We start from the raw sequence: 56996 nt of genomic DNA on the forward strand, positions 1-56996 counted from the left end.
GAACTCGACGGCGTAATGCCGACGCTGGAAAAAATGACCGAGATCGGCCTGCCGTTCCTCGTCCACGGTGAAGTGACCGACCCGACGGTGGATGTATTCGATCGTGAAGCCGCGTTCATCGACCGCGTGATGGCACCGCTGCTGCAACGGCTGCCGACGTTGCGTGTCGTGTTCGAGCACATCACCACCAAGCAAGCCGCACAGTTCGTGCAAGAAGCCGGCGACAACATTGGCGCGACGATCACACCGCAGCACTTGCTGATGAATCGCAATGCGCTGTTCCAGGGCGGCATCCGCCCGCATCACTACTGCCTGCCCGTGCTCAAGCGCGAAGAACACCGTCGTGCACTGGTGGCGGCTGTGGCCTCCGGCAGCAAGAAATTCTTCCTCGGCACCGACAGCGCGCCGCATGCGCAACACACCAAGGAAGCCGCCTGTGGCTGTGCCGGTATCTATTCCGCACACGGCGCATTGGCGTTCTACGCCGAAGCATTCGAAGCGGCCGGCGCACTCGACAAACTGGAAGCCTTCGCGAGCTTCAACGGCCCGGATTTCTACCGCCTGCCACGCAACACCGGCACGGTCACGCTGGTGAAAGAAGACTGGTCGGTGCCAGCCAGCTACCCATTCGGCGAACACAACGTGGTGCCATTGCGCGCCGGCGAAACGCTGTCGTGGCGGTTGCTTTGAGCAAAACCGACACCCGCGAATTACGCTTTTCCGGAGCCTTCCGTCCGCTGTGGTGGCTTTGCGCCGTGATCATTGTCGCCGCCGCGTTGTGGGGCTGGCCACTGATCGCCGGCACCACCTTCCAGCACGGCTTTTTCGGACTGTTCTGGTACGGCATGGTGATCCTTGCGGCCGTGATTTGGGCCGTACCCGCCGAGCAAGCCTGCGATGGCACAACGCTGGAGCGGCGCTGGACGCTGGTTGGATTAATCACGCTCAAACGCGAAAAACTACCGCTCTCCGATTTCAACGTCATCCGGCTGGAACAGGAGCCGAACGTGATCGGCCGCGATAGCGTGTGGGTGGTGTTCGAAGGCGAAAAAGACGTCCGCTTCGTGTTCGCTCACTTTCGCGCCACCGACGATGGCGTGATGCAAGCCCAGGCACTCGCACGCAATTTGGCGACCGTTAGCCAATTGCCATTTGCCGAAGCGGTGCTCGAGGCCGGATAATCCACCCCGCGAAGCAGGCCGGATCGTCGCTGCTCCCTTTGAGGCAACTCATTTGGGAGGGGAGGAAAGTCCGGGCTCCATAGAGCAGGATGCCGGCTAACGGCCGGGCGGCGTGAGCCGACGGAAAGTGGAACAGAGAGCAGAACCGCCGATGGCCCGCACTTATTAACGTGAGTGTGGGATCAGGTAAGGGTGAAAAGGTGGGGTAAGAGCCCACCGCGGACGTGGCAACACGGACGGCAGGCTAAACCCCATCCGGAGCAAGACCAAGCAGCAGGCGTTGAAACGGCTCGTCGAGCCTGCGGGTAGGTTGCTGGAGCGTGCTGGTAACGGTACGCCTAGAGGAATGACGGTCGCGGGAGGTTCGCCAACCGCACAGAACCCGGCTTACAGGCCTGCTTCGCACTTCCATTTAAACGGACGCCCCCTCAGTGGGCGTCCGTTTTTCATTTCCGGTGGCTGGTATAGCCGCTGTCGTCCTTCCGCAGATCGACCTCAATGTTCGACAACAGGATATTGAGCGCAGCATCGGAAATCAGCACCTCGGCCAGACACAGCAACAAGGACACCACCATCAGCACCAGGCTCGCCCCGAACACGAGGTAGCCGTGGTACGGGTCATCGGCGAACACCAGGATCATCGAAACAATGCAGCACAGCAGGCTCAGCACGCCGGCCGCCTGCATACCGCGAATCAGCTGGACCCGTTTTCTCAAGTTGCCCAGCTGGCGCAGCAGATTCTCGTGCGGGTCTTGCCGATGCGTGTCGTAGAGCTGGCGGATGATGGTGGACAACGCCAGAAAGCGATTGGTGTACGCCAGCATCAAGAGCGAGATGGCGGGAAAGAGCAGCGAGGGTGTGCTCAGACCGAACTGGGGGTCAGCGGGCATGGTTGACTACCTGCGCGGGATTTGAAAAACCGGAAACCGGACGGGCCGCCATTCTAGCGACGCACCCGTTTTCATGACACATGCAAATTCCCTGCTGGTCGGGTTTTGGACCAATCGCCCCCGGCATATGACCCGTCATGTATCCGCCCACAAAGCAGCTCTGGCAAGGCATGCGAAGCGCAAATGGAAGCGGTACGGCAAGCACAACGCCGGCAGCAGGGCTTGGCTTTGTGGGTGGCTACAACTACACGTGTTTCTTGAAATCCTTGATCACATGCTGCTGGCGACGGCTGACGGCAAGTTTCTCCGGAATATCGCGGATAACCGCCACCCAATGCGTTTCGCCCCCGTTGGCCGGCAGTTTCTCGAAACCGGTCAGTGAGTCGGTGCAGACGAGACAATTGCGATGGATCCTCAGGAAGCGGCTGCCAAACTCTTCTTCCAGCCGGGTCAGCGAGTCTTCCAGCAAATATTCGCGCTCACGGGTGCGCAGCGTGATGTATTTCTGTTCGGCCTTCAGATAGCGCGCTTCCGAGACCGGAATCAAATGCACGCGGCCGCGTTCGGTCACGCTGAAATGGCTGCGGGCATTTTGCGCTGGCGCCGCTTCGCGTTTGGCCGAACGTGCATCGCGCACGCGGTTGAGCGCATCGATCAGGCGCTCCCTGCGGATAGGCTTGAGCAGGTAATCGACGGCGCGGACTTCAAACGCCGCCACGCCGTATTCCTCGAAAGCGGTAGCGAAGATCACGGCCGGCGGTTGCGATAGATGCTGCAACTCACGCGCCAGTTCGATGCCGCTCATTTGCGGCATCTGGATATCGATGATGGCCGCATCGGCATCGGCTTCGGCCAATTGGCCCAAGGCCGAAATACCATTGGTGGCGGTACCCACGATGTCGTGCGGGCAAATGTCTGCACAGTCGGCGAGCACGTCCTGCAGCCGCTTCAGGGCAGGCAGTTCATCATCGACGAGAAAAAGGCGCAGCGGCGTCGTCATGCAGAATCTCCCGGTAGGGAACCACGATATGTACTTGATAATAGTCGCTCGTGGCCTGAGTGGTAAGGCTGGCTTCGGCGTCGAAATGCAACAAGAGACGCTCACGGATATTGTCGAGCGCCATGCCATTGCCCCGTTGCGTGCGCACGAAACCCTCCGGCATTGGTGGGTTCTTTACATCGATATGGACGTCGTTTCGTGTGCGAAAGATATTCACCTGGATTGGCCCGGGGTCGATGGATGGCTCGATTCCATAGTAGACGGCATTCTCGATCAGCGGCTGCAGCATCAAGGGCGGCACAGCGGCATCGCCCGGCATCTGTTCGGTATGCCACTCCACGCGCAGCCGATCACCCAGGCGCAATGTTTCGATATTGATGTAGTGCTCGGCCAGCTCGACTTCCCGCGCCAGCCTGGAAAGCCGGCGGTTGTCCTGCATCACCACGCGAAACAGGTCGGCAATATCCTGCAGCGCCTGCTCGGCCTTGGCCGGCTCGTTACGGATCAGCGATAGCACCGCATTCAGGCTGTTGAAGAAGAAATGCGGCCGGATACGCGCCTGCAATGCCGATAGCCGCGCCTCGGACAACCTTGGAGACAACGCACGCTGGCGCAAGCGCAACACCCCCAGAAAAGCCAGCGTCGCCAGCAAGCACATCAACTCCGGCGCAAAGCGGGCATGCGTATCAGCAGAGAACGGCTGCAACAGCTTCTGGCCCAGATAATTACAGGCCAGCACAATCACACACACCAGCGGGATGCCCAAACGGTATTGCAGCCGCGATAACCACGGCGCAATGACCGCCAGTACCGCCAGCGACGGCAACAGGGTCATCTCCAGCCACAGCGAATCCTCAGTCATCGCCGTGCTCCAGGCGCGCCAGCTCTGCAAGCTCGGCAAGGTATACATCACCAGCAGCAAATGGGCATAGACCAAGGCGTGCAGCAGCACGCCAAGATTGCGGAAATCGGGCAGCTCATCGTCGACGGTGGGGCGCTTCAAGACACATCCAAATGGCCAGTCAGGGACTTACACTATAACCAAGCTGACGGCCTTCTCGAATTCTGTTGTCATATTTGTCACAGTTCCGTCCACACTGCATGGGACATCCCGAATACCCCATCACCAGACAAACAGGCGACAGTCATGAAATCCATGCCAATTACCACTGGATGCTTTCATGTCGCTTGCCATTGTTCATAGCCGCGCCCTCGTCGGCCTCGCCGCATTGCCGGTCGCGGTCGAAGTTCACCTCGCCAACGGCTTGCCGGCCTGCACGCTGGTCGGGCTGCCCGAAGCCGAGGTCAAGGAAAGCCGCGAGCGTGCGCGTTCAGCCCCGCTGAGTCCGGATGTTGGTCTTCACCTGAGTCCGGTGTCCGATTTCCTCTATGACCGGCCACTTTTCATGTCTGTAGCCAAGCTCCGCTTCGGCCGAAGCCCAGACACCGCAATGAATAGTGCCGATCGGATGTGGTTGGTCGAAAACGGTCAAGCTACAACTCCAAATTACTTTTCGTCCATCAATGGCGGCAACCCAAGCCGGCAACATGAGAAATATCAGAACAACATGAGAACATCCCAGTACGAGTTCGATCGCAAGGTATTGGAAGTGCTGCGTGAGCCGCTGGAAAACGGCGCAATCCACATCAGCCGTGCAGCACGGGCAGTGGAGTTCCCAGCCCGTTTCCAGCTCGTTGCGGCGATGAATCCATGCCCGTGTGGCTACCTCGGTCACGGCACCCGCGCTTGTCGCTGCACGCCGGATCAAGTAGCGCGTTATCGCGGCAAGCTTTCTGGCCCGTTTCTTGATCGCATTGACCTGCTGGTCGAGGTGCCGGCGCTACCGGATAGCGCGCTGCTGAGTTCAACCCGGGCGGAATCCAGCGATGCGGTGCGCCAACGGGCCGATACCGCGCACGGTCATGCGCGGCGGCGGCAGGGCAAGGCGAATGCCGCGCTCAATGCAGCCGAGATCGATACCCACTGCGCGCCGGATGACGCCGGCCGCGCCCTGCTGCAAACGGCGCTCGCCAAGCTCGGCCTCTCCGCCCGCGCCTATCACCGGGTATTGAAAGTTGCGCGCACGATCGCCGATCTGGCTGGCAGTGACACCGTCAGCAGCCACCATATCGCCGAAGCGATCCAGTACCGGCGAGCGCTGTAACGTCCCCCGTAGCCCGGACGGGTTTAATCGGCCGGGATTGTGACGCATCCACCGTCAGCTCCCGGCCGACAAGTCGTCCGGGCTATGGGAGCAGCTAAGCCCTGACCATCGGCAACGACTGCCCGAACCAATCGAGCCGCTGCCGCCATGAAGCAGCCAGATATTCGGGCACATGCCGGCTGATGGCGCGGCGGAACAGCACCCCCAGGGCACGCCATTGCGATGGTCGGATCGGGTTGGTCGACGGCACGCACAGCGACGGCACGCGATAGCTTTCACCATCGAGTACCGCGTGCCAGAAGGCAGCCAAACGGGTTCGCCAGTTGTCGTGCTCCTGCAGCTTGTGCAGCACGGAGGCGAGCAGGGGATGTTGGCGCAGGGTAGAGATGAAGTCGTCGATAACGGCTTGCAACGTGGGCCAGCCAATCGCGGATGCGAGCTTTTCCATCGGCAAAGTTCCTAAGAATGTTCTTAAAAGACTTTCGATGGACTGTGCAATCCGGGGTGGGTTGCACGTGATAATTACCGACATCTTTTCATCCGCTTGCAAGCAAGTACTCCCCTCACCCTCGCGTGCGAGGCAAAGCCTTGCACGCGAGGGTGAGGGGACAAAACCTCAACCAACGCTCAAGCAACGTCGGCCGTACCACGCAGACCAAAACGCTCGCGATATTGCAGCGGATTCAAACCCAGCTTGCGCTGGAACACCCGGCGCAGCGTTTGTTCATCGCCAAACCCGCAAGCGGCTGCGATACGTTTTAGCGATGCTTCCGTTTCGGTCAGCCGTTGGCAGGCCGCCTCTAGCCGCAATGTTTCCACCGCTCGTGCCGGTGTCATGCCGGTTCTGGCCGCGTAGTGGCGGGCAAAGCTGCGCGGGCTCATGTGCACACGCTCCGCCAATCGCTCCACGCGCAAATCCTCCATCAGGTGAACGGCGATCCACGCATGCAAATCGGCAAATTCGGCATCGCTGGCTTGAGCCAACAGCGGGGCACTGAACTGCGATTGCCCGCCCGGCCGTTTGATGAATACGACCATCTGCCGGGCGATTTCCATCACCGCGGCATGGCCCAGATCTTCTTCGACCAGCGCCAGCGTGAGATCGATGCCGGCGGAGATGCCGGCCGAGGTCCAGATGGGCCCATCCTGCACATAGATGGCGTCGTTCTCGATCTGCACCGTCGCATCAGCAGCGGATAAATGGCCGACATAGCGCCAGTGCGTGGTAGCGCGCCGGCCCGCCAACAGCCCGGCAGTCGCCAGGATGATGGCGCCGGTGCAGACCGATGCAATGCGCCGCGCCTGCGGTGCCAGCGATAAGACTGTCTTGGCGACATTCGCCACCGCTGACATCGCTTCAACGCCCCCGGGCACGATCAGCGTGTCGATGCGCTCACCGACCAACGCGGCCATTGGCTCGGTCCACATCGTTACGCCGGAGGACGTCCGCACCGGCCCACCCGCTGCCGACACCAGCGTGATCTGGTAGGGCTCCAGCGTGCCCGGCACACGGTTGCGGCAGGGCTGCGAGAACACCTCGACCGGACCGGCCACATCGAGCACGTTCACATCGTCATACAGCAGGAACACGATTCGCTTGGCCATCATTCGCTCCCGGCACGTTCCACCACCAGAATCCGCGCCACGCCGACTGGGTGCGCCACATGCGCCGTCCCCGCCGCAGCGCAGAACACATCGCCGACTTCCAGCCGCGTTTCCCGTTCGATATTGCCGTCGCGCCCACTCTCAATCCAAACCATATTGACCGTACCATCGAGCACCGCGAAGACCTCGTCGCCATCATTCACATGCCAGTGATAAGGCGCATCGGTCCAATGCAGCCGCACGGTGCTGGCACTGTCAAAGGCCGCCAACGGCAACGCGCCCCACGCTCTATCGGCAACGAACTCGCGGGACCGGATCGCCCGCGTTTTCATGCCGCCACCTCGGCCGGCTTGCGCTGACCGAAGCGCCAATACAGTGTCGCCAGAACCGGCAGCAGCAGCAGCGGCAATGCGGCAGCATTCAATGTCGCCCAGCCCAGATGCTGCACCAGCGGTGCAGCGGCGAGCGAGGCCAAGGCCGAGCAGGCACTGGTGGTGAACTCGGCGGAGCTTTGGGTCTTGGCACGCTCTCGCGGGCGATATGACTGCGCGAGCAAGGTCGTGCCGGCGACGAACATGAAGTTCCAGCCCAAACCCAACAACATTAGGGACACGTAGAAATACGGCAGCGCGCTGGATGTTTGGCCGACGACCGAACTCACCGCGATCAGGCCAGCCCCGGTCAGCGCGACCGATGCCGGGCCGAAGCGCGAGATCAGCCAACCAGACAGGAACGATGGCGCGAACATGCCCAGCATGTGCCACTGGATCACACCGGCTCCGTCGTTGATGCCATAGCCACAGGCGATCATCGCCAGCGGCGTGGCGGTCATCATGCAGATCATCACGGCGTAGGCGATCAGGTTGTTAGCCAAGGCGGCGATGAAGACCGGCTGGGTAACGATCTCGCGCAACGGCCGCGCCGGTTCTTGCGCTTGCCGCGCCTCTTGGTGCGGCGGCGTATTCCGGTACATCAGCAGCAGGGCCAGCGATGCGATGCCGAACAAGCAGGCCAGGCCATACGCACCGGCAAATGCCACGCCCGGTATCCAGCCTTGCGACCAGCGCGCCAGCAAGGGGCCACAGATGGCAGCCAGCACGCCGCCGGTGAGCACGGTGGCAATGGCGCGGCTCTTGGCAGGCGCATCCACATTGTCCGCCGCGGCCAGCCGGTAATAGCCGGCAAACGCCTGGAATACGCCGATGCAGGCCGTGCCAACGCAGAACAGCCAGAAATCGTGGCGGAACATGGCGAGCACCGACAGCGCAGCACCAAATGCGCCAACGCCAGCACCCGTAGCAAAGCCAATGCGCCGGCCCACTTTCTGTTGCCAATGCGGCGACACCAGCGACGTCACCATGGCCGCCACGATGATCAGCGAGAATGGCAGCGTCGCCAGCGCCTTGTCTCGGGCCAAGGTGTAACCAGCCAGACCGGTCAAGGTGAGATCGATGGAAATGGCGGCGGTGTACAAAGCCTGGCAGGCGGCCAGGATGCGGATGTTGCGGCGGGCAGGGGTTGGGTCCATGCGTTTACTCCGGGCGGATTGCATTGCTGAGTGAGTGATCGGTGAAGTATTGCATCAAGCGCTTTGGCAGCAATGCCAATTCACGATCAAATTCTGCCAATGCGAATCCCTGTTGGGGAAAGCGGTTCGAGTTGCTAGACTCGGCGCATCCCCAAGTTCCAACGTTCCACGTGAAACCTATGAGCACACCTCGTTACGACGAAGCCGCCGTCAAAGTCCTCAAGGGCCTCGACCCGGTCCGGCACCGTCCGGGCATGTACACCCGCACCGATAACCCGCTGCACATCTGCCAGGAAGTGATCGACAACGCCGCCGACGAAGCGCTCGGCGGTTTTGCCAAGACGATTGCCGTCACCCTCTACCGCGACCAATCAATGAAAGTGGTCGATAACGGCCGCGGTATTCCAGTCGGTATCCACCCGGAAGAAGGCGTGCCGACGGTGCAGGTGGTGTTCACCCAACTGCACGCCGGTGGCAAATTCGACAAGAAAGATGGCGGCGCCTACGCGTTCTCCGGCGGTCTGCACGGCGTTGGCGTTTCGGTGACCAATGCGCTCTCCACGCTGCTGCAGGTGGAAGTGAAGCGGGACGGCGAGATCAATCGCATCGTGTTCGGCGATGGCGAAGTGCGTGAACCACTGGTGGTGATCGGCAGCTGCGCCAAGAAAGACACCGGCACCACTGTCACCGTCCGGCCCGATCCGAAGTACTTCGATGCGCCGAACATCCCGCAAGGCGATCTGGAACACCTGCTCAAATCCAAGGCGGTGCTGCTGCCGGGCTTGATCGTCACATTGGATATCGAAACCGCCAGCGGCGAATTCGTGCGCAAGGAATGGTGCTACCCGGATGGCCTGACCGGTTATCTGGCCGAGCAGATTGCCGGCTATACGCCGATCACGCCGATCCTGACCGGCGAGAAATACATCGACGGCATCGACGAAACCTTCTCCAAAGGCGAAGGCTGTGCCTGGGCGTTGTCGTGGACCGAAGACGGCCTCGTCAACCGCGAATCTTATGTGAACCTGATTCCGACTCCCGCTGGCGGCACGCATGAATCCGGCCTGCGCGATGGCGTGTTCCAAGCGGTAAAGACCTTTATCGAATTCCACAGCCTGCTGCCCAAGGGTGTGAAGGTGCTGCCGGAAGACTTGTTCGGCCGCTGCTCCTTCGTGCTTTCGGCCAAGGTGCTCGATCCGCAATTCCAGGGCCAGACCAAGGACAAACTGACCAGCCGCGATGGTCTCAAGCTCGTGTCCGCAATGGTGAAATCGCCGTTCGAATTGTGGCTGAATGAACACGTCGAGCTGGGCAAGAAACTCGCCGAGCTGGCGATCCGCGCCGCACAAAGCCGCGCAAAGAATGCGCAGAAGGTCGAGAAGAAAAAGTCGTCCGGCGTGGCCGTTTTGCCCGGCAAACTCACCGATTGCGCCAGCGATGAATCCGAGCGCTGCGAGCTGTTCCTGGTCGAGGGTGATTCGGCTGGCGGCTCGGCCAAGCTCGGCCGCGACAAGGATTTCCAGGCCATCCTGCCGTTGCGCGGCAAGGTGCTGAATACCTGGGAAGTCGACAAGGATCAGATTTTCGCCAACAACGAAGTGCACGATATTGCCGTCGCCTTGGGCGTCGATCCGCACGGCCCGAACGACACGCCGGACCTCTCCGGCCTGCGTTACGGCAAGCTGATCATCATGTCCGATGCTGACGTCGACGGCTCGCACATCCAGGTGCTGCTGCTCACGCTGTTCTATCGCCACTTCCCCGGCCTGATCCGCGCCGGCCACATCTTCGTCGCGCAGCCACCGCTGTTCCGCGTCGATATCGCCGGCAGCGGCAAGAACAAGCCGCCGCGCAAGTTCTACGCCTTGGACGATGGCGAACTGACTGCGATCCTCGACAAGCTGCGGGCCGAGAAAGTCCGTGAAGGCGCGTGGGGTATTTCCCGCTTCAAAGGCTTGGGCGAGATGAATGCCGAGCAGTTGTTCGACACCACCATGAACCCGGACACCCGCCGCGTATTGCGCGTCGGCATTCCGGATGATGTCTCCGCCAACACCAAAGACCTGATGAACATGCTGATGGGCAAGGGCGAGGCCAGCAGCCGCCGCGCTTGGCTGGAAGCACGTGGCAATGAAGTAGAAGCCGATCTCTGATCCGACCTCTGATCATCGGCGCGATGTTTCACGTGAAACATCGCGCCGATGACTTCGCGACTGAGCAGCGCAATGCGGCTAAGCGCCGCCGATTTCCCCAGCCAAGGTATCGAGCGCGGTCAGCGCGGACTGGCTGGCGCTTTCCATCTTTTGCACCGCCGCCGCCACCGATGCCAGCACCTTGGCATCGACCGCCTTGATTGCATCTGCCGCTTGCTGGCTATAGCTGCGCAAAGCGGCATCCAGCGCGCCAAAACTCTTTTGTCGGCCATGATGGGCCTTTACTTCCGCATCGCTGAGCCAGCGGCCTAGCTCGCCCTCTGCCAGACCATTCAGCGCCATCTCGACACTCATCTCACCCGCACCGAACACCCGCTGATAGACGCTGGCCTTGTAGCGCTGCAACTCCAGCTTGCCCAGCTCGAAAAACTGCTTTTGACCATGATGACCGATGCGGCGGGCGAGATCAGCGGCACCGTCGCCGACCGCGCCAAGTTGGGCGGCGGCGGCATTGCCATCCTCGCTGCGCTGCGCGGCTTCATCAGCCAGGGTTTGCATGGTTTCCCGCGCAACGTGGGTGCTATCGCGAATCGCATCCACGATCACGGCAATCTCAGTCGCCGCGCCATTGGTGCGCTCCGCCAGTTTGCGTACCTCGTCGGCAACCACGGCAAAACCGCGACCAGCTTCACCCGCGCGTGCCGCTTCGATGGCGGCATTCAGCGCTAGCAGATTCGTCTGTTTGGCAATTTCCTGAATCAGCCGGACGAAATTGACGATCTCGCCCGAGCGGCTATCCAGCTGATCGACTGCATGAGCGGATGCCTGCGCGGTAGACGAGAGGGTAGACAAGCTAGCCACCAACACCTGCGCTTGCTGTTGGGTGGTCTCCGCCAGTTGTGCCGTGGTGAGCGCTGCTTCCCGCTCCGACGCGAAATCGGCGTTCAGCTCGGCGCTGCTGGCGACCAATTGCGCAAAGGTCGCGCCCGAGCCGGAGAGCTGCGCAAAGATATCGCGGTATTGCCCACCCACCGTCAGCAGATGTTGATTCAGCTGCCGGTCGAGCATTTCCAGGAAGTGGGTATCGCGGTCGTGCCGCGCCACTTGCGCCAGCAAGCGATCATTCTCGTCTTGCAGCGCATGCAGCTTGGCTTCCAGCATCTGGCGTTGATGTTCGTGTCGCGACACGGGCGCTCTCGTCGTTATATGCCACCGCTGGGAAACGGCTGGCTGATCATTTTTCCGGCTCCAAGTATAGTGGAAGGCCGTTTGTTCCTGCCTGCCGAATATCCCGATGGCATCGCTCTATCCCTACGTCTACTTGGCTGGCCCCGGCGTCTTCCGCCCTGATGCATTGGATTGGGGCAACCGCCTGCAAGCCGCTTGCATCGCCCACGGCTGGCGCGGACTCTACCCGCTGGATGGGGGAGTGCCAGCTGGTCTGACCAAACCCGAGCAGCGCCGCTGGATCTTCAATGCCAACTGCAAACTGATTCGCCAAGCCGACGCCGTGCTCGCCGATCTGCGCGCCTTTCGCAGCCAGAGCGAGCCAGACAGCGGCACCGCATTTGAAGTCGGTTATGCCCAAGCGCTCGGCAAACCCGTGTGGCTATGCCTGCCGACAGAATTGCAGGGGCAAGACCTGATCGCCCGCGTTGGCTCCGGCCAGGATATAGCTGGCAACGCCGTCGAAGATTTCGCAGCACCGCTTAACCTGATGTTGTGGGAAGCCGCCGCCGGTGTGGTTTACGCTGATGAGCCAGAGGCGGCCGTCGCTCAATTTGCGCAATGTTTCACGTGAAACATCGCTGTTTTCAAAAATGGCCCACTCGCCAATTTTTAAAGCAGCTTAGACATAGAACCTCGTTACAATCCGCACCAACTGAATTAAAAGCCACACGCCATGAGCCAAGACCTCGACCTGCTCGACCCGCCCGAAACCGAATCCACCGATAGCAATGAAGAAGCCAACACACCTGAGCCCGCTACCGGGCAAGGTGGGGGTGGCCGCTTCATTTCCGCCCAAGCGTCGACCACCGCGCCAGATGACGGCGAATCAGTGCAACTCGGTCTGTACGCGGAAAAGAGCTATCTCGAATACGCAATGAGCGTGGTGAAGAGCCGCGCGCTACCGCAAGTGGAAGACGGCCAGAAGCCGGTGCAACGCCGCGTGCTGTACACCATGCACGAGCTGGGCCTCACCGCCACCGCCAAGCCGGTGAAGTCGGCGCGGATCGTCGGTGAAGTGCTGGGTAAGTACCACCCGCACGGCGACCAATCCGCCTATGACGCATTGGTACGCATCGCGCAGGATTTCTCGCTGCGTTACCCGCTGATCGATGGCCAAGGCAACTTCGGTAGTCGCGATGGTGATGGCGCGGCGGCAATGCGTTACACCGAAGCACGGCTGACGCCGATTGCCGAGCTGCTGCTGTCCGAGCTCAAGATGGGCACCGCCGATTTCGCGCCGAACTATGACGGCGCGTTCGAGGAACCGGTCTTGCTGCCGGCCCGGCTGCCGATGTTGCTGCTCAACGGCGCATCCGGCATCGCCGTTGGCATGGCGACAGAAGTACCGTCACATAATCTCGGCGAAGTCGCCGATGCGGCAGTGGCGCTGATCAAGAACCCGGAGCTCGATACCGCGGGCCTGATGGAATACATCAAGGGCCCGGATCTGCCGGGTGGCGGCCAGATCATCTCGTCCCGCAAGGACATCCACGCCGCCTACGAAACTGGCCGCGGAGGCTTGAAAGTACGCGCCCGCTGGGAGAAAGAAGACCTCGCCCGCGGCCAGTGGCAGATGGTGGTGACGGAATTGCCGCAGGGCACGTCCAGCCAGAAGGTGCTGGAAGAAATCGAAGAGCTGACCAATCCCAAGATCAAGAAGGGCAAGAAGGCGCTCAGCCAGGAACAGCAGCAAACCAAGCAATTGATCCTGTCCGTGCTCGACCGCGTGCGTGACGAATCGGGCCGCGAGCAAGCAGTGCGACTGGTGTTCGAGCCGAAATCATCGCGGCAAAGCCCGGATGAATTGATGAATCTGCTGCTGGCGCATACCTCGCTGGAAACTGGTTTGTCGTTCAACCTGGTGACCATCGGCCGCGATGGCCGGCCGGGGCAGAAGTCGCTCAAGCAAATCCTGGCCGAATGGGTGAGTTTCCGTTTCGACACCGTCACCCGCCGCACCGAGCATCGCCTGGGGCAAGTCAACGATCGCATCCATATTCTGGAAGGCCGGCATATCGTCTTCCTGAATATCGACGAGGTGATCCGCATCATCCGCGAGAGCGACGAGCCAAAACCGGCGCTGATCGCCCGCTTCAACCTGTCTGATCGACAAGCCGAAGACATCCTCGAAATCCGCTTGCGCCAGTTGGCACGGCTGGAAGGGATCAAGATCGAGCAGGAATTGGCCGAATTGCGCGGCGAAAAGGAAGAGCTGGAACATCTGCTCGCCAATCGCCCGGCCATGCAAAAACTGATCATCAAGGAAATCGAAGCGGACCGGAAAAAGTTTGCCGACCCACGCCGCACCTTGATTGAAGAAGCGGAACGCGCCTCGGTGGAAGTGGCGGTGGTCGACGAGCCAACCACGCTGATCCTGTCCGAGAAAGGTTGGCTACGGTCGCGCCAAGGCCACGGCATCGATGTGCAGAACCTCGCGTTCAAGGATGGCGATGCGCTGCATTCGGCCATTGAATGCCGCACTGTGGATAGCGTCGCGCTCGTTGGTAGCGATGGCCGCGTCTACACCATTCAGGCCGCCGTGGTACCGGGCGGACGTGGCGATGGCGTGCCGGTCACAACGCTGGTCGAGCTGACCGCCAAGAGCCGCATTGTGCAGATGCTGGTCGGGCAGGGCAGTGATTGGCTGGTGATCGCCAACACGGCCGGCTATGGCTTCACTTGCCAGTTCGATAATCTGTTGAGCCGCCAGAAAGCTGGCAAGAGCTTTATCACCGTTGAAACCGGCGAATCGCTGCTGAAGATTTCGAGTTTTGTTCCACGTGAAACATCATTGGTGGCATGCCTATCCAAGGCCGGCAAGTTGCACCTGTTCCCGCTCAGCGAGTTCAAGCAGCTCAGCGGCGGCGGCAAGGGCGTGCAAACCATGGCGCTGGACGACAAGGACGCGCTGGCCGCGATCACCGTTTGCGATGGCGAAACGCTGCGCCTGACCGGCACCGGCCGTGGCGGCAAATCCACCGAGCTGACGCTGGATGCGAACGAGATGGCCCCCTATGTCGGCAAGCGCGCACGCAAGGGTAAACCGATCAATGCCGGGCTGAAGTTTCCCGGCTTCTGAGCCATGAATGCAGCGCTCCGTGCCATCTGGCTCGATCTCGGCATTGCCGAATCAGTCCTCGTCGCGAAGCAACTGCGTATCTATGCCGAGGCCGACTCGCTCGTTGAGTTCGTCGACAACGAGCGAGTCTGGCTGTTGATCCCCGCAGCCGCTAACGCATGGCAGGCGATGCAAGTGGCAGCGGCACAAGATGGCATTGCGCTGCAGATCATTTCCGCCTATCGCTCGACCGAGCGGCAGGTGGAACTGATCCAGTACAAGTTGAATGCCGGGCAATCGATCGATGCCATCCTGCAAGTGCTGGCGCCACCAGGTTGCAGCGAGCACCACACGGGCCGCGCCGTCGACGTGCATACCCCCGGTGGCGAGATGGCGAACGAAGCGTTCGAGCAAACACCGGCTTATGCGTGGCTGCTGGTCAACGCAGGGCGCTTTGGCTTTACGCTGTCGTTTCCACGTGACAATCCGTTCGGCTACGTGTTCGAGCCTTGGCATTGGTGTTATCAGCCCACATGAAAAAGCCGGCAATTGCCGGCTTTTTGCTACCCGATGCTGATCAATGCCAGATATTAGATCTCGCCGATGAAATCCGGCTTACCCAGCGGTACACCGTTATGGCGCAGGATCGCGTAGGCAGTGGTGACATGGAAGTACACGTTCGGAATCGCCATATGCAACAGGTATGGCGCACCATCCAGCGGCCTGTCCGGCATCCAGGGCAAGGTGATTTGCTTTGCCGCTGTGTCGTCCAGCGCCTCGGCAGGAATCCCCTTCAAATAGCCAATCGTGGTCGCAATGCGCGCTTGGAGCTGAGCGAAGGTCGTTTCATCGTCAGGAAATTTCGGCGGAGCAATGCCAGTCAAACGGCCGATCGACCCCTTGCTCTGGTCAGTGGCGATCTGCACTTGTTTCACCAGCGGGTACATATCCGGGAAGAGGCGCGACTGCAGCAGCACCGATTCATCAATCTTGCGTTCGGCCGCATAGGCCACGGCTTTGTCCAGAATGGTGGACAGGTTGCCAAGCATGCGAATGAAAGACGGTACCGAGATTTGGTAGTACGACGGAGACATGCGAATACTCCTGGGAGGGGGAAAGATCAGGCAGGCGACGTGGCTTACACTTTCGCCGACCAACGGTTTCATATTTGCCGGTAATAGCCCGATATTGAAGTTATGGGCAGCGACAACAATTCATTCACGCCGCTACCGGGGAGTTCAAAATGCGTTTCGCCATCCATCCAGTATGGAATACCACCGCATCACCACAGACGCTACGTTATGGGCTGTATGTCGTCGGCCTGCAAGGCGAGAGAGAAGTAGCGCGGGCGGATTCGATGCCGGCCATCGAAACCATGCGGATGCGGCTGATCAACCGCGTCATGCAGCACAACAAGCGCTAGTCGCCCAGATTCAGTACTTCCAGCGTCTCGCTCGCGCCGCGCAATAGCGGCGCACCCATCAGCCAGTCCATGATCTGCCCGGCTGATTCCCCCGGCGAAGATTGATCGGTCACCGCTGCAAAGTCATACACGATGCCTTGGTGCACCCGCTCAAACTCCCACGTTGCCAATCCGGCCGCCCGATCTCCCCGTTGCGTTTCGCGCGCAACGGCTGTCGCCAATTCACACTGCACCGCCACCAGCGCCACCGAATAACCCGCCAGCTCGGTCAATAGCTCGCGCTGTTCGTCGCGCTCACACCAGGCGTTATCGACAATCAATTTGAGCCCGGCCTGCAACAGGCTTGGCATCGCATAATGATAGCCACGTACCAACGCCGGCCAATCGTAGCCCGCCCGCGTGATGATTTCGCCGCGCTGCATCTTGCCGAGGTCGGATGCCGGCAGCGCATCCAGAATGCTATCGATGCTGAAATTGAGGTATTGCTCCGGCAGCCGCTCCTGCAAGGCTTTGGCGATGCTGGTCTTGCCGGAGGAGCTGGTGCCGTTAAGGACGATGACTTGCGGCAGGGTGGGCAGTTGCACACTCATCGTTTCACGTGAAACAACGCGGCAAATTGTCGTGCCGTTTCAGCCACATCAGCGGATTCGAACAGTGCGCCGATCACGGCAATACAATCCGCACCGGCGGCAACCACGTCTGCTGCGTTCAGCGGATTGATGCCGCCAATCGCCACACTCGGTACACCGAGGCTTTTAGCCGCGTCGAACAACTCGAGCGACGCTCGCACCGCGTTCGGCTTGGTGCCAGACGGAAATACAGCACCAAAGGCAATGTAATTCGCTCCAGCCGCAACGGCATTTTCTGCCAGCTCAAACCGGTTGTAGCAGGATGCGCCGAGCAATTTTCCGGCCGGCAACCGCGCTCGTGCGGCAGCCAGATCGCCATCGTCACCGCCCAAATGGACACCATCCGCATCGACGGCAAGTGCCAATTCAAGATCGTCGTTGATGATGAATGTTGCGCCGTAGCGGTGCGTGAGCGCGCACAACGCCGCAGACTGCTCACGCTGCAGCGCGGCATCAGCCACCTTGTTGCGATATTGCAAAATCGAAGCACCGCCGATCAAGGCCGCTTCGCACGCTGCGAGCAAGCGGGGCGTATCCGCCCAATCCGGCGTGATCGCGTACAGACCGCGCATCAGGCTTTCTCGGCTGGCGCGTCGTCGTCCTTGGCTGCGGCCTCGGCAATTTCGTCTTCACCCGGCCGCGCCCAGAACATCCGGTCCGGAATAAGCTGACCCATGCCCGGGCGAAACCCGTTGGAGAGCGTTTGCCAGGTGTATTCCTGCGCATCACGCACCGCCTGGCTGATCTCCACACCGCTCGCTATTGCGCCGGCAATCGCCGCCGCCAAGGTGCAACCGGAACCGTGATAGCTACCGGGCAAGCGCTCCCATTGATCGGAACGCACGCGACCATTGCCGCTGAACAGTGTGTTGGTGACCTTGGGCGTGTTCTCGTGCGTGCCGGTGATCAGCACATATTCGCAACCGCAATCGAGCATGCGCTGCGCGGCGGCATCGAGCGGCAGATCGACCTGTTCATCCGGATCGTCCGAACCAAGCCGGCGCGCTTCGATGCTGTTTGGCGTCACGATCAGCGTATGCGGCAGCAACAGCTCGCGCATGGCGCTGATCAGTTCATCGGTGGAGAACTCGTCGCCCCGGCCGCTGGTCAGCACCGGGTCGAGAATCAACGGGATTTCGGGGTAATCGGAAGCGATTTCGGCGATGACGGTCAGGTTTTCGATGCTGCCGACCATGCCCACCTTGATCGCGTCGACGCGCATGTCTTCCAGAATCAGCCGCGCCTGGTCTTCGAGCCAATCCGGATCGACCGGCTGAAAATCCTGTACACCGGCGCTATCCTGCACGGTGATGGCGGTGACGATCGGCAATGGGTGGCAGCCCAGCGAGGCCAGCGCCAGCGTATCCGCCGTCAGCCCGGCACCGCCAGAAGGGTCATTGCCGGCAAAAACAAGCACGAGCGGAGGAGTTGGATTCATACCGGGGAGTGTTTGGGGAGGTTTGGGGTAGAATTCCGATTCTAAACCACCGTGGAAATACCCCGAATGAAAAAGTATATGTGCTTGATTTGCGGCTTCATTTATGACGAAGCCGAAGGCCGCGCTGAAGACGGCCTCGCACCTGGCACCTGTTGGGACGACGTACCGCTGAACTGGACCTGTCCGGATTGCGGCGCGCGCAAGGACGACTTCGAGATGGTCGAAATCTAAGCCACTGGCGGCACGGAGAGATATGGCGATGAAGCATTGGTTGTTTACCGCGACACTGGGTCTGGCCTTGTTCGGCTGCCAGCAGGTCAGTACCACTGGCACCGGCACAACCAACGTCGCCCGCAAGCAAAGCATGAGCATGCTGTTGTCCGAACAGCAGGTTGAGCAGATGTCCGTGCAGTCCTATCAGGAAGAACTGCAGAAAGCGCAGGCGCAGGGCATCCTCAACACCAACGCCGCCATGACCACCCGCGTACGCGGCATCGCCAACCGCCTGATCCCGCAGACCGCCGTTTTCCGCCCCGATGCCGTGAACTGGAAGTGGGAAGTGAATGTGGAAAACAGCCCCACGCTCAATGCCTACTGCATGGCCGGCGGCAAGATCATGTTCTATTCCGGCATCATCACCCAGCTCAAACTCACCGACGACGAAATCGCCCAGATCATGGGCCACGAAATCAGCCACGCATTGCGCGAGCACAGCCGCGAGCGGATGAGTGAGGCCTACAACAAGCAACTGGCGATGCAGGGATTGTCCTTGCTCACCGGTGGCAAGTATGACAACTACATGGGCATGGCCGACCAGCTGGTCCAGGTTGGCTACACACTGCCCAACAGTCGCACCCACGAATCCGAAGCCGACATGATGGGGCTGGAGCTCGCCGCCCGTGCCGGCTACAACCCGCAAGCCTCCGTCACGCTGTGGCAAAAAATGGCCGCCGCCAGCCAAGGCCAGCCGCCCATGTTCCTCTCTACCCATCCTTCCAACGAAACCCGCATCCGCGATCTACAGGCCAAGATTCCAGTCGTGATGCCGTTGTATGAAGATGCTGCCAAGCAATTCGCGCCGCCACCCGGCGATCAGGCGAGCAGCAAGACCCGCAAGAAAAAGAAATAAGCCATGCAGTGGGTCAAAGCCTTTCACATCATCTTCGTCATCTGCTGGTTCGCCGGCCTGTTTTATCTGCCACGTCTGTTTGTGAATCACGCCATGGCAGACGACAGCGCCACTCGCGAACGCCTGCAGCTCATGGAGCGCAAACTGCTGCGCTTCATGACGCCGCTCGCCATCCTCGCGGTCGTTTTCGGCATCTGGCTGTGGTCCTACTACGGCTTTTTTGACGGAGCAGGCTGGCGCTGGATGCACATCAAGCTCAGCCTGGTGGTGCTATTGATCGGCTATCACGGTTGGTGCTGGAAGCTGTATCACGACTTTGCCGCCGATCGAAATACCAGGAGCCACGTCTGGTATCGCGTCTTCAACGAGCTACCGGTACTGGCGCTGTTTGCTATCGTTATCCTTGTGGTCGTCAAACCATTCTGAGGATCAATCATGCAGATCGCGCTTCGTCTGGTGCGCTGGCTGGCTTGGACGCTGGCAGCGTTATTGGCGCTCGTCCTGGTGCTTGTGCTCATCCTGGGCATCCTCAATCACTTTGACGAGAATCTCGAACCGACAACGCAAGCCTGGCTGAAACCTGAACCCCAAACGGTCTCCCCCCAGGGAAACGCCTACTTCTATTTCTATGGTTTTGGCAGCCGCGATCTCGATCCGGCTGCGGCAGGCAAGCTCTGGGTGGAGCAGAATCAAGCGCCACAAAAACCGATCGCGTTTAGCTACGACCGGCCCAAATGCCCGAAGACCGGCTCCTGCCTTGATTACACGCTGGCTCATCGGGCCGAGTTTGATGTATCGATTGCCGCAAATACCGAAATACTCAAACGCTATCAAGCACTGATTGCTTACCCGCGGTACGAGGAAGTGATCACCTCAATCAACAACATCCCTCAGTACGCGCCGATCTCGACCGGCGCCGGGCTGTATCTGGCACAGCAGACTTTTGGCATTGCCGCGCATCAGCGAGATGCCGGCAATAACTTGCTGCACCACCTGCAATTCTGGACTGAAGCCTTGCACGGCAGCCGTAGCCTCCTCAGCGCCATGATTGCCGCCGCCCAGCTCAAACAAACCATGCAGGTCGTCAACGAGTTCATTGAGAAACAACCCACCGACATGCTGCCGATCAAAGTCGAACTGCGAGCCGCATTGCAGCCACTCACCACGATCGACCAACAAAAATTCATGACCCATCTCTGGCAAGGCGAGTTTTACCTCACCGCGCAGGTACTCCAATCAATGGGCCACAACATTGGCGATGCCATGGGCGACGGCCCCCTCGATCAGGATCGCTCCATTCCCGACAAGACCAAATCGGCATTCAGTTGGCTGTTCTATCAGCCCAACGCCACACTCAATCTGCTGCGCCGGAGCAGGGAAGCAAACGGCACGCCCATCTCATGTGACCCAGTCAGGACGATGCTTCACCCCATCAATCCGGTCGGCCGGATACTGGTCTGCATCAGCCAACCGGACACCAGCAAATACGGCGAACGCATCGCGGCAATGCGACAATCGGCGATTCAATTGACCGACAAACTGGACAAGCTGCACTGATGGCCACCGAAATTGAACGCAAATTCCTGCTGAGCAGCGACGCTTGGCGCACCAGAATCAACCGCTCCACTCGCATCGCCCAAGGCTACCTGAACACCGATCCAGAGCGCACGGTGCGAGTGCGGATCAAGGGCCAGCAAGGCTATCTGACCGTCAAAGGCAAAAACGCCGGTATTGCCCGAGCCGAATTCGAATACGAGATCCCCAGCGCAGATGCTGAAGCCATGCTGCAACTCTGCCCGCAAGTGCTCGACAAGACCCGCCATCTGGTTGATGCCGGCGACGGACTCACCTGGGAAATCGATGAATTCCACGGCGACAACGCCGGCTTGATCGTGGCCGAAATCGAGCTGCCAAACGAAGACACCCGTTTCAAGATGCCCGACTGGCTCGGTAACGAGGTCTCCGGCGACCCGCGCTATTACAACAGCGCGCTATCCAATCACCCCTATTCAACCTGGTCAGCCTGATCAATCCAATCCATGAGCACGAGCATGAGTCGAAACGAACAACTTTTTGAACGCGCCCAGCGCCATATCCCCGGTGGCGTCAATTCGCCCGTACGTGCCTTTGGGGCAGTAGGCGGCACACCACGCTTCTTCACCCGCGGCGAAGGCGCCTATGTATGGGATGCCGACGGCAAGCGCTATATCGATTACGTTGGCTCTTGGGGGCCATTGATCCTCGGCCACGCCCATCCGGCCGTCATTGACGCGGTTGAACGCGCAGCCAGAAACGGCCTGAGTTTCGGCGCACCGACCGAAGCCGAGATCGATCTGGCCGATTTGCTGTGTGAATTGCTGCCGTCCATGCAGCAATTGCGCCTTGTCTCCAGCGGCACCGAAGCCACAATGAGCGCCATTCGCCTCGCGCGCGGCTTTACCGGCCGCAACAAACTGATCAAGTTCGAAGGCTGCTACCACGGCCATGCTGATTCGCTATTGGTCAAAGCGGGTTCCGGCCTGCTGACCTTCGGCAATCCGTCCAGCGCCGGCGTACCGGCAGCCGTTGCAGCCGATACCATCGTCCTGTCCTACAACGACGTCGCCGCGCTGGAACAGGCATTCGCCGAACAAGGCAATGACATCGCCGCGATCATCGTCGAACCCGTCGCCGGCAACATGAACCTGATCGAGGCCAGCCCCGAATTCATCGCTGCCATGCGCAAGCTCACGCAGGATCACGGCGCGCTGTTGATTTACGACGAAGTGATGACCGGATTCCGCGTCGGCATGCAATGCGCCCAAGGCTTGCACGGCATTACGCCTGATCTGACCTGCCTGGGGAAAGTCGTTGGTGGCGGCATGCCGCTGGCAGCTTTCGGTGGCCGGGCCGACGTGATGGCCAAGCTGGCGCCACTCGGCCCGGTGTATCAAGCTGGCACGCTTTCGGGCAATCCGGTCGCCGTCGCTGCTGGCTTGGCCACGCTGAATGCGATCCGAAATCCAGGCTTCTTTGACACCTTGAGCACCAATACCCGCTATTTGACCGACGGTTTGCGTGCCCTCGCCACCTCATCGGGAATCCCGTTTTCAGCACAAGCGGTCGGTGGGATGTTCGGCATCTATTTCAGCGCCAACGCCCCGCAAAACTATCAGCAAGCCATGCAATCGGATCGCGAGCACTTCAACCGCTTTTTCCACGCCATGCTGGATCAAGGCATTTATCTGGCGCCATCCGCATTCGAAGCCGGGTTTGTTTCCGCGGCACATACCGAATCCGATCTAAAAGCGACAATTGCCGCCGCTCAATCGGTATTCTCCGTAAGCTAAATCCTTTCCCGTTTTTAATTCCAATTCGCCGATGCCGTTTGTCTGATGACGAACGGCAAAATCGGCATCAATCCATCCCCGCTTCAATTCAATCCCTGCCGATTTCCCACATACCCTAGCTAGTTACCAACAAGGCATTGCAAAATTTGTAAGTAGTTAATGTATACGTAACTACTTAGACAGCATACTGACGGTGGCACATCCAAAATCCGTTCGTCCACCGATGGCATCCATCCATCCAGTTATCGTAGTCTGCGCCAAACCCTTGATGTAGCTTGCCATCAGGCGATCGCCATGCCGCAGGGATGGAAAGAATAGAATATTAGCTTATCATGTGACCCTAATATCAAATGTGTATACCGAGGCGGTCAACTCCATACATCTCGGTATAACGTAAGCAAATTTAGTGCGATCAGAACCATAGTGAGATGAGGGCAAGCAGCAGCATGACAAATTCCCGCCATTACGAATCCGGCTTTGGCAAACAGCCAAACAGCTGGACATATCCGATGAAGGAAGTCGTCATGCTTTCTATTACGCCTCGCAAGATGGCATGCCGTGTCTATCTTCAAAAGACTCAAGGCTTTTCACTCATTGAGCTTATAACTACCATGGCGATTGCCGGCATATTCATGGCAATTGCTATTCCATCTTACCAATCGATCATTTCGTCAACCGGTATCAGCGCAGAAGTCAATGATCTGTATCGTGATCTGGAATTTGCCCGTAGCGAAGCAACCAAGCGCGGCCTGAATGTGGCGGTCTGCCCGTCCAGCAATGGGTCCAGTTGCAGCACACAGGCCAGTTGGGCTAGCGGCTGGATCGTGATGGTACCCAGCGCTGGAAGCTGTGTTAACACCACCGGCACCGTTTTAAGGATCAAACAAACCTTTACATCGAAAGACACCGCCGCATACACACCCTCGCAAGCGGGGCAGACTTCGCTCTGCTTTAACAGAATGGGATTTGTGCCAACCAGCAATCTCGGCATGTTTACCTTCAATACCACCCCCGCAAATAACAGTACAAAACGTTGTTTGGCAGTGTCCGCTGTTGGACACGTTCAGATCCTGCAACAAGGCCAAACAGATGTCGCAGGGGCACAATGCACATGAGTCAATTACGCCTCCCCCTCCCAAACCGCCCTGTATCGCGTGCCGCCAACACGGCAGGCTTCACCCTACTGGAGGTGCTGATTGCAGTTGTAGTCATTGCAATCGGCCTGCTTGGCGTTGCTGGCATGGAAGCGCTGTCGCTGAGTAATACAAGCTCGGCACGTACACGCGGCTTGGCCGCGGTGATGGCCGCCAGTCTTTCATCTGCAATGAGTGCCAATCCAGGCTATTGGGCAGCAGGACTACTTGCCGCACCGGGCACGGTCAACGTCAACGTCAGCGTTAGTGGCGGGATCACCGGTGATACAACGTTGGCGGCTGCGGCAAGCGCGGATTGCACGGCTGTTTGCACGCCAGTGCAGCTGGCCGCTTATGACCTGACAAACTGGGGGAAGACAATCAGTCAATCATTGCCAAGCGGCACCGGCCAGATTGTTTGCACCACGACGGTGGGCCAGCCAGTCGTCTGTACCATTACGGTAAGCTGGAGCGAAAAGACAATGGCGGCGAAGCAGAATACCGGTCAGCAGCAAACATACAGTTACCAGACCGTGGTGCAGCCATGAAACGCCAATTGCATACAGGCAAATCACTCATTGATGTGCCAAAAGCTAATTGTCTACGTCAGATCAAACCCGCCGTGCTAGCCCAAAGGGGGTTTGGCCTGCTTGAAGTCATGATCTCCATGACTATCGCGTTGCTGCTTTTACTAGCGGTCTCAACGCTCTTCATCAGTCAGCGGCAAACTTACTCGGCACAAACCGGATTGGCACAACTACAGGAAAAAGAACGGCTCGCCGTATCCTTGCTGACCAATATCATCCAATCGGCTGGCTATTTCCCCAATCCGACCACCAACACCCAAGTCACCGCCTTACCCGTACTTGGGACCACCTACACGACTCCCGGCCAGTATGTTACGGGCGCCACCGGCGGGACGGGGAGTTCGGACACCATTCAGGTCCGCTACCAAACCGCACCAGGCGACGGCATTCTCAATTGTCTTGGTAACTCCAATCCTACGGGCACGGGCAGCACCAATAAAACCTACGACAATGCATTTACTGTCCAAACAGTAAACGGCACAAGCATGCTGACTTGTGCACTTGGTACCAATGCGGCGGCCCCCACTGCCAGCACCAGTGCCAATCCGCTGGTAGATGGCATTCAAAGCATGAAAGTAACTTACGGTGTCGATACGACCGGTAATGGTTCCGTTACCCAGTATGTAGATGCCAGTTCCGTCACTGATTGGACTTCGGTACGTTCCGCACAACTGGTGCTGGTATTTACCAATCCACTCTATAACACCGCCGCTATCAACAATAACGGACAACCATCGACGGTTAAGCTTACCCAGATCGTTCGGCTTATGGGCAAATCATGATGATCCAAATAGCCAGCAGCCCATTTGGGCGAATTCAATCTAAATCCCGCTATTGCCAGAATGGCTTCATTTTGATTGCCAGCTTGTTCATTCTGGTGATTTTGACGCTAATCGGCGTTGCCATGGCACATAGCTTCCGCCTGGAAGAAGGTATGGCAGGCAATACACGCGAAAAGGCCCGGGCACTGAATATTGCACAAAGCACGGTCGGCTATGCCGAATGGTGGCTTACCCAAAATGCCCAAGCGACTCCGGTCAGTTGTACCGGGACATATACCTCGCCCGTGATATGCACCAATTCCCTGCTGACGGCTGGTACCGCTTCTGCCAGTTTGCCATGGAGCAGCTATGTCAATTACACACCTCCGCAACCATCTAGTTCACAGCCAACTGCGACGATAGCCTCCAGTACTTCAGGAGGTGCTGGGACCTATTACAACAATCCGGGTTTCAACATTCAATATCTCGGCCTTGATACAACAGGCGCTTCCTTATACCAAATCACGGCATTCGCTTATGGCGGCAATCAGGCCTCGGTCGCAGTCGTGCAAAGTATTTATAAACTCAGTTCCGGCACCACAGATTTGGGAGTGCATTGAAATGAATATCTTGCAATCTGGCCCGATCAAAACGGCTCTGGCCATTTTGGTCAGCTGGTTGGCTGTCGCCAACCCCGCTGCAGCCGTTGTGGTATCGGATAACTTCACCGGTACGACGTCCGCCAATGCGTGGCTTTCATTCAACGGTGCGTGCCTTACTGCAGGTAATGTTACTTCGGTCACCGGCAATAATTGCACCAGTACAACTGGGCTATGCTCACCCACCAGCCTGAACGGCACGATTCCAGCCTGCACGCAATCAAGCTATTACAATCTTTTCAGCGCAACCCAGGTTGGGGGACTCCCCGATACGGCTGGGAATGGCGCATTGCGATTAACCAATGCAGACAATTATCAACGTGGCGCCATTGTTTCCAATTTCACTTTTCCATCCGATCAAGGCATACAAGCTACATTTACCACCGTCACTTATGGTGGCGACAATCAAGGTGGGCACGGTGCGGACGGGATCAGTTTTTATCTGGCTGACGGTAGCCAAGCCGCCTCAGTGGGCGCCACTGGTGGCTCGCTGGGCTATTCATGCTCGAATGGCAACCCAACAGCAGATGGTGTAATTGGTGGTTATCTCGGGCTGGGAATTGACGAATACGGTAACTTTTTGAACGAGGGAGATAATACAAAGACGGGTTATGGCTATCAAGCCGGCCGGATTGGCTTGCGCGGTGCAGGGAATGTTTCCTGGACTTGGCTCAATCAGAACTATGCAAGCAACTATCCCTCTTCAATCACAGATGCCTCTACGCAACAGCAGGGTGTACAACAAACCTGCAGCACTGGCTACGTACAGAAATACAAGAATGGTGGATGGCAATCTACAACCACGCCAGTACCGTTGGATTATGCGATCATCCCCACTGCTTATCAGGTTCTACCCAGCAATCAGCCCATCGCTAACGAAAGTGCTACCGTACGCGGTAATGCAACACCAATCAGCTACAAACTCAAGCTGACACAAGATGGTTACCTGAGCTTCTGGTACAGCTATAATGGCGGCACCTATCAGTCGGTGATTGCCAATCAATCCATCACTGCATCCAACGGCACACTGCCCTCGACCTTCCGTTTCGGCTTTGCCGGCTCTACGGGTGGCAGTACCAATGTGCACGAAATATTGTGTTTCAAGGCAACGCCTGCCGAACAATCTGCCGGTTCTGCCGGTATCAACCAGCAGCAGGCCGGACAAGTGCGTACCAGCACTCAAGTCTATCTGGCAGGTTACCACTCGGATAACTGGTGGGGTCAACTCACATCACAGTATCTGCAGGTCAATAGCAGCAACGGTGTTGTCACCATCAACCCAACCGCAACTTGGGATGCATCGTGCGTATTAACCGGTGGAAATTGCTCCAGTACTGGGGTCACCAGCGTCACCGCCCAAACATCGGCAAATCGTTCAATCCTTACCTGGAATGGCACGACAGGCATCCCGTTCCAATGGAGCAATCTGACAACGGCTCAGCAAACGGCATTGAATCAGGGTGATAGCAACGGGCAGACCCGGCTGGCCTTCCTTCGCGGTGACCGCACCAATGAATTGACCAGCAGTGGTACAGGAACCTTCCGTGCCCGTAGCGGGGTACTGGGCGACATCATCAACTCGAGCCCGGTCTGGGTCGGCGCACCCAGCATTCTCTACCCCAGCGCCGCCGGCGCCACCAGCACGACATGGTCTGATCAGCTGTATAGCAGTGCAACCATGCCAGAAAATGGCGGCTCGGCAACCACCTATGGCTCATTCCAGACTAGCTACGCTACGCGCTTGAATGTGGTTTACGCCGGATCCAATGATGGCTTGCTGCATGGCTTCCGCAGTGGCTCGTACGATGCGAGTGGCAATTATGTGAGCACCACAACTCCGAATGATGGTAAGGAAGTACTGGCCTACATGCCGGCTGCCGTCACCCAAACCATTCACAGCACCACGAGCGGGCTGGACTATTCATCCACGCAATATGGACACAACTTCTTTGTCGACGCGACACCCACGACAGACGATCTCTTCTACAACAACAATTGGCATACTTGGCTGGTAGGTGGGCTTGGTGCCGGCGGCAAAGCGATCTATGCACTTGATATCACCGACCCTACCCAGTTTTCGGAAACGAATTCCGGCAGCCTGGTCATCGGTGAGTGGAATAACAGCACGCTTACCAATTTGGGCCAAACGTACGGCACACCGCAAATCCGCCGCTTACACAATGGTCAGTGGGGCGTGATTTTCGGCAACGGCTTTAACAGTACGGCCGGCCATGCCGGCATCTATATCATGCTGGTCGATCCCAGCAACGGAAACAAAAGCTTCAAGTTTCTGGATACAGGCTCCGGATCAAGCAGTACCCCAAACGGCATCGCCTTTGTCACCCCGGTTGACCTGGATGGCGACCACATCACCGACTACGTTTATGCAGGCGACGTATATGGCAACGTGTGGAAGTTTGATCTGACGAGCAGCAACCCAGCGACGTGGGCCGTAGTCAGCACACCTATCTTTACCACTCCCAACAGCCAGCCGATTACCACCAAGGTGCTGGTAACCGCCAATACCACCGGACCAGGCTTGCCTCGCGTGATCGTCAGTTTCGGCACTGGCCAGCAGACACCACAAACCCTTTCCAATCCAGCCGTATTTGCCAGTGGCACGCAATCACTGTACGGCATCTGGGACTGGAATACGGGCAGTTGGAATAGCTTGGGCAGCACCCAGTATGCCTCTCTGACCGGTACACAAAGCATCTCCACGAGCACTCTACAATCCCAGACGGTGCTGGGCACCTACAACTCGACGACAAACGGCAGCAGCCAAGGCTATCGCACCCTCAGCAGCAACGCTGTGTGCTGGAAAGGCTCCACCGCATGTTCGAGCAACAACAACAAATATGGTTGGTATCTGAATTTGCCGACTTCGACCGAGCAGGTCATCTATAGCCCGATTCTGTATTCCGGCTCGATCATCATTAACACCACGATTCCGCCCACCAATACGCCGCTCACCTGCACTGCAAGTACGGCAACCGGCTGGACAATGGCGATCAATCCGGTCACCGGTGGCGCATTCCAGAAATCGTTCTTTGGCGATGCCAACAATAACTTCATCACTTATAACGGCCAGGTCGTCAGCGGTATTGCCCTCAATGCTACCGGCAGCCCGTCAGTCGTGATTTCACAAAATAGCCCTTACTTGCTTAACGAAACCGCGAACAGCGTCGGTACTGTCAACAAGATCAACCCGCCCAATGGTTCTTTAGGCAGCCGGGTTACCTGGATTGAATTACGCTAGAGGAATACACGGTGAAACCCATTCATAAAACACCTTTCAATCATTACCAAATTAACCGGCTTACGCCCAAGCCAGGTGTGGCTTCCCGGAAAGAAACAGGATTTACATTGATTGAAATAATGACGGTGCTCGCCATTATGGGCATTCTGGTGGCCATTGCCCTACCTGCATACCAAACCTATGTTCGCAAATCCCGCCGAGCTGTCGCCAAAACAGCTTTGCTGGATCTAAGCTCGCGGCAGGAAAAGTACTACTCCCTCAACAACGCGTATGCAACAAATCTGACGACACTGGGATATTCATCAAACTCGGTCAGCTTGCCAGATAGCACCAGCAACTATTACGCCTTATCTTTTTCAAGTGCGACCGCAACAGCATATACAGCTCAAGTTGCTCCACAAGGTGCACAACTAAATGACACCTGTGGCACTTACAGCATTACTAACCTCGGTCAGCAGGCTCCCACTACGACAGGTTGTTGGTAAGGAGATGGTATCTGACTTGGCATAATCCAGTGGTTTTGTTGTAACCACTGGCATTTGGTATTGATGTTCCGTTTATAATGCATCCAATAGCCAAGTTAGACCATTGTGTTGTGGCTAGGTCAAATAACCCTCCAAAGTTTCACATGTGAACGAGCAGTTTTCCCTCGTGACATAATATCTTGGCACGACCTGACTCTTTGAAGCTGGATGTAGCCGTTTAGGTATAACCATCAAGCAATTAAAATCTCATGCCAATGGAACGGGCGCGCATCTTGTTGCTGGGCTGTTTTTCTCATTTGCATTTCACTTCCTGATTCTGCATTTTCTGCAAAATGGTCCGCTGTATCTTTCATCTAGCGATATACCAACTCAACCCGCTCTGGAAGTTCATCTGCTTACGCACCACCATGTAACAGCAGCCAAGGATGCAAACTCAGTTATTAGTAGTATTCCTAGCAATCCCGTCCTAAAGCCAACGCGGCATGCCACACCCACGCTGAAAAATATCCCTCAGCCCGTTCAATTTGCCTGGCTACTAGCAAACCAATACGAGTATTGGCCACGTGCACAACTCAGTGACGGCGCATATCCACTTGCTCTTGTTACGGTCACCGATCCAGAAAATGCAGATTCCCAAGTTGGTGAGCAACATATCATTTTGAAGCTGTTTATCAATGAAAAAGGGAATGTCGACCGAATAGAACCAGAAAATGCAACAGCCACGCCAGCGCGAATGACGGCTGCCATTAATTCATTCAAAACAAAGATCTTTAGCCCAGGGCAAATTAACGGAATTGCTGTCAAATCGGTAATAAGAATTGAAGTCAGCTTTGAGAATGGCTCAACAGAAAACCCAGATCGCTCAAAGTAGTTTTTCAAACTTAATTTATTACCTTCGCTGGATTAAATCTCGCACCGCTTTAATGGAGATATAACCGTCAATTACCTAGCAGTTGTATTGCATTGGCGTGAAATCTGCACCTACCGCGAACATGGCCGCCCACGCATTTGCAAACAGCTGTTGCTAAGCACCCTCCGCGGCCAAGCAAAACGCGGCCCCCCTGCGAATCAAGTTACCCGACGCCAGGATGCCTTCACTACCATCTGCCGGGCTTGGCGTGGCTACATCCAAGACGATGAATGGACTTCAAAACGACTTTTTTTGTCGCTAAACCCACATTTTTCGTAAGTTTAATAGTTGCGCGCTATCGAATCACAAGATGCCAATGCACTTTGTCGGGTGATAAGCGGCAAATCCAAACTCATACCTTCCTCTCCGCGCATCATTTGAAGAAATGTCGCGTTTATGCGCACCAATTCGGTGCAAAATAATACAACTATTGTAATTTAAAGATGATTGGCGAAATAACCTTGACAGTTACTTGATGAAATAACGTCAATATTCCGCTCATCCATTCATCACGTCCATTTATCCAGTCAGCATCACCTTCTCTAAGTCCTTGATGTAGCTTGACTCTAGTGTCTGATTCACCGACATGCCAGAGCGGTCGAAATATTAGTTTATTAATTTACTCTAATGTTTTTGCGATTGTTTCTGAGGCATGTAAATACGCTCAAACAGCGATGAGTAAGCAAATCACGCTGCGCAAGCGAAGATTGAAGAAGGATGAGCACGTGATGAAAAAACCACAAGCAACGGCTGCGGCGCAGCTAGCGGGTTTTACGCTGATCGAGCTAATGATCGTTATCGCCATCATGGGCATCATCCTGGCAATCGCCATTCCCAGATATCAGGACTACGTACTGCGCTCGAAGCTGGTCAATGCCATCAACGGACTGGCTGCAGTGCAAGCGCAAATGGAGCAGTACTTCCAGGACAACCGCACCTATCTTGCGGTCGGAGCCTTTACGCCACCCTGCGCAGTCGCTCCATCCCCGAAATACGGTGACTTTGTCATCACCTGCCCAGCCGCCAACGCCCTCAACACCGCCGCAAATACTTATTTCCTGCAGGCAGTATCCAGTACCGGTCAAGACAATGGCTTCAAGTACACCGTCGACAACACCGACACCAAATCCACCACCTATGGCGCTATATGGGGTGGGGCTACCATCGCCAATTGCTGGGTCACTGCGAAGGGAGCAACGTCGTGCTAATTAACACGACACGATCAGCTGGTTTTACGCTGATCGAGCTGCTGATCACGCTCGTAATACTAGGTGTATTGATGGCGGTGGCCTTTCCGCAATTCAACACCTGGATACAGAACGAGCAGACGCGCACCGCGGCAGACACACTGCAAAACGCACTTCGCAGCGCCAAATCCGAATCGGCACGTCTGAATCGCCAGGTTGCTTTCTCGTTGACTGCAACTAACCCTTCCAGAACTTCGATTCCGGCCCCGGCTGCGGCCGGCCGATTCTGGTTCATTCAAGTCATACCGAGCCCGACGGTTGCCGGCGATCCAGCGACATATATTCAAGGCGGTCAGCTTGGCAGTTCCAAACTCACGATTGCCGGGCCTGCCTCGATCTGTTTCAACTCGCTCGGCAGAATGAGTAACACCCTGAGCCCCAGCGCCGGTGGCACCTGCTTAGCCCCAGCCGCCGCAACCTATTCAATTTCTACAGCTGTGGGTGATCACCCGCTGAACGTTACGGTTTCCATCGCCGGCCAGGTGAGGGTATGCGATCCATCCCGAACCCTCTCCCAAACTACGCCAGATGGATGCTAAGGAGAGCCGGCCATGGCAATCAGATCTCCAACCCAGCAAGGCTATCTGCTCCTCGAGGTGCTGGTCTCGCTCTTGATCTTCTCGATCGGCATTCTTGGTTTGGTCGCCGCATTGGTTACATCTACCCGCACATCTGTCGCGACGGAAGATAGAAACCGGGCAGCACTACTGGCAAATGAAATGGCAGTGATCTTGTTAGCCAACAAAAACGTCACGCCATCGGCTGCCACGTTGTCCACTTGGCAAAGCCACCTCGCAGTCAGTGCAGGTAGCGGTGGGCAAACCAATAGCGGACTGAATGGTTTGCCAAACGCAACGGGCACCGTCGTTAGCACCCCGACCGCAGGCTTCACCACCGGCACCGCGACGATAACAATCAGTTGGATAGAGCCCAAATCCGCAGCGTCAGCGACGCCGATCACTGATAGCTATACGACAGAAGTCGTGGTGCTCCCATGATTACGCGAACAAATGCGCTTCGGCGAGCTAATCCAAACCACGTGAACGGATTCAGCGTCGTCGAGCTGATGGTCGTGGTTGCGATTGGCCTCATCATGTCCGTGGCGATCTTCGGGGTGCTGAAAACATTCGAAGGTCGCAAACGCAGTACGACATCGGTTAATGACATCAATCAATCCGGAAACTATGCAATCTATCAATTGGACAAATTGATCCGCAGTGCCGGCTCAAGCTTCAACTCCAGCGCCAATCTGATGTATGGCTGCAGATTGAACGCCAGTCTGAATACCACCACGATATTGCCGGCAGCGACTCTGCCTGCCCCCTTTGACAAAGTACCGGCAAATGTCGCAACCCCAACCACAGGATCGTTCCGTCTAGCACCAGCAATCATTATTCCAGGCGCCGGCTACTCCGGTGTAGCGAGCGGCGGCTCATCAGATGTCCTGGTCGTGATGTCTGGATATGGCGGTTTTGGCGAAGAGCATGCGTATTTCCGAGCCCCACCCAGTACGACAAATATAAATCTGCCAAACACCATCGGGTTTAACGCCAACGATATTCTATTGCTGGGAGACCAATCCAGCGGTGCCGGAGTAGCTCCGTGTTATTTAGAACAAATCAACACCACTGGACCAACCACTGATCAATTGCCATTAGGCGGTGTTTATTACAAGGCGGCCGGTACTGACAGTTATTGGTATGGAAGCGCCGCCAATATCTCCGCCATGACACCGCAAGGTCTGGTCGTTAACCTTGGCAATCTCGCTGGTACCAGCGTCAAACAACCTTCATTTCAATTATTCGGGCTTGATGCCAAGAATCAGTTCTACAGCTACGATCTGCTACATACAGATGGCGCAGCGAGCGAAGCCGCCCAACTTATCGCCGACGGCATATTTGATTTCCGCGCTGTATATGGCGTAGCGCCGAATTCCGCAACCGCATTGACCTGGGTAGCACCAACCGGTGCCTATTCGCCAGCAACCTTGCTTGATGGATCCGCAACTGCGAATGCCACATTACAAACCATTCGTGCCATTCGAATAGGTATGGTATTGCGTACATCGTTACCAGAAAAAACCAACGTTACTACCACCAACTTAAAAATGTTCACGGATTTACCTGCTGGTGTTCCTGCGCCGAACTACAACAATTCATTGAGCAGCACGGGCTTTCCAAGCGAGCAGAATTACCGCTACAGAATCATTGAATCGACTATTCCGATTCGCAACGCGATGCTGAATTGAATCATGAATACCATCAATAGAAGCCAACAGCAGATGCCACGCCAACTCCATTGGCAATTCAAATCATGCCAGCGGGGCATCGTCATGGTCGTCACCTTGGTGGCGCTTGTCGTCATGTTACTTGCCACCATTGCCATTATTCGTTCAGTTCAAACCTCACAATATTCAGCAGGCAATCTTGCCTTTCGACGTGACCTTACCAATCAGACTGATCGCGGCATCTGGGCTGGCATTAATGCAATTACTGCAGGAATCGGCAACTCAACCTCATTGGGTACAGCCGGTGCCAATTATTCAGCAACGATGTTGGCTGAAGACGGGCATGGCGTCCCAACGGCTTTATATAGCCCAGGCGGCTTGAATTCTGCACTAGCCATTACTGATAACAATTTTGGCGTCGTCATTTATTACGTCATCGACCGCATGTGCACCTCGGCACCAACCGATATGAATGGCCAGCCTTGGAACAACACAAACTGCATCTACCGCCCTGCGGGCGATTTACCAAAAACAACCGCAGGCATGATCGGCAGGCCAACAGCAGGCAGTATTGACCAAGTTCTTTACCGTATCAGTGTTCGGGTCGATGGGCCGAGAGGAACTCAGGCCTTTGCTCAAACTACTGTTGCATATTGAAAGAGGCAAGACATCATGAATACCGGTCGCGAATATCCGCATCACACCATTCCACTTGCCAATCCACGTGGCAAGCTTAATAAAATATTCATCTGTCTTGCCATCGCCATCGCTTCAATTGGCCATATTAAAGCAGCAACGACAACTTTGGCAGATCAGCCGATATTCAGCTCATCGGCGGTACCCGGAAATATGATGCTCGATTTGTCTGTAGAATATCCTACGGCCAACAGCACCGCCTATCCGACCAGCCTATCTCCCTATGTCAGTGCAACCGGGTTTATTGGCTATTTCGATCCAGGAAAATGTTATGCCTATTATTACGATAATAGCGTTACATTGGACAATGCTGCAAACCAAAGTTTTTTTTATCCAGTAGGCGCAGCTGATAGTAATCACCAATGTGTAACCAGTGGTTCTACCAAATTATGGAGCGGTAGCTTCATGAATTGGGCAACCATGCAAACCATTGATCCATTTCGCTGGGCATTGACAGGTGGGTACCGTTCCGGTGACTACACAACAGCCGGTACCGGCGCGACCACCGGTAAAGGAACGATGATCGAAAAAGCATGGGCATCCGGTGACGGCGGCTCGGGAGAAACGCCAAATCGCTCAATTCCTTCAACGATTACCGTCAATACATTAACCCCATTCAGCTGGACCGGATTTAACTTCCGCATCTGGGGTTTGGGAAATCGAATGCAATTCACCAATACCGGTTCATTCGATGGCAGCAATCAAAGCACTGCAGGTTCAGCCTATGATCCAGCTGCGGCATCCTATAGCGCATCAACCATATATTCGGTCATTGCTCGCGTGCGTGTCTGCGATGCAACGGTTAGTCTGGAATCCAATTGTAAACAATATACCGGAACTGACGGTCTTCCTTTATACAAGCCGGAAGGTTTGATGCAACAATATGCAACAAAAATCCGCTATGGTGCATTTGGCTATTTGAATGATGGCAATATCAAACGAGATGGTGCCGCATTGCGAGCCAATATAAAATTCATTGGCCCACAATACCCCCAACCAGGCACATCCACCAATATAAATAACGCAAACAATGAATGGGATGCGACAACTGGCATATTTGTCACCAATCCAAACCCTACAGATGCAACGGCTACTGCAACAGCCATTGGCGGTGGTGCATCGATCACCAATAGCGGCGTAATGAATTATTTGAATAAGTTTGGGGAAACATCCCACAAATATAAAAGTTATGATCCGGTTTCTGAATTGTATTATGCCTCTATCCGCTATTTTAAAAATCAAGGCCAAGTTGTTTCATATAGCAATAATTTGACTTCAACCTTTGCTGATGGGTTTCCGGTCATTACCAGCTGGACTGACCCAATTCAATACTCGTGCCAGAAGAACTTTATCTTGGGCATCGGTGATGTTAATACCCACGCGGATGCCAACTTACCCGGCTCTACGCTAGTCAGCTCCAACGAACCTTCAACGCCTAGTGAAGTTAGCAGCGACACGACTGTCAATGTAACAACGGCTACCAATGCAGTCGGAAACATGGAAGGGGTGAACAATCTCGGCGGAACTTACGTACCTTGGTGTTGTGGCGATGGCGATACCTATTATATTGCCGGTCTTGCCTATGACTCACACGTTAAAGACATGCGGCCCAATGATTTTAAAAATTCAGATGGATCAAAAACATTCATTCAAACCGTATCGACTTATTGGCTCGATGTGGAGGAGTATCAAACTTACAAATACAAAAATCAGTATTGGTACGCTGCAAAATATGGTGGTTTCAAAGTACCAGCCAATTACGTACCCTATCCTTCAACCGCAGTGCCATTGACTCAATCTTCATGGAATGCATCCGGTGGTGTCGACGTCAATGGCAACCCCCAACCGGATAATTATTTTGGTGCAGGGCAAGCAAGCAATATGGTCGCCGGTTTGAAAACTGCCTTTAGCAATATTGTCAGTCAAATTACCGAAGATACCACCGCCTTCAGTACGTCCAAACCACAGGTTTCAGCTGATCCCAGTAACCCAAGTTTGGCATTTAGCGGTGCTTATGACACCAGTAATTGGTCCGGCAATATGGTTGCCAATACGATTACCTTCGATTCCAGTGGCAATCCAACCTTGACGTCACTTTGGTCAGCGCGGGATATTTTAAATACCCAGGTCAGTGGCACCGGCTGGGATACAGCCCGCTTCATTGCAACCTATAGTAGTGGCCATGGCGTACCGTTCCGTCAAAACAAGTTGGCAAGTAGCGATGCGACCGCTTTAGACCCAGCTACAATTCTAGGTACGCCAAACAATGTCGCTAGTACCACTACGCAAACCAATTACATCAATTATTTGCGAGGTGATCAAACTAACGAAACAAATTCGATCGCCACCGGGAGTACGCACGCCTATCGAACTCGCGCTTATATTATGGCTGATATTGTTGGTTCCAAAATTCATCCAATCGATGCGCCGAATGCACCTTATTCCGAATCTACCAATGCTGGTTACACCGCATTCAAGAGCACGAATTCATCAAGAAAAACGGTTGTTTATTTCGGCGCAAATGATGGCATGTTGCATGCAATTGATGGCACCGCATCTGCCAGCTCAGGCGGTGGTAAAGAGCTATTTGCCTATGTTCCAGGAGGGATGTACCAGAGCGCATCCGGAGCGAGCCAAGGAGCGGCTACTGCGGAACTGGCCCAATTTGGGAATCCAACCTTTACCCACTACTTTTATGTTAACGCTACCCCAAATATCACTGATCTTGATATGGGGAATGCTGGGGGTCATACCGGTTCTTCAAGTTGGGCATCTTTGTTGGTTGGTGGATTGGGAAAAGGTGGAAAAAGTTATTACGCACTTGATGTAACAACACCTTCAAATTTGAGCAACGAAACGAATCTGGCAGCTGCAGTAAAATGGGAATTTACGGATAGCAGCATGGGCTATTCCTTCGGTGATCCAATTGTTGCGAAAACCAAGAAATATGGCTGGGTTGTCATTTTGACTTCTGGTTACAATACCCCTGATGGCAAAGGCTATTTATATATCGTCGATCCGACCACAGGTACTTTATTGCAAAAAATTCCAGCGACTGATAGCGGAAATTCCAGCATTGTTTCCAATGGCTTGACTTATGCTAGTGCATATACAACTGATCTGACGGATTCAACAGTGGAATCTGTTTATGCTGGCGATTTGAACGGTAATGTCTGGCGTTTCGATCTGACGACTACTGGCACGTCATATCCAGTTACTCGTATTGCGTACCTTACCGATGCTTCGGGCAATCCTCAACCTATTACCACGACCCCCATTGTGCAAATCCAACCTACAACGTTCCGTCGTTACGTTCTTGTTGGTACAGGTAAATTGCTTGCCAGCGCTGATATGACAAATAGCCAGGCGCAAGCTTTTTATGCAATCGTGGATGGGATACAAGGCGCTCCTTACACCGCAGCAACATTGCCAACAGGTGTGACATTTCCGATTACGCGCTCTGAATTGAATGCGAATACCAATCTGGTAAACGGAATTGGTACAGCACCCACATCGGTGATGGGTTGGTACTTTGATCTTGCGGTATCAAGTAGTAATGTTGCTGAACAAATCAATGTCACACCGGCAGTCAATTTGAATTCCGTTTTATTTGCCGCAAACTTGACAAATGGTGATGCTTGCAACCCAACAGGGACGTCAAGGATATTTGAAGTTGATTTTGCCACCGGAAAATCGGTATTGATTGATAGTAGTAATAATGTAATTGCAAATTACACAAATAGTTCGATTGTTGTAGATGTGGACATCATCAAGGTAGGTACGTCCTCAACTGAAGGCATTGTCGGGAATATGAACAGCAAGACGTTTAAACCTCCTGAAAAACCGCCGACATCGGCAGGCACGACAAAGACAAATTGGCGAGAAATACCGACGACAAATTGAGGTTGAAATTGTTAGTCAATATCGTCTTCAATCTGAAAAAGGGCAGCTTATATACTGCCCTTTTTTTTTCAATTATCCTGCATATGATGGCCATGCCATTTATTGGATCGCTCTTTCGACTGGATATGTTAACCGCACATTCGGATTATTCAGATAATATGGTGACTTTATATATGAAAAATTCATACATACAAAAAGTAAGCAATCAAATAAACGTTAATAAAACCACATATGGTGATGATAAGACAAAGGCTGCTACCAAAGAAAGAATGAAGCCATTCATGCCAATTGTTGAAGACGTTTCTAGATTCATTTTACCGAACGACGTTGATCAATTACCTGTGCCAAGTAGCGAACCGGATTTTGACAGTCTTGATGGCATATCCAGGACTGGTTTTCCGGTTGATGTACGGATATTCATCGATCATTACGGAAAAGTCTATCATGTGCAGGTGCTAAAGGCTTTAGACGAGGATATACCCTTCGCCAATAAGATTGTTGATATGCTTTTGGAGACAGGTTTTGTTCCAGCTAGAAAATCCGGTGTTGATGTTGGTACTTATATTGATCGGGAATTCTATTTTCAGCCAAATTCATAGGGTAGCTATTTGGATTTAAGCAACATTTCAATGGTTTTCATTGTTTTTTCGGGCTCCAGTTCCCCGACTGTTTTGCTGACAATATAACCATTATGATCAATTAAAAATGATGTAGGTGCTAATGTTATGCTTCCAAATTGCTCAGCGATCTTTCCATCCTGATCATAAACAATTGGAAAACTGATTTTATATTTCTCGATAAACGATTGTATATAGTCGGTGCGATCGTATGAAAGAGCGATGCCAATCACTTGTAGACCGTCTTTTTGATAATGTTGAAACGTGTTTTGTAGGAATGGCATTTCCCTTACACATCCAATGCAGCTTGTTGCCCAGAAATTGATCAGTGTCACTTTACCGGTTTCGATCTTGATGGGTTGGTGATTGATCGTGGTTGCTTGTAAGGCAGGACTCAGTTTTTTTTGAAGCAATTGGTAAGCAAACCAGGAAATACAACTTAGTAGTGCAATCGTTGAGATGAGAGTGATGGTTTTTCGCATGGTTTGTAGAAGGAAAAATATATAAACAATGTTAGATAGAATGAAGATAAGAACAATAGATAAGGGGAAGCAGTTTCTGTGGATAACGAAATTTTCCCTTTCTACTCATGTATTTAGGTCTTGAACAACATCTGTATAAAGGGGCTGTGGTGCATGTGGATAATATGTTGGTTGTCTATGGCTTCTTGGTTATTCGTGGTTTATCCACACTTGCTGCCAAGGTTTTCCTCAAGGCAAGCCGTTGATTTTATTACTTCTTTGTGGACAACGGGTATAATCCGCCGCTTTTGTCACGCCGAATAAGGGGTAGCTATGGCCATCCAGTGGTTCCCAGGTCATATGAACGCCGCCAGAAAGCAGGTGATGGAGGCGATGGCAAAGGTTGATCTAGTGATCGAGGTCGTCGATGCGCGACTACCGGCTTCCAGTACCAACCCAATGATTGAAAAGCTTCGGCGCGCCCGGCAACGGCCGGCGTTGAAGATCCTGAACAAGGCTGACTTGGCCGATCCCGCTTTGAACCGTGTCTGGCTGGATTGGTTTCGTAGTCAACCAGGGACTGAAGCAGTGTTGATCGGTGAAGGGGACAAGGCCGCTGATGTGAAGCGCCTGCCTCAGCTGTGCCGCAAGATCGTTCCGCATCGCACCGGGGAGGTGAAGCCAGCGCGTGCGTTGATCATGGGTATTCCGAACGTCGGTAAGTCGACCCTGTTGAACATCATGCTGAGTCGCAAGATTGCCAAGGTGGCCGATACACCGGGGGTGACGCAGCATCTGCAGCGCATCGAGCTGCCGGACGGCATGATCCTTTACGATTCGCCCGGTTTGTTGTGGCCGAAGATCGAATATGAGGACTTTGGTTACCGCTTGGCGTTGGCGGGTTCCATTGGCCGCAATGCCTACGACGAGGAAGATGTGGCGTGGTTTGCGGTGGACACGTTGCGAGCGCGCTATCCGGAGCTGTTGAAGGCGCGTTACAAGCTCGATGATCTGGATGTCGAACTTGAGCAGTTGTTTGCAATGATTGGTCGCAAGCGTGGTGCAGTGTTGTCGGGTGGCCGGATTGACTATCAGAAGACGGCGGAACTGATCCTCACCGATTTTCGTAGCGGTACCTTGGGCAGGATCACGCTGGAAACACCGGCGGATCTGGAGAATCTGGTGCCGTTGCCGGATGAGCCAGTTGACCCTGATCTTGCTGCGGATCTGGGCCAGCAAGACTGACCACTGCCGGGAAATGGCTTAGAATCAGTTGGACTCGTTCACTTGCCTGTTGCCATGGATGCCGAATTCTCCAGTCTTGAAGACAAAGTGGGCTTGCTAGCCCGGCTGTGCCACCAATTGCGCGGCGACAATCGCCAACTGCGGCAGCAGGTGCTCGCGTTGCAGCAGGAAAACCAGCAGTTGAAAGGCAAGGTGGAAGGCGCCAAGCAACGTGTGGCCGCTATCCTTGAGCGGCTGCCGGAGGATGAAGCATGAGCGAGATCAAGCAACTTGATGTCACCATCATGGGCCGCGAGTTTCGCGTGGCCTGCCCGGTGGATGAAGAAGCGACGTTGTTGCAAGCCGTAGAGATGCTTGATGCCAAAATGCATGAGATCCGTGGCAGCGGCAAAGTGATCGGCATCGAGAAAATCGCCATCATGGCGGCGCTCAACATTGCGCATGAATACTTGCATGTCGATGCTGGCGGTTTTGACATCGCGGCCTACAAGCGTAGAATCGACCACATCAGTCAGATCGCTGATGCGGCATTGCAAGAACAAAGTGAGTTGTTCTGATCAGCAAAGCCGGATCAGCCTACCGCCTGCTTTCCTGCGGTGTTTGTCACGGCTCAGATTCTTTGAACCGATAAATTGTAGCTCGGTTGCCAGCCACGAAAAAACGCCTGTTGTGCGCGTTCCACTGTCGAACGCACCTGATGGCAAACGGCCGGTGACCACTTGAACCTCAGGGTTCAAGATGCGAGCCGGACGACACCTGCGGGAAAGCCCCTCTTCGTGACCTTGCCGTCATCTTCGACCGTGACATTCCCGGTCACCTTCCAAAGCCATCCAGATAAAATTGCGCTCAGGCGCGAATTGCGTCGACAGCGCATCGCCGTCAAACCCGCTGAACGTGAAATTGCCGCACGTCTTGCTGTTAAGCAGGCTGCCCGCTGGTTGCAACGTGGCAGCAAGATCGGCACTTACATTGCGGTTGGCAGTGAATTTCCTACCGATCTGTTGATACGCAAAGCCTTGGCGCAACGATGCGCCGTATTTGTTCCGAAAACACCGAAACGCGGCCGGATGCTGCGATTTAGCCGAGTTCGTTCGGATAGTGGCTGGCTGGCCGGGCGCTACACCATCCCTGAACCGGTATCCCGTCGTATCGATCCCCCACTGCATGCCAATCAGCTCGATGTGATTTTTGTGCCGCTGCTTGGTTTCGATGCTGCGTTGCGAAGACTAGGCCAAGGTGGCGGCTATTACGACGCCACATTGCAGTTCCGCCGTCTGCGGCGGCATTGGCGCAAACCTTTCCTGATCGGCTTGGCCTTCGATTGCCAGGAAGTGGATCAGCTGCCGACGGACCCTTGGGATTTGCATCTCGATGCAATCATCACCGAGTCCGGGCTCCGATATCCTGCAAGACATTGGCATTGATCTACGTCAGCCTGGCCTCGATATGACAAGTGCAACAATTTCACTGAAGCCATCCGATCGGTCGGCATAAACTAGCTACAATTTCTCACGCCGGAGACCCCATCATGCCTGGTCCGCAACGAATCGAATTGTTTGCTCCGCTTACCGGGGTATTGCTTCCACTCGATCGCGTACCCGATCCGGTATTCGCCAACAAAATGGTGGGTGACGGCGTTTCGATCGATCCCATCTCCAATCAGTTGTTGGCTCCTGCCATCGGCAAGATCACCCAGATTCATTCCTCGCATCACGCCCTCACGTTGACCACGGAAGAAGGTATCGAGGTGCTGATGCACATCGGTCTTGAAACGGTCGCGCTCAAGGGCGAGGGTTTCAATGCGCTGGTCAAGGTCGGCGATACTGTTCGGGTCGGCCAGCCGCTGATCGAATTCGATGCCAACTTCATTGCCAAGAATGCCAAGAGCTTGTTGACGGAGATGATCGTCACCAATGCCGATCGCGTGGCGCAGTTCCTGCCAGCAAGTGGTTTTGCCAAGGCCGGACTGACACCGGTGCTGATTCTGGAACTGGCTGATGGACAAAGCGCCGCTCCCGCCAAGACCGGCAGCGACGTCGTGTCGGACCCGGTGCGTATTCCGAACCTGACTGGCCTGCATGCGCGACCGGCAGCCGTGCTCGCCAATGCAGCAAAAACCTACAAGTCGGATATCAAGCTGGTGCGCGGCGGCGAAGAGTCGAATGCCAAGTCGGTGGTCGGCATCATGGGTCTTGAAGTCCAGCATGGTGATGAGATACGTGTGAAGGCGAATGGCCCGGATGCAAGCTCCGCGATCAAGGCTTTGGTGGATTTGCTGATCTCCGGTAGCGGCGAGGATGTTGGCGCTGCCATTGTCGCCAAACATAAACCTGCGCCGTTCGATACCATGCGTGCAGTGCCGCCCAAACCAAAATCGGACGATCCCAACGTGCTCACTGGTGTTTCTGCATCCCCCGGCCTTGCTGTTGGTCAGATTTTCCAGATCAAGCAGCCAGAGATTCAAGTGCCCGAGCAAGGCCAAGACGCGCAGACCGAACGCCGCCGGCTCGATGCCGCACTGAAAGAAGCGCGCAACCAGCTTGAAGGACTCAAGGCCGGAATCAGCGACAACGACAAAGCTGAAATCTTCACCGCGCATCAAGAGCTGCTGGGCGATCCAGAGCTTCTCGATCTGGCGATTGCCGCCATCGGTGCCGGCAAGAGCGCCGGTTTTGCCTGGCGGCAAGCGTTTACGCGTTACGCCGAGCAGTTGGCCAAGCTCAAGAATGAAATACTCGCCGGCCGCGCGAACGATATCCGCGATGTCGGTCAGCGTGTGCTGCGGCTGATTGCCGGTGTGACTGAAACCAAGATGGTGCTGCCAGACAACGCCATCCTGATTGCCGAAGAACTCACCCCATCTGAAACTGCCAGCCTCGACCGCACCCGTGTATTGGGTTTCGCGACGACTGGCGGCGGTGCAACCAGCCACGTGGCCATTCTGGCCCGTTCCCTCAATCTCCCTGCGATCTGTGGCATGGACGAAGCGGCGATCAAGCTGGCCAACGGTACGCCGGTGATCCTGGATGGCAGCAAGGGCATCCTGCGCCTGAACCCGACCGCCAGTGAAATGGCGGTGATCCGCGACAAGCAAGCGCGCCTGGCCAAGCGCCGCGCCGAAGAACTTGCCGCTGCACAACAGCCGTCCGTGACCAGCGATGGTCAACATATCGAAGTCGTTGCCAACATCGGCGGGCTCGACGAAGCCAAACAAGGTATCGAGCTGGGTGGCGAAGGCGTTGGCCTGCTGCGCAGTGAATTCCTTTTTCTGGAACGCAGCGATGCCCCATCCGAAGCCGAGCAGACGCAAATCTACAGTGACATCGCCAAAGCGCTTGGCCCGAACCGTACATTGGTGATCCGTACGCTCGACGTGGGCGGCGACAAACCCCTGCCCTATTTGCCGATGCCGGTGGAAGACAACCCCTTCCTTGGCGTACGCGGTATCCGCTTGTGTCTGGCCGAGCCGGAAATCCTGCGCACGCAAATCCGCGCCATCTTGCGCGCTGCACCGTATTCCAGGCTGCACATCATGTTCCCGATGGTGGCCAACCTTGCCGAGTTGCGTGAAGCCAAGGCCATCGTGGCGGAAGAAAAGACCTTGTTGGGCATTACCGCCGACGTGAAAGTCGGGATCATGGTCGAAGTGCCGGCAACCGCCGTGTTGGCCGAGCAATTTGCCCGTGAAGCCGATTTCTTCTCGATCGGCACCAATGACCTCACGCAATACACGCTGGCGATGGATCGCGGTCATCCCAAACTCGCCAAGCAGGCCGACGCGCTGCACCCTGGTGTGCTCAACCTGATTGCCATGACGGTGAAGGGCGCGCACAAGCACGGCAAGTGGGTTGGCGTTTGCGGTGGTATCGCTTCCGATCCGCAAGCAGTGCCAGCGCTGATCGGCATGGGGGTGGACGAACTGTCGGTCAACGTGTCCAGCATTCCGGCCATCAAGGCATTGGTGCGCAAGCTGTCGAAAGCCGATTGCGAAAAGATTGCTGAAGAAGTGCTGCAGTTCGGGACTGCGGACGAAGTGCGCGCCAGATTGGCCAAACTGGTCGATGCCTAAGCGCTGATCGGCATTGCTGGCTGCATCAATCCATAACGGGCGCCTCAAGCGCCCGTTATGTTTGGCTCGTACGTAAGTATTCACATTTAGAGCCAATCCCGGATGGTTGCGTTTCATCGATGCGGTGATGATGCGCACCCAATAGCCACACTTGCCACGATTGGCAATGCAGGAGAATCACATGTTCAAAGCGGCGTTCTCAGTGCTGCAAAAGATCGGCAAAGCCTTGATGCTGCCGGTTGCAGTTCTGCCAGTGGCCGGGTTATTGCTCGGGATCGGCAGTTCGCACTTCGGTTTTCTGCCCGATATCGTCTCCCAAGTCATGGCGCAGGGCGGCGGGGCGATTTTCGGCAACCTCGCATTGATCTTTGCCGTTGGCGTGGCGCTCGGCCTGAGCGAGAACGACGGCGTGGCAGCGATTGCTGCAGTGGTTGGCTTTGTGGTGATGACGGCAACGCTGGGCGTCATGGCGACTTTCCTGGGCGTTAAGCCCGCCACCGTGATGGGCATGCCATCGATGGAAACCGGCGTGTTCGGCGGCATCATCATTGGCGGTGTCGCGTCGGTGCTGTTCAACAAGTATTACCGGATCGAACTGCCGCCCTATCTTGGCTTCTTTGCCGGCAAGCGTTTCGTACCGATCGTGACCGGACTGGCGGCGATTTTTGTCGGGCTGCTCTTGTCGGTAATCTGGCCACCGATCCAGCACGTCATCGAAGAATTCTCACATTGGGCGGCCTACAGCAGCCCGCGTACCGCCGCCACGGTTTACGGCTTTGTCGAGCGCTTGCTGATTCCGTTCGGCCTGCACCATATCTGGAACGTGCCGTTCTTCTTTGAAATCGGCAGCTTCACCGATGCGACAGGCAAGGTCGTGCACGGTGACATCTACCGCTTCATGGCGGGCGACAAGACCGCCGGCATCCTGTCCGGTGCATTCCTGTTCAAGATGTTCGGCTTGCCAGCGGCTGCGATTGCAATCTGGCACACCGCCAAACCGGAGAACCGGGTGAAGGTCGGCGGCATCATGGTGTCGGCTGCCCTAACCTCGTTCCTCACCGGCATCACCGAACCGATTGAATTTGCTTTCCTGTTTGTCGCGCCGGTGTTGTACGTGATCCACGCCGTGCTGGCCGCCTCGACCCAGTTCGTCGCCAATACCTTCGACATGCATATGGGCTTTACCTTCTCGCAAGGCGGTATCGACTTCCTGTTGTTCAACGCCTTCGGTGATCGGGCGCACAACTGGTGGCTGACGCTGATCTTCGGCCCGATCTACGCGGTGGTTTACTACAGCGTGTTCCGCTTCACCATCCTCAAGCTCAACTTGAAAACACCGGGCCGCGAAGATGAGCAAGCCGAAGCAGCCAGCGGCACAAACAGCAAGGACGAGCGATCCCGCGAGCTGGTGCTGGCCTTTGGCGGCCGCAGCAATATCGCCAGTCTCGATGCTTGCATCACGCGCCTGCGCATTGCCGTCAACGACCCCGCCAAGGTGAATCAGGCCAAGCTCAAAGCCATGGGCGCGGCTGGCGTGATGATGGTCGGCAACGGCGTGCAAGCCATCTTCGGTACGCCGTCGGAAAACATGAAAACCGATATGGCCGAATATTTGAAGACGGCTGGCGCGGAAGCGGATCTCGTTGTGCCCGCCGCACCGATGGCATCTGCAGCAATTTTCCAAATGCCGGCTTATGAGGATGACCCAGCCTTCGAGACCAAGCTGGCCGCACTCAGGCTGGCGCTCAAGCCGCTGAGCCCGCTGGGCGAGATCGATGTTGTGGCGATGACGCGACTGGCATTCAGCAAGAGCGGTTCGTCACTCAACGTCACGCCGCTGGAAGCGGTCGGCATTGGCGTAGTGGATCTTGGTGGTGGCGCGTACCAGCTGCTGGTTGGCCCGTCCGCCGAGCGCTACAAGGCTGCGCTCGCGTAAACTCGCCGCATCCGACCTGTTCTGATCTGCAGGGCGTGTCAGTGACACGCCCTGTTTTGTTTCAAGCGATTTTGAGGAGAAACAACAATGACGACCGATAAGGTGCTGCGCCGCAGCCGCAACAACCGCTGGGTCGGTGGCGTGATCGGCGGACTGGCCAATTACTTCGATATCAGCGCGGACAAATTGCGCTTGGTCTATTTGCTGGTGTTGATCTTGTCCGCTGCGTTTCCCGGCCTGCTGGTTTATCTCGTGCTGTGGTTCCTGATGCCGGTAGGGGACGATTAATTCATTGGCATATGCGGCAAGAAACGAATGGCGGCCTGAGCGAGTGGGCGGCACAATCGCGTTTTCCTGCTGCCGGATGCCAACGTAATGAATGCTGCCAGCCTCGCCCGATTGCTGCTGCTCGCCGCGCTATGGGGTGCATCCTTTCTGTTCATGCGTGTGGCCGTGCCTGCGTTCGGGCCGATATGGCTGATGGGTTTCCGGGTCGGCATCGCTGCGCTGTTTCTTGCCTTGATGGCCGCCTGGTGGCGGCGTGGCTTGCCGCTTGCAGGCAATGCCCGGCACTACCTGATGCTCGGGCTCTTCAACACCGCATTTCCATTTCTCTGCTACGCATTCGCGGCGAAAACGCTTTCCGCCTCGCTGATGTCGATCCTGAATGCGACCGCGCCGTTCTGGGGCACCTTGGTCGCCGCGCTCTGGCTGCGTGTGTTGCCGGCGCGCAAGGCATGGCTGGGCTTGGCGGTCGGCGTCGCAGGGGTGGCGACGCTGGTTGGCCTCGACCGGATCACCACCAAACCCGGTGCCGGTATCGCGATTGCCGCCTGTCTGCTGGCAACGTTGTGCTACGGCGTCGCCAGCACCTACAGCAAGCGCCATGCACAGGGCATTGCGCCCTTCGATGTGGCGCACGGCAGCATGTGGGGCGGCAGCGTGCTGTTATTTCCATTGATGGTCATGCTGCCGAGCGCGCATCCCGTGGTGGAGATGGCATGGCAGCCGTTGCTGGCAGTATTGCTGTTGGGGGTATTCTGCACCGGCATCGCCTATTTGCTCTATTTCCGCTTGATTCGTGATCTTGGCCCGGCTTCGGCGCTGACGGTCACGTTCCTGATCCCGGTGTTCGGCGTGTTGTGGGGCGTATTGCTGCTGGGCGAATCGGTCGGACTGAATACGCTGGTAGGTGCACTGCTGGTACTGCTTGGCACGGCATTGGTCACCGGGTTTTCACCGCGCGCGTTGCTCAAACGCGTGTAAGTGTCTCGTCATTGATAACACTGTGTTCTGCAATGCGGTCTTGATTGTCCGTCATGCAGGCAGCATGTTGGCTCTACCCTATGAACCGGAGCTTCACCATGTCTGTGCCGCACCTGATCAGTTTCGATATCTGCCCCTATGTCCAACGCGCCGTGATCACCTTGCTGGAAAAGGGCGTGCCGTTCGAGCGCACCTATATCGATCTCGCCAACAAGCCGGACTGGTTCCTCGCGCTCTCGCCACTCGGCAAGGTGCCGGTGCTCAAGGTGGGCGACGAGGTATTGTTCGAATCCGCCGTCATTGCCGAATATCTCGACGAAACCACCGAACCGCGTTTGCACCCGACCGACCCGCTGCAAAAAGCCAAGCACCGCGCCTGGATCGAATTCGCCTCTGCCGGGCTGATGTCGCTGTGGAATTTCTATGTTGCCGCTGACGACAAAGCGTTCGCCGCCGCGCGTGCAGATATCGAATCCAAACTGGATCGACTGGAAAGCGTACTTGGCGACGGCCCCTTGTTTGCCGGCACTTCATTCAGTTTGGTCGACGCCGCGTTCGGTCCCTTCTTCCGCTACTTCCCGGTGCTCGAATCGCTGGGCGAAACCGGTTGGTTCGATGGCCGGCCCAAAGTGAAGCGTTGGGCGGACGCGCTGCTGTCACGTCCCAGCGTGCGTGAGGCGGTACAAGCTGGTTATGCCGACAAGCTCACCGCCTTCATCAAAAAGAAAGAAGGCGTGCTGGCGGCGCGGGTCGCAAATAGCCGCTAACAAAACCCTGCTGGCGGCGTTGCGCTCAATTGCCGTACTCGCCTGTACTGTCTGCGTTCGCGCGCCTTGCCAGCACCGCTACGCTGGATTTTGTTAGTGGCTATTCATTCCTGCTTGGCCGTGGCTTGTCTCGCCCGAGGAGGGTCTTTCCGGTAAGGTGGCGCATCTGTTTTGCGCCACCTTGTCATGACCGCCACCCCACCCGCATCACCCCTCGCCCAAGACTGGAAACAACTGCTGTTCACGCGGCGGATGCTGATCTGTGTGTTTACCGGCTTCTCGTCCGGCCTGCCGCTCTACATCTTGATCAACCTGGTGCCGGCGTGGCTGAAAACCGAACACGTCGACCTCAAGTTGATCGGCCTTGTTGGCCTGACGCAGATTCCCTACACGTGGAAATTCTTCTGGGCGCCGTTGATGGACCGCTTCTCGTTGCCGCGTCTTGGCCGGCGGCGCGGCTGGATGCTGGCGACGCAGCTGCTTCTACTGGTCTCGATTGCCGTCTTCGGGGTGTTTTCGCCCACAGCCGGATTGACGAGCATCGTCGAGTTGGCCGTCCTCGTGGCCTTATGCAGCGCCAGCCAGGACATCGTGCTCGATGCCTTCCGGCGTGAAATCCTCGCTGACGCCGAACTGGGCCTTGGCAACGCCGTGCACGTCAACGCCTACCGCATTGCCGGGTTGGTGCCGGGGTCGCTGTCGCTGATCCTGGCCGACCACCTGCCGTGGTCTTCGGTTTTCTGCATTACCGCCTTGTTCATGCTGCCCGGCATTGTGCTCACCCTTTTGGTCAGCGAGCCACAGCTGGCACGGCCGCCAAAAACGCTGCGCGAGGCGGTCATCGAACCTTTCCACGAGTTCATGACCCGGCATGGCTGGCAAGCGGCGCTGGCGATCATCGCCTTCATTTTTCTCTACAAGCTTGGCGATTCGATGGCGACAGCGCTGGCGACGCCGTTTTATCTGGAGCTGGGCTTTACCAAGAGCGAAATCGGCCTGATCGCCAAGAATGCGGGCCTGTGGCCGAGCGTGATTGGTGGCATGCTGGGGGGCATCTGGATGCTCAAGATCGGCATCAACCGTGCGCTGTGGTTGTTCGGGCTGGTGCAGATGGCATCGATTCTGGGTTTTGCGTGGCTGTCGAGTATCGGGCACGATCCGGCGCTGTTGGGCGCGATCCATTTCGACGGATTCGATTTCGGCCATGCGATCAGCTACAAGCAGGCGGCGCTGGCGGCGGTGATCGGTTTTGAAGCGCTGGGTGTCGGTCTCGGTACGGCGGCTTTCGTCGCCTTCATCGCCCGCACCACCGACCCCCGCTACACCGCCACGCAGATCGCGCTGTTCACCAGCCTCGCTGCGGTGCCGCGTACCTTCTTCAATGCCAGTACGGGTTGGTTGGTGGAACGGCTTGGCTGGACTGATTTCTTCTGGCTGTGCGCGCTGCTAGCCATTCCCGGAATGATGCTGTTGTTTCGGGTTGCGCCATGGTCGGAGAAACATTGAACCGCATCACGACGGGCTGACCTTGCATCAGCCCCATCGTGCGCTGAGTTTTACAGCGGATAGTCGTAATCAACGATCAACGGTGCGTGATCGGAAAACTTCTCGGCCTTGTAGACCGACGCCGATTGCGCCTTGGCAGCGATGCCCGGTGTGGCGATCTGGTAATCGATGCGCCAACCCACATCCTTGGCATAAGCCTGGCCGCGATTGCTCCACCACGTGTAACCGGGCTGTTCCGGGTACAGCGTGCGCCAGACGTCGACCAGGTTCAGATCACCGAACACGCGGCCGATCCAGGCGCGCTCTTCCGGCAGGAAGCCTGAATTCTTCAGGTTGCCCTTCCAGTTCTTCAGATCTATCTCCTTGTGGGCGATGTTCCAGTCACCCAGCAGGATCACTTCGCGCCCGCTGGCTGCAAGCTTCGCCAAATGGGGCCAGAAGGCTTCCATGAAGGCGAATTTCACCTGTTGGCGCTCTTCAGAGCTGGAGCCGGACGGCAGATAGAGTGAAATCACTGACAGATTGCCCCATTGCGCTTCCAGGTAACGGCCTTCGCTATCGAATTCTGGAATGCCCAATCCTTCGATCACCGCATCCGGCTCTCGTCGGCAATACAGGCCCACGCCGCTATAGCCTTTTTTCTCGGCGTAATGGAAATAACCCTTGTAGCCGCCCGTCGCGCGCATCGCTTCGGTCAGGTCGGCATCCTGCGCTTTGAGCTCCTGCAGCGCGACAACATCGGCGCCCGATTGGGCGAGCCAGTCAAGAAAGCCCTTGTTGGTAGCAGAACGGATTCCATTCAGGTTCGCGCTGACAATTCTCAAGATGACGCTCCAGGGGATTTGATCGGGTTCAAAACAGGCAAAATGGCGGGTGCGGCAGGCCATTGCGCGGCGTGATATGCTGTTTTTTGTCACATGGTCGCGCAAAACGGCGCTTTTAAAACTTGCCAGCGACTTACAATTTGCAGCAAAAGGAACGATTCAATGTCTGATTTTCGTCGAGAATTCATCGAATTCGCCGTGGCACAAAAAGTGCTTTTGTTCGGGGAGTTTATCACCAAAGCCAAGCGTAATTCGCCGTACTTCTTTAACGCCGGATTGTTTAGCGACGGGGCTTCGGTGGGTGAATTAGCGCGGTTTTACGCGCAAGCAGCGCTGGCATCGCAAGTGCAATTCGATGTGTTGTTCGGGCCGGCCTATAAAGGCATCGTGCTGGCAGCCGCTACGGCGGTGAAACTGGCTGAAGCCGGCCATAACGTACCGTTTTCGTTCAATCGCAAGGAAGCCAAGGATCACGGCGAAGGCGGTGTATTGGTTGGGGCGCCGCTCAAAGGCCGCGTGCTGATCATTGATGACGTGATTTCGGCTGGCACCAGCGTGCGCGAATCAGTGAACCTGATCCGTGCCAATGGCGCGGAGCCGGCCGGTGTGTTGATTGCGCTGGATCGGATGGAACGGGGTCAGGGTGATTTGAGCGCGGTACAAGAAGTGCAACAGCAATATGGTATTCCTGTGATTCCGATTGCCACCTTGCGCGATCTGATCGGTTATCTCGCCGACTCGCCATTGCTTGTCGATTATCTGGATAAGGTCAAAGCGTACCGAAATCAGTACGGCATCGAATAACGGCAGCTATATAAATAAACAGAGCCGCGTATTAACGCGGCCAAAAAACGAGGAAGTGACAGCATCATGCGTCTGGGTGTATTGACCGTCGTCTGCCTTACCCTCTTTGCGGGGCCGCTTGAGGCCAAGTTGTACAAGTGGGTCGATGAAAACGGCAACGTCCAATTCAGCGACAAGCCCCCCGTTGGCAACACCAAGAGCGGGGTGACCGAGCTTGATCAGCGCGGCATGGTGCGCAAAGTTCCGGAGAAAAAAATTTCCGAAGAGGAAAAAGCGCGCCAGCAAGATGAGCAAGAAAAGCAGCGCGAACAGCAGCGGCGTGACAAGGCGCTGCTGCAGTCGTTCTCCAAGCCGGAAGACATCGACCTGTTGCGGGATCGGCAGATCGAAGCGATCCAGTCCGGCATTCAGACCAACAAGCTACGCCGTCAAAGCGCGGATGGCAGGCTCAAGCGTATTCAGGAGCAGATCGCCCGTCTGCAAAAGGCCAAGCGGCAGCTACCAGCCGATCTGGATGCGGATCGGGCAGTGGCGCAGAAGGAAATCGATGACATCGATGCCGATACGCAGAAAAAGCTGGCCGAGATTGAAGACGTGAAAAAACATGCTGCTGCTGACAAGCAACGCTTCGTTGAACTGCAGCAGGGCACCAAGCCGACACCGCACTGACTGTCCCCCGCAGGGATGGGTAAACCCTGCTTGTGTTCCCGCCGGGCCGAAGTCAGACTTCGGCCCGGACTTTATTTATGTCAATTGGATCATTCGGACATCTCGGGCAAAACTCATGACCACAGCCAACTCTTCATCCAAAGTCGTTTTTGGCATCGACATCGGCGGTACCGGCATCAAAGGCGCGCCGGTCAATGTTGAAACCGGCGAATTGCTGGCCGAACGCGTTCGGCTTGATACGCCGCAGCCTTCCACGCCAGAAGCGGTGGGGCGTGTGGTCAAGGAGCTCGTTGATCAATTCAAGTGGACCGGAGCAGTTGGTATCACCTTCCCCGCGATTGTGGATAAAGGCCGTACGTTGTCGGCCGCGAATGTGGACAAGAGCTGGATCGATGCGCCAGCTGAAGAAATCCTGGCGGATGCCATCGGCCTGCCGGTGAAGCTGTTGAACGATGCCGATGCGGCCGGGCTCGCGGAAGTACTGTTTGGCGCGGCCAAGGGCAAAGCGGGCAAGACCATCGTGATTACGCTTGGCACCGGCATCGGCAGCGCCTTGATTGTTGATGGTGTGTTGATCACCAATACCGAGTTCGGCCATCTGATTTATCCGAAGGACACGATTGCCGAGAAATACTGTTCCGGCAAGGTGAAGGACGATCTCGACTTGAAATGGAAGGATTTCAATCCGCGCCTGAACGGTTACCTGCAGCATCTGGATTTGCTGTTTTCGCCGGATCGCGTAGTGATCGGCGGCGGCATCAGTAAAAAGGCGGAGAAGTTCATTCCGGAAATGACCGGTTTGCGCTGTGAAGTCGTCGCGGCAGAGTTGAAGAACGATGCCGGTATCGTCGGTGCCGCAGTTGAAGCTGCGCGCGCCTGCGGATTGATTTGAATCCGCTCACCACGATCGATGCCGGAAAAAATGGCCCGCCCAATGCGGGCCATTTTTGTTCATACGCCGATGACGCCCGTTCATGGCGCAAGTACCTGTTTTACCGTAGAATATTCGCCCTGATTTGATTTTCTGCAGCGCGAGAACCCATGCTCTATCCCATCCGTTATGACGTGATCGTTGTCGGAGGCGGTCATGCCGGCACCGAGGCCGCGCTGGCCAGCGCGCGCATGGGACGCAGAACGCTGCTGCTCACGCACAATATCGAAACGCTCGGCCAGATGAGTTGCAACCCTTCGATCGGCGGTATCGGCAAGGGCCACCTCGTCAAGGAAGTCGATGCCCTCGGCGGCGCCATGGCGCTGGCGACCGATCTCGGCGGCATTCAGTTTAAAACCCTCAATTCCAGCAAAGGCCCGGCCGTGCGAGCCACGCGTGCCCAAGCCGACCGGGTGCGCTACAAAGCCGCCATCCGCCACATGCTGGAAAACCAGCCGAACCTCGATCTGTTCCAGCAAGAAGTCGCTGATCTGATCGTTGATGGTGATCGCGTCATCGGCGCGATCACGCAGATCGGCATTCGCTTCGAAGCCGCCGCTGTCGTGCTCACTGCGGGCACCTTCTTGGGCGGCAAGATCCACGTCGGGCTGGAAAACCACATCGGCGGCCGCGCTGGCGATCCGGCCTCCATCTCGCTCTCACATCGTTTGCGTGAGCTACAACTGCCGGTCGGCCGACTCAAGACCGGTACGCCGCCACGGATCGACGGCCGCACCATTGACTTCTCGGTGCTGGCCATCCAGCCGGGCGATGTGCCGGAACCGGTGTTCTCGGTGCGTGGCAACCGCGCCATGCATCCCAAGCAACTGCCGTGCTGGATCGCGCACACCAATCTGAAAACACACGACATCATCCGCAGCGGTTTTGATCGCAGCCCGATGTTCACCGGCAAGATCGAAGGCGTTGGCCCGCGTTATTGCCCCAGCATCGAAGACAAGATCAATCGCTTTGCCGATAAGGATAGCCACCAGATTTTTCTGGAGCCGGAAGGTCTCGATACCAACGAGTTTTATCCGAACGGCATCTCGACCAGTCTGCCATTCGATATCCAGCTCGCCGCCGTGCAGTCGATCCAGGGTTTGGAAAACGCCCGCATCCTGCGCCCCGGTTATGCGATCGAGTACGACTATTTCGACCCGCGTGGTCTGAAAGCCAGCTTTGAATCGAAAGCCATTGCCGGACTGTTTTTTGCCGGCCAGATCAATGGCACCACCGGTTATGAAGAAGCGGCGGCGCAAGGTCTGTTTGCCGGCATCAACGCGGCGCTGTTTGCGCGTGAGCAAGATGCGTGGACACCACGTCGTGACGAGGCCTACCTTGGCGTGCTGGTCGATGACCTCGTTACGCTTGGCGTGACCGAGCCGTACCGCATGTTCACCAGCCGCGCCGAATACCGCTTGCAGCTGCGTGAAGACAACGCCGATCTGCGCCTGACCGAGATCGGCCGCAAGCTCGGTGTGGTTGGTGACGAGCAATGGGATTTGTTCTGCACGAAGCGTGATGCCGTGGAAGCCGAACTACAACGGCTCAAATCGACCTGGGTCAATTCGCGTCTGATCACTGATGCCGAGGCGATTCCGGTCTTTGGCAAGCCGATCGAGCGTGAATACAGCTTGGCCGAGCTGTTGCGTCGACCGGAAGTCAGCTATGCCGCGTTGCTGGGATTGAGTGCTGCCCAACCGAAAGATGGCCAAGCGCCCGTCACCGATGAGCTTGTTGCCGAACAGGTGGAAATCCAGGTCAAGTATCAGGGCTACATCGAACGGCAACAGCACGAAGTGGCGAAACGCGATACCCTCGACGACGTGCGCTTGCCTGCCGATTTCGATTATTCCATCGTGCCGGGCCTATCCAAGGAAGTGCAGCAAAAGCTGGGCAAGCAACGCCCGGAAACACTGGGCCAAGCCAGCCGGATCTCCGGTATTACCCCGGCGGCCATCGCTCTGCTGCTGGTGCATCTGAAGAAACTCGCCAATATGGCGAAAGAGACCAAGGTAGCTTAAATGACCCTTCTTGCGCCCGCCCCGCTTGCAGACGCACTCGCTCATGGCTTGAAGTCGCTGGGCTTGCCGCTGAGCGACACGCAGCAGCAAAGCCTGCTGGCCTACGTCGGCCTGCTGGCCAAATGGAACAAGACCTACAGTCTGACCGCTGTGCGTGAGCCGGAGCGGATGGTGCCGCATCACCTGCTCGATTCGCTCGCGCCGCTGAAGTACTTCAAGGCGAATGCTGGTGCACGTATCCTCGATGTCGGTTCGGGTTTTGGTACGCCGGGTATTCCGCTGGCGATTGCCCGACCGGATTGGCAGCTGTTCCTGCTCGATTCCAATCACAAGAAAACCACCTTTCTGCGCCAAGCCGTCGTCGACTTGCAGCTGCCGAATGTCACCGTGTTGACCGAGCGGGTGGAAAGCTATCGGCCGGAAGCGCCGTTCAACGTCATCACCTCACGCGCGTTCTCCGACCTCGCCGAATTCGTGAAACTGACGAAACACCTGCTCGCGGATGACGGCGAATGGGCTGCGCTCAAGGGTGTCTATCCCCATGAGGAAATCGCCCTGCTGCCGGCCGAATTCAAGGCAATAGGGGTCGATTCGCTGACCGTGCCAGGCTTGGATGCCGAGCGCCATCTCGTGCATCTGGTTCGCGCATGATGAGCCAGCGTCAGACACGCGTATTGGCGATCGCGAACCAGAAGGGCGGCGTGGGCAAGACCACCACCGCCGTGAATCTGGCTGCAAGTCTTGCACACCTGGATAAGCGCATTCTGCTGGTCGATCTCGATCCGCAAGCCAATGCGACCATGGGCGCCGGTATCGACAAAGCCAAGCTGGAACACACGATCTACACGTTGCTGATTGGCGAATCTGCCATTGAGCAGGCGGTGATGGTGTCAGAGTCCGGCGGTTTCGATGTGTTGCCGGCCAATCGCGATCTTGCCGGTGCGGAAGTGGAGCTGGTCGATGCCGAAGCACGCGAAATGCGGCTCAAGTCGGCACTGGCCAGCCTGATCGGCAAATACGACTTCGTGATTCTCGATTGCCCGCCTGCGCTCAATCTGCTGACGCTCAACGGCCTGGTCGCCGCAGATGCGGTCATGATCCCGATGCAATGCGAGTACTACGCGCTGGAAGGCTTGTCCGATCTGGTGAACACGCTCAAGCGCGTGAAGCAAAACCTCAATCGCAAGATCGAGATCGAAGGGCTGCTGCGCACGATGTTCGATCCGCGCAGCACCTTGGCCCAGCAAGTCAG

Annotated in this window: 58 protein-coding genes and 2 other RNA genes (2 of these 60 cut by a window edge); 45 read left to right on the plus strand and 15 right to left on the minus strand. The window is 56.3% G+C overall.

Annotation, left to right across the window (positions count from 1 at the left end; all coding sequences use genetic code 11):
- The 3 genes from pyrC to rnpB form a co-directional block, all read left to right on the plus strand.
- A protein-coding gene (gene pyrC, locus BR41_RS07665) for a dihydroorotase (protein ID WP_035054759.1) crosses the window boundary here: on the plus strand, positions 1 to 690 show its 3' portion. 345 nt of this gene lie to the left of the window's left edge; 690 of the gene's 1035 nt are visible here — the last part of the coding sequence; the start codon falls outside the window, past its left edge; the stop codon is at positions 688 to 690.
- A complete protein-coding gene (locus BR41_RS07670; RefSeq protein WP_035054761.1) occupies positions 687 to 1181 on the plus strand; it encodes a hypothetical protein in 495 nt (164 codons plus the stop codon). Before pyrC ends, BR41_RS07670 begins: the two co-directional genes overlap by 4 nt.
- A 10-nt stretch (positions 1182 to 1191) precedes the next feature.
- Positions 1192 to 1587, plus strand: an RNA gene (rnpB, locus tag BR41_RS22795) — RNase P RNA component class A.
- Between the two features lie 40 nt (positions 1588 to 1627).
- Here the strand turns inward: rnpB and BR41_RS07675 are convergent.
- The 3 genes from BR41_RS07675 to BR41_RS07685 form a co-directional block, all read right to left on the minus strand.
- The gene (locus BR41_RS07675) at positions 1628 to 2071 is read right to left on the minus strand and encodes a DUF2721 domain-containing protein (RefSeq protein WP_035054763.1); all 444 of its coding nucleotides are present in this window, start codon (positions 2069 to 2071) and stop codon (positions 1628 to 1630) included.
- Positions 2072 to 2315: 244 nt separating this feature from the next.
- Complete coding sequence (locus BR41_RS07680; protein WP_035054765.1) at positions 2316 to 3071, minus strand: LytR/AlgR family response regulator transcription factor; 756 nt, start codon at positions 3069 to 3071, stop codon at positions 2316 to 2318.
- Positions 3037 to 4074, minus strand: a complete 1038-nt coding sequence (locus tag BR41_RS07685; RefSeq protein ID WP_156970602.1) for a sensor histidine kinase — start codon at positions 4072 to 4074, stop codon at positions 3037 to 3039. The genes BR41_RS07680 and BR41_RS07685 overlap by 35 nt, the downstream gene beginning before the upstream one ends.
- 178 nt (positions 4075 to 4252) lie before the next feature.
- On the opposite strand from BR41_RS07685, the gene BR41_RS25535 reads away from it, so the two are divergent.
- Positions 4253 to 5236, plus strand: a complete 984-nt coding sequence (locus tag BR41_RS25535; RefSeq protein WP_051710452.1) for an ATP-binding protein — start codon at positions 4253 to 4255, stop codon at positions 5234 to 5236.
- A 94-nt stretch (positions 5237 to 5330) separates the two neighbouring features.
- On the opposite strand, the gene BR41_RS07695 is transcribed toward BR41_RS25535, so the two are convergent.
- The 4 genes from BR41_RS07695 to BR41_RS07710 form a co-directional block, all read right to left on the minus strand.
- Positions 5331 to 5684 carry a hypothetical protein gene (locus BR41_RS07695; protein ID WP_035054767.1) on the minus strand — a complete coding sequence of 118 codons (354 nt, stop codon included), beginning with the start codon at positions 5682 to 5684 and terminating at the stop codon, positions 5331 to 5333.
- A gap of 179 nt (positions 5685 to 5863) precedes the next feature.
- Complete coding sequence (locus tag BR41_RS07700) at positions 5864 to 6841, minus strand: GlxA family transcriptional regulator (protein WP_211251691.1); 978 nt, start codon at positions 6839 to 6841, stop codon at positions 5864 to 5866.
- Positions 6841 to 7173, minus strand: a complete 333-nt coding sequence (locus tag BR41_RS07705; RefSeq protein ID WP_035054771.1) for a cupin domain-containing protein — start codon at positions 7171 to 7173, stop codon at positions 6841 to 6843. The genes BR41_RS07700 and BR41_RS07705 overlap by 1 nt, the downstream gene beginning before the upstream one ends.
- Entirely contained in the window at positions 7170 to 8369 is a 1200-nt protein-coding gene (locus tag BR41_RS07710; protein WP_211251692.1) for an MFS transporter, read from the minus strand. The genes BR41_RS07705 and BR41_RS07710 overlap by 4 nt, the downstream gene beginning before the upstream one ends.
- A gap of 179 nt (positions 8370 to 8548) precedes the next feature.
- Between BR41_RS07710 and parE the strand changes: the two genes are divergently transcribed.
- Positions 8549 to 10522, plus strand: coding sequence for a DNA topoisomerase IV subunit B (gene parE, locus BR41_RS07715; protein WP_035054775.1), 1974 nt, complete (start codon positions 8549 to 8551; stop codon positions 10520 to 10522).
- Between the two features lie 78 nt (positions 10523 to 10600).
- On the opposite strand, the gene BR41_RS24840 is transcribed toward parE, so the two are convergent.
- Positions 10601 to 11683, minus strand: a complete 1083-nt coding sequence (locus BR41_RS24840) for a methyl-accepting chemotaxis protein (protein WP_051710455.1) — start codon at positions 11681 to 11683, stop codon at positions 10601 to 10603.
- Positions 11684 to 11816: 133 nt separating this feature from the next.
- On the opposite strand from BR41_RS24840, the gene BR41_RS07725 reads away from it, so the two are divergent.
- The 3 genes from BR41_RS07725 to BR41_RS07735 all read left to right on the plus strand — a co-directional run bounded on the left by BR41_RS07725 (position 11817) and on the right by BR41_RS07735 (position 15347).
- Positions 11817 to 12323, plus strand: a complete 507-nt coding sequence (locus BR41_RS07725; protein WP_035054777.1) for a nucleoside 2-deoxyribosyltransferase — start codon at positions 11817 to 11819, stop codon at positions 12321 to 12323.
- A 102-nt stretch (positions 12324 to 12425) separates the two neighbouring features.
- Positions 12426 to 14831 carry a DNA topoisomerase IV subunit A gene (parC, locus tag BR41_RS07730; RefSeq protein WP_084186914.1) on the plus strand — a complete coding sequence of 802 codons (2406 nt, stop codon included), beginning with the start codon at positions 12426 to 12428 and terminating at the stop codon, positions 14829 to 14831.
- A gap of 3 nt (positions 14832 to 14834) precedes the next feature.
- The gene (locus tag BR41_RS07735) at positions 14835 to 15347 is read left to right on the plus strand and encodes a M15 family metallopeptidase (RefSeq protein WP_035054779.1); all 513 of its coding nucleotides are present in this window, start codon (positions 14835 to 14837) and stop codon (positions 15345 to 15347) included.
- A 53-nt stretch (positions 15348 to 15400) separates the two neighbouring features.
- Here BR41_RS07735 and BR41_RS07740 read toward each other — a convergent pair whose 3' ends face one another.
- On the minus strand, positions 15401 to 15904 hold the full coding sequence (locus BR41_RS07740; protein WP_035054781.1) for a DUF1993 domain-containing protein: 504 nt from the start codon (positions 15902 to 15904) through the stop codon (positions 15401 to 15403).
- Positions 15905 to 16053: 149 nt separating this feature from the next.
- On the opposite strand from BR41_RS07740, the gene BR41_RS07745 reads away from it, so the two are divergent.
- Positions 16054 to 16233 (plus strand): hypothetical protein, encoded by a 180-nt coding sequence (locus BR41_RS07745; protein WP_035054783.1) that lies wholly within the window; start codon positions 16054 to 16056, stop codon positions 16231 to 16233.
- Here the strand turns inward: BR41_RS07745 and BR41_RS07750 are convergent.
- From BR41_RS07750 to thiD, 3 genes are read right to left on the minus strand one after another with little or no spacing between them, the layout of a single operon-like run.
- Entirely contained in the window at positions 16230 to 16823 is a 594-nt protein-coding gene (locus BR41_RS07750) for a chloramphenicol phosphotransferase CPT family protein (protein WP_035054785.1), read from the minus strand. The two genes, BR41_RS07745 and BR41_RS07750, sit on opposite strands and share 4 nt — an antisense overlap.
- Positions 16820 to 17434 (minus strand): thiamine phosphate synthase, encoded by a 615-nt coding sequence (thiE, locus tag BR41_RS07755; RefSeq protein ID WP_035054787.1) that lies wholly within the window; start codon positions 17432 to 17434, stop codon positions 16820 to 16822. The genes BR41_RS07750 and thiE overlap by 4 nt, the downstream gene beginning before the upstream one ends.
- A complete protein-coding gene (gene thiD, locus BR41_RS07760; protein ID WP_035054789.1) occupies positions 17434 to 18300 on the minus strand; it encodes a bifunctional hydroxymethylpyrimidine kinase/phosphomethylpyrimidine kinase in 867 nt (288 codons plus the stop codon). The genes thiE and thiD overlap by 1 nt, the downstream gene beginning before the upstream one ends.
- A 66-nt stretch (positions 18301 to 18366) precedes the next feature.
- Here thiD and BR41_RS07765 point away from each other — a divergent pair, with 66 nt between their 5' ends.
- The 12 genes from BR41_RS07765 (at position 18367) to BR41_RS25405 (ending at position 29642) form a co-directional block, all read left to right on the plus strand.
- Positions 18367 to 18531 (plus strand): rubredoxin, encoded by a 165-nt coding sequence (locus BR41_RS07765; RefSeq protein WP_035054791.1) that lies wholly within the window; start codon positions 18367 to 18369, stop codon positions 18529 to 18531.
- A gap of 28 nt (positions 18532 to 18559) precedes the next feature.
- Positions 18560 to 19429, plus strand: coding sequence for a M48 family metallopeptidase (locus tag BR41_RS07770; protein ID WP_156970603.1), 870 nt, complete (start codon positions 18560 to 18562; stop codon positions 19427 to 19429).
- Positions 19430 to 19432: 3 nt separating this feature from the next.
- Positions 19433 to 19855: a CopD family protein gene (locus BR41_RS07775; RefSeq protein ID WP_035054793.1), complete on the plus strand. Its 423-nt coding sequence runs from the start codon at positions 19433 to 19435 to the stop codon at positions 19853 to 19855.
- Between the two features lie 30 nt (positions 19856 to 19885).
- Positions 19886 to 20986, plus strand: a complete 1101-nt coding sequence (locus BR41_RS07780) for a hypothetical protein (RefSeq protein ID WP_169741267.1) — start codon at positions 19886 to 19888, stop codon at positions 20984 to 20986.
- Positions 20986 to 21456 (plus strand): CYTH domain-containing protein, encoded by a 471-nt coding sequence (locus BR41_RS07785; RefSeq protein ID WP_035054797.1) that lies wholly within the window; start codon positions 20986 to 20988, stop codon positions 21454 to 21456. Before BR41_RS07780 ends, BR41_RS07785 begins: the two co-directional genes overlap by 1 nt.
- Positions 21457 to 21480: 24 nt before the next feature.
- A complete protein-coding gene (hemL, locus tag BR41_RS07790; RefSeq protein WP_035054799.1) occupies positions 21481 to 22758 on the plus strand; it encodes a glutamate-1-semialdehyde 2,1-aminomutase in 1278 nt (425 codons plus the stop codon).
- A gap of 446 nt (positions 22759 to 23204) precedes the next feature.
- The gene (locus tag BR41_RS24595; protein WP_169741268.1) at positions 23205 to 23873 is read left to right on the plus strand and encodes a GspH/FimT family pseudopilin; all 669 of its coding nucleotides are present in this window, start codon (positions 23205 to 23207) and stop codon (positions 23871 to 23873) included.
- Positions 23870 to 24439, plus strand: coding sequence for a type IV pilus modification protein PilV (gene pilV / locus BR41_RS07800; RefSeq protein WP_169741269.1), 570 nt, complete (start codon positions 23870 to 23872; stop codon positions 24437 to 24439). Before BR41_RS24595 ends, pilV begins: the two co-directional genes overlap by 4 nt.
- Positions 24436 to 25260, plus strand: a complete 825-nt coding sequence (locus tag BR41_RS07805) for a PilW family protein (RefSeq protein WP_051710464.1) — start codon at positions 24436 to 24438, stop codon at positions 25258 to 25260. The genes pilV and BR41_RS07805 overlap by 4 nt, the downstream gene beginning before the upstream one ends.
- Positions 25257 to 25859, plus strand: a complete 603-nt coding sequence (locus BR41_RS07810; RefSeq protein ID WP_084186917.1) for a pilus assembly PilX family protein — start codon at positions 25257 to 25259, stop codon at positions 25857 to 25859. Before BR41_RS07805 ends, BR41_RS07810 begins: the two co-directional genes overlap by 4 nt.
- Before the next feature lies 1 nt (position 25860).
- On the plus strand, positions 25861 to 29157 hold the full coding sequence (locus BR41_RS07815) for a pilus assembly protein (RefSeq protein ID WP_051710468.1): 3297 nt from the start codon (positions 25861 to 25863) through the stop codon (positions 29155 to 29157).
- A gap of 11 nt (positions 29158 to 29168) precedes the next feature.
- Entirely contained in the window at positions 29169 to 29642 is a 474-nt protein-coding gene (locus BR41_RS25405; RefSeq protein WP_281174002.1) for a type IV pilin protein, read from the plus strand.
- 230 nt (positions 29643 to 29872) lie between these two features.
- Here the strand turns inward: BR41_RS25405 and BR41_RS25410 are convergent, their stop codons facing one another.
- Complete coding sequence (locus BR41_RS25410; RefSeq protein ID WP_281174003.1) at positions 29873 to 29995, minus strand: hypothetical protein; 123 nt, start codon at positions 29993 to 29995, stop codon at positions 29873 to 29875.
- Between the two features lie 1285 nt (positions 29996 to 31280).
- On the opposite strand from BR41_RS25410, the gene BR41_RS07820 reads away from it, so the two are divergent.
- From BR41_RS07820 to BR41_RS07840, 7 genes are read left to right on the plus strand one after another with little or no spacing between them, the layout of a single operon-like run.
- Positions 31281 to 31760: a type IV pilin protein gene (locus BR41_RS07820; RefSeq protein WP_035055026.1), complete on the plus strand. Its 480-nt coding sequence runs from the start codon at positions 31281 to 31283 to the stop codon at positions 31758 to 31760.
- Complete coding sequence (locus BR41_RS23550; RefSeq protein ID WP_169741270.1) at positions 31754 to 32338, plus strand: GspH/FimT family pseudopilin; 585 nt, start codon at positions 31754 to 31756, stop codon at positions 32336 to 32338. Before BR41_RS07820 ends, BR41_RS23550 begins: the two co-directional genes overlap by 7 nt.
- Positions 32339 to 32350: 12 nt before the next feature.
- A complete protein-coding gene (locus BR41_RS22785) occupies positions 32351 to 32797 on the plus strand; it encodes a type IV pilus modification PilV family protein (RefSeq protein WP_051710470.1) in 447 nt (148 codons plus the stop codon).
- Positions 32794 to 34047, plus strand: coding sequence for a PilW family protein (locus BR41_RS07830; RefSeq protein WP_084186920.1), 1254 nt, complete (start codon positions 32794 to 32796; stop codon positions 34045 to 34047). Before BR41_RS22785 ends, BR41_RS07830 begins: the two co-directional genes overlap by 4 nt.
- 3 nt (positions 34048 to 34050) lie before the next feature.
- Positions 34051 to 34683, plus strand: coding sequence for a pilus assembly PilX family protein (locus BR41_RS24070; protein WP_156970604.1), 633 nt, complete (start codon positions 34051 to 34053; stop codon positions 34681 to 34683).
- Between the two features lie 15 nt (positions 34684 to 34698).
- A complete protein-coding gene (locus tag BR41_RS23555; RefSeq protein ID WP_084186921.1) occupies positions 34699 to 38625 on the plus strand; it encodes a pilus assembly protein in 3927 nt (1308 codons plus the stop codon).
- A gap of 8 nt (positions 38626 to 38633) precedes the next feature.
- Entirely contained in the window at positions 38634 to 39224 is a 591-nt protein-coding gene (locus BR41_RS07840; protein WP_035054807.1) for a hypothetical protein, read from the plus strand.
- A 5-nt stretch (positions 39225 to 39229) separates the two neighbouring features.
- Here BR41_RS07840 and BR41_RS23560 read toward each other — a convergent pair whose 3' ends face one another.
- Positions 39230 to 39724 carry a TlpA disulfide reductase family protein gene (locus tag BR41_RS23560; protein ID WP_084186923.1) on the minus strand — a complete coding sequence of 165 codons (495 nt, stop codon included), beginning with the start codon at positions 39722 to 39724 and terminating at the stop codon, positions 39230 to 39232.
- A gap of 312 nt (positions 39725 to 40036) precedes the next feature.
- Here BR41_RS23560 and ylqF point away from each other — a divergent pair, with 312 nt between their 5' ends.
- The 11 genes from ylqF (at position 40037) to BR41_RS07895 (ending at position 50492) form a co-directional block, all read left to right on the plus strand.
- Positions 40037 to 40948: a ribosome biogenesis GTPase YlqF gene (gene ylqF, locus BR41_RS07850; RefSeq protein WP_084186924.1), complete on the plus strand. Its 912-nt coding sequence runs from the start codon at positions 40037 to 40039 to the stop codon at positions 40946 to 40948.
- A 42-nt stretch (positions 40949 to 40990) separates the two neighbouring features.
- The gene (locus BR41_RS07855) at positions 40991 to 41203 is read left to right on the plus strand and encodes a hypothetical protein (protein WP_211251693.1); all 213 of its coding nucleotides are present in this window, start codon (positions 40991 to 40993) and stop codon (positions 41201 to 41203) included.
- Positions 41200 to 41505 (plus strand): cell division protein ZapA, encoded by a 306-nt coding sequence (locus tag BR41_RS07860; protein ID WP_035054810.1) that lies wholly within the window; start codon positions 41200 to 41202, stop codon positions 41503 to 41505. Before BR41_RS07855 ends, BR41_RS07860 begins: the two co-directional genes overlap by 4 nt.
- A 28-nt stretch (positions 41506 to 41533) precedes the next feature.
- A non-coding RNA gene (gene ssrS, locus BR41_RS23565) (6S RNA) lies at positions 41534 to 41717 on the plus strand.
- A gap of 7 nt (positions 41718 to 41724) precedes the next feature.
- Positions 41725 to 42372: a 5-formyltetrahydrofolate cyclo-ligase gene (locus BR41_RS07865; RefSeq protein WP_245615826.1), complete on the plus strand. Its 648-nt coding sequence runs from the start codon at positions 41725 to 41727 to the stop codon at positions 42370 to 42372.
- Between the two features lie 104 nt (positions 42373 to 42476).
- Positions 42477 to 45017: a phosphoenolpyruvate--protein phosphotransferase gene (gene ptsP / locus BR41_RS07870; protein WP_035054812.1), complete on the plus strand. Its 2541-nt coding sequence runs from the start codon at positions 42477 to 42479 to the stop codon at positions 45015 to 45017.
- A 181-nt stretch (positions 45018 to 45198) separates the two neighbouring features.
- Positions 45199 to 46953 (plus strand): PTS glucose transporter subunit IIBC, encoded by a 1755-nt coding sequence (gene ptsG, locus BR41_RS07875; RefSeq protein WP_035054814.1) that lies wholly within the window; start codon positions 45199 to 45201, stop codon positions 46951 to 46953.
- Between the two features lie 87 nt (positions 46954 to 47040).
- Positions 47041 to 47241: a PspC domain-containing protein gene (locus tag BR41_RS07880; protein ID WP_035054816.1), complete on the plus strand. Its 201-nt coding sequence runs from the start codon at positions 47041 to 47043 to the stop codon at positions 47239 to 47241.
- Between the two features lie 87 nt (positions 47242 to 47328).
- Positions 47329 to 48219: a DMT family transporter gene (locus BR41_RS07885; protein WP_035054818.1), complete on the plus strand. Its 891-nt coding sequence runs from the start codon at positions 47329 to 47331 to the stop codon at positions 48217 to 48219.
- A gap of 98 nt (positions 48220 to 48317) precedes the next feature.
- Positions 48318 to 48986 carry a glutathione S-transferase family protein gene (locus BR41_RS07890; protein ID WP_035055035.1) on the plus strand — a complete coding sequence of 223 codons (669 nt, stop codon included), beginning with the start codon at positions 48318 to 48320 and terminating at the stop codon, positions 48984 to 48986.
- Between the two features lie 186 nt (positions 48987 to 49172).
- Positions 49173 to 50492: an AmpG family muropeptide MFS transporter gene (locus tag BR41_RS07895; RefSeq protein WP_051710475.1), complete on the plus strand. Its 1320-nt coding sequence runs from the start codon at positions 49173 to 49175 to the stop codon at positions 50490 to 50492.
- 50 nt (positions 50493 to 50542) lie between these two features.
- Here the strand turns inward: BR41_RS07895 and BR41_RS07900 are convergent, their stop codons facing one another.
- A complete protein-coding gene (locus tag BR41_RS07900) occupies positions 50543 to 51319 on the minus strand; it encodes an exodeoxyribonuclease III (RefSeq protein ID WP_035055039.1) in 777 nt (258 codons plus the stop codon).
- A 159-nt stretch (positions 51320 to 51478) separates the two neighbouring features.
- Here BR41_RS07900 and pyrE point away from each other — a divergent pair, with 159 nt between their 5' ends.
- The 6 genes from pyrE to BR41_RS07930 form a co-directional block, all read left to right on the plus strand.
- A complete protein-coding gene (gene pyrE, locus BR41_RS07905) occupies positions 51479 to 52120 on the plus strand; it encodes an orotate phosphoribosyltransferase (RefSeq protein ID WP_035054820.1) in 642 nt (213 codons plus the stop codon).
- Positions 52121 to 52186: 66 nt separating this feature from the next.
- Positions 52187 to 52789 carry a DUF4124 domain-containing protein gene (locus tag BR41_RS07910; protein WP_035054822.1) on the plus strand — a complete coding sequence of 201 codons (603 nt, stop codon included), beginning with the start codon at positions 52187 to 52189 and terminating at the stop codon, positions 52787 to 52789.
- Positions 52790 to 52904: 115 nt separating this feature from the next.
- Entirely contained in the window at positions 52905 to 53681 is a 777-nt protein-coding gene (gene ppgK, locus BR41_RS07915) for a polyphosphate--glucose phosphotransferase (protein WP_035054824.1), read from the plus strand.
- A 149-nt stretch (positions 53682 to 53830) separates the two neighbouring features.
- Positions 53831 to 55744 (plus strand): tRNA uridine-5-carboxymethylaminomethyl(34) synthesis enzyme MnmG, encoded by a 1914-nt coding sequence (mnmG, locus tag BR41_RS07920; protein WP_035054826.1) that lies wholly within the window; start codon positions 53831 to 53833, stop codon positions 55742 to 55744.
- The gene (rsmG, locus tag BR41_RS07925; RefSeq protein ID WP_051710477.1) at positions 55745 to 56395 is read left to right on the plus strand and encodes a 16S rRNA (guanine(527)-N(7))-methyltransferase RsmG; all 651 of its coding nucleotides are present in this window, start codon (positions 55745 to 55747) and stop codon (positions 56393 to 56395) included.
- On the plus strand, positions 56395 to 56996 hold the 5' portion of the coding sequence (locus BR41_RS07930; RefSeq protein ID WP_035055043.1) for a ParA family protein. It continues 199 nt past the right edge of the window; only the first 602 of its 801 coding nucleotides appear in the window; the start codon lies at positions 56395 to 56397; its stop codon lies off the right edge, out of view. The genes rsmG and BR41_RS07930 overlap by 1 nt, the downstream gene beginning before the upstream one ends.

The organism is Andreprevotia chitinilytica DSM 18519 (assembly GCF_000711875.1).
GTDB classification, from domain to species: domain Bacteria; phylum Pseudomonadota; class Gammaproteobacteria; order Burkholderiales; family Chitinibacteraceae; genus Andreprevotia; species Andreprevotia chitinilytica.

What these genes read in the sequence shown, in the direction of transcription:
- BR41_RS25535 (WP_051710452.1), top strand. Translation starts at nt 4,253, where the DNA reads ATGTCGCTTGCCATTGTTCATAGCCGCGCCCTCGTCGGCCTCGCCGCA.
- BR41_RS07880 (WP_035054816.1), top strand. Translation starts at nt 47,041, where the DNA reads ATGACGACCGATAAGGTGCTGCGCCGCAGCCGCAACAACCGCTGGGTC.
- BR41_RS07725 (WP_035054777.1), top strand. Translation starts at nt 11,817, where the DNA reads ATGGCATCGCTCTATCCCTACGTCTACTTGGCTGGCCCCGGCGTCTTC.
- BR41_RS24595 (WP_169741268.1), top strand. Translation starts at nt 23,205, where the DNA reads ATGACAAATTCCCGCCATTACGAATCCGGCTTTGGCAAACAGCCAAAC.
- BR41_RS07770 (WP_156970603.1), top strand. Translation starts at nt 18,560, where the DNA reads ATGAAGCATTGGTTGTTTACCGCGACACTGGGTCTGGCCTTGTTCGGC.
- BR41_RS24070 (WP_156970604.1), top strand. Translation starts at nt 34,051, where the DNA reads ATGAATACCATCAATAGAAGCCAACAGCAGATGCCACGCCAACTCCAT.
- hemL (WP_035054799.1), top strand. Translation starts at nt 21,481, where the DNA reads ATGAGTCGAAACGAACAACTTTTTGAACGCGCCCAGCGCCATATCCCC.
- BR41_RS07860 (WP_035054810.1), top strand. Translation starts at nt 41,200, where the DNA reads ATGAGCGAGATCAAGCAACTTGATGTCACCATCATGGGCCGCGAGTTT.
- BR41_RS07695 (WP_035054767.1), bottom strand. Translation starts at nt 5,684, where the DNA reads ATGGAAAAGCTCGCATCCGCGATTGGCTGGCCCACGTTGCAAGCCGTT.
- mnmG (WP_035054826.1), top strand. Translation starts at nt 53,831, where the DNA reads ATGCTCTATCCCATCCGTTATGACGTGATCGTTGTCGGAGGCGGTCAT.
- thiD (WP_035054789.1), bottom strand. Translation starts at nt 18,300, where the DNA reads ATGAATCCAACTCCTCCGCTCGTGCTTGTTTTTGCCGGCAATGACCCT.
- BR41_RS07775 (WP_035054793.1), top strand. Translation starts at nt 19,433, where the DNA reads ATGCAGTGGGTCAAAGCCTTTCACATCATCTTCGTCATCTGCTGGTTC.
- ylqF (WP_084186924.1), top strand. Translation starts at nt 40,037, where the DNA reads ATGGCCATCCAGTGGTTCCCAGGTCATATGAACGCCGCCAGAAAGCAG.
- BR41_RS07675 (WP_035054763.1), bottom strand. Translation starts at nt 2,071, where the DNA reads ATGCCCGCTGACCCCCAGTTCGGTCTGAGCACACCCTCGCTGCTCTTT.
- BR41_RS07735 (WP_035054779.1), top strand. Translation starts at nt 14,835, where the DNA reads ATGAATGCAGCGCTCCGTGCCATCTGGCTCGATCTCGGCATTGCCGAA.
- pilV (WP_169741269.1), top strand. Translation starts at nt 23,870, where the DNA reads ATGAGTCAATTACGCCTCCCCCTCCCAAACCGCCCTGTATCGCGTGCC.
- BR41_RS07680 (WP_035054765.1), bottom strand. Translation starts at nt 3,071, where the DNA reads ATGACGACGCCGCTGCGCCTTTTTCTCGTCGATGATGAACTGCCTGCC.
- BR41_RS25410 (WP_281174003.1), bottom strand. Translation starts at nt 29,995, where the DNA reads ATGAAAGATACAGCGGACCATTTTGCAGAAAATGCAGAATCAGGAAGT.
- ppgK (WP_035054824.1), top strand. Translation starts at nt 52,905, where the DNA reads ATGACCACAGCCAACTCTTCATCCAAAGTCGTTTTTGGCATCGACATC.
- parE (WP_035054775.1), top strand. Translation starts at nt 8,549, where the DNA reads ATGAGCACACCTCGTTACGACGAAGCCGCCGTCAAAGTCCTCAAGGGC.
- BR41_RS07740 (WP_035054781.1), bottom strand. Translation starts at nt 15,904, where the DNA reads ATGTCTCCGTCGTACTACCAAATCTCGGTACCGTCTTTCATTCGCATG.
- BR41_RS23560 (WP_084186923.1), bottom strand. Translation starts at nt 39,724, where the DNA reads ATGCGAAAAACCATCACTCTCATCTCAACGATTGCACTACTAAGTTGT.
- BR41_RS07745 (WP_035054783.1), top strand. Translation starts at nt 16,054, where the DNA reads ATGCGTTTCGCCATCCATCCAGTATGGAATACCACCGCATCACCACAG.
- thiE (WP_035054787.1), bottom strand. Translation starts at nt 17,434, where the DNA reads ATGCGCGGTCTGTACGCGATCACGCCGGATTGGGCGGATACGCCCCGC.
- BR41_RS07820 (WP_035055026.1), top strand. Translation starts at nt 31,281, where the DNA reads ATGAAAAAACCACAAGCAACGGCTGCGGCGCAGCTAGCGGGTTTTACG.
- BR41_RS07765 (WP_035054791.1), top strand. Translation starts at nt 18,367, where the DNA reads ATGAAAAAGTATATGTGCTTGATTTGCGGCTTCATTTATGACGAAGCC.
- rsmG (WP_051710477.1), top strand. Translation starts at nt 55,745, where the DNA reads ATGACCCTTCTTGCGCCCGCCCCGCTTGCAGACGCACTCGCTCATGGC.
- BR41_RS07895 (WP_051710475.1), top strand. Translation starts at nt 49,173, where the DNA reads ATGACCGCCACCCCACCCGCATCACCCCTCGCCCAAGACTGGAAACAA.
- BR41_RS07705 (WP_035054771.1), bottom strand. Translation starts at nt 7,173, where the DNA reads ATGAAAACGCGGGCGATCCGGTCCCGCGAGTTCGTTGCCGATAGAGCG.
- pyrE (WP_035054820.1), top strand. Translation starts at nt 51,479, where the DNA reads ATGTCTGATTTTCGTCGAGAATTCATCGAATTCGCCGTGGCACAAAAA.
- BR41_RS07710 (WP_211251692.1), bottom strand. Translation starts at nt 8,369, where the DNA reads ATGGACCCAACCCCTGCCCGCCGCAACATCCGCATCCTGGCCGCCTGC.
- BR41_RS23555 (WP_084186921.1), top strand. Translation starts at nt 34,699, where the DNA reads ATGAATACCGGTCGCGAATATCCGCATCACACCATTCCACTTGCCAAT.
- BR41_RS07910 (WP_035054822.1), top strand. Translation starts at nt 52,187, where the DNA reads ATGCGTCTGGGTGTATTGACCGTCGTCTGCCTTACCCTCTTTGCGGGG.
- BR41_RS07815 (WP_051710468.1), top strand. Translation starts at nt 25,861, where the DNA reads ATGAATATCTTGCAATCTGGCCCGATCAAAACGGCTCTGGCCATTTTG.
- BR41_RS24840 (WP_051710455.1), bottom strand. Translation starts at nt 11,683, where the DNA reads ATGCTGGAAGCCAAGCTGCATGCGCTGCAAGACGAGAATGATCGCTTG.
- BR41_RS07750 (WP_035054785.1), bottom strand. Translation starts at nt 16,823, where the DNA reads ATGAGTGTGCAACTGCCCACCCTGCCGCAAGTCATCGTCCTTAACGGC.
- BR41_RS07810 (WP_084186917.1), top strand. Translation starts at nt 25,257, where the DNA reads ATGATGATCCAAATAGCCAGCAGCCCATTTGGGCGAATTCAATCTAAA.
- parC (WP_084186914.1), top strand. Translation starts at nt 12,426, where the DNA reads ATGAGCCAAGACCTCGACCTGCTCGACCCGCCCGAAACCGAATCCACC.
- ptsP (WP_035054812.1), top strand. Translation starts at nt 42,477, where the DNA reads ATGCCTGGTCCGCAACGAATCGAATTGTTTGCTCCGCTTACCGGGGTA.
- BR41_RS07700 (WP_211251691.1), bottom strand. Translation starts at nt 6,841, where the DNA reads ATGGCCAAGCGAATCGTGTTCCTGCTGTATGACGATGTGAACGTGCTC.
- BR41_RS07885 (WP_035054818.1), top strand. Translation starts at nt 47,329, where the DNA reads ATGAATGCTGCCAGCCTCGCCCGATTGCTGCTGCTCGCCGCGCTATGG.
- ptsG (WP_035054814.1), top strand. Translation starts at nt 45,199, where the DNA reads ATGTTCAAAGCGGCGTTCTCAGTGCTGCAAAAGATCGGCAAAGCCTTG.
- BR41_RS22785 (WP_051710470.1), top strand. Translation starts at nt 32,351, where the DNA reads ATGGCAATCAGATCTCCAACCCAGCAAGGCTATCTGCTCCTCGAGGTG.
- BR41_RS07805 (WP_051710464.1), top strand. Translation starts at nt 24,436, where the DNA reads ATGAAACGCCAATTGCATACAGGCAAATCACTCATTGATGTGCCAAAA.
- BR41_RS07785 (WP_035054797.1), top strand. Translation starts at nt 20,986, where the DNA reads ATGGCCACCGAAATTGAACGCAAATTCCTGCTGAGCAGCGACGCTTGG.
- BR41_RS07830 (WP_084186920.1), top strand. Translation starts at nt 32,794, where the DNA reads ATGATTACGCGAACAAATGCGCTTCGGCGAGCTAATCCAAACCACGTG.
- BR41_RS07890 (WP_035055035.1), top strand. Translation starts at nt 48,318, where the DNA reads ATGTCTGTGCCGCACCTGATCAGTTTCGATATCTGCCCCTATGTCCAA.